Annotated in this window: 47 protein-coding genes and 1 riboswitch (1 of these 48 cut by a window edge); of the genes, 33 read left to right on the plus strand and 14 right to left on the minus strand. The window is 45.4% G+C overall.

The window, feature by feature from the left end; all coding sequences use genetic code 11:
• The 10 genes from modB to HMPREF3190_RS04050 form a co-directional block, all read left to right on the plus strand.
• A partial coding sequence (modB, locus tag HMPREF3190_RS04005; RefSeq protein ID WP_066780623.1) for a molybdate ABC transporter permease subunit occupies positions 1 to 1,436 on the plus strand: 1,436 nt, incomplete at its 5' end.
• 1 nt (position 1,437) lies between these two features.
• Entirely contained in the window at positions 1,438 to 2,583 is a 1,146-nt protein-coding gene (locus tag HMPREF3190_RS04010; RefSeq protein ID WP_066780624.1) for an ATP-binding cassette domain-containing protein, read from the plus strand.
• A gap of 127 nt (positions 2,584 to 2,710) precedes the next feature.
• Positions 2,711 to 3,715, plus strand: coding sequence for a GTP 3',8-cyclase MoaA (gene moaA, locus HMPREF3190_RS04015; protein ID WP_066780625.1), 1,005 nt, complete (start codon positions 2,711 to 2,713; stop codon positions 3,713 to 3,715).
• Positions 3,716 to 3,789: 74 nt separating this feature from the next.
• Entirely contained in the window at positions 3,790 to 4,311 is a 522-nt protein-coding gene (gene moaC / locus HMPREF3190_RS04020; protein WP_066780767.1) for a cyclic pyranopterin monophosphate synthase MoaC, read from the plus strand.
• An 81-nt stretch (positions 4,312 to 4,392) separates the two neighbouring features.
• On the plus strand, positions 4,393 to 4,857 hold the full coding sequence (locus tag HMPREF3190_RS04025; RefSeq protein ID WP_082715153.1) for a YbaN family protein: 465 nt from the start codon (positions 4,393 to 4,395) through the stop codon (positions 4,855 to 4,857).
• 66 nt (positions 4,858 to 4,923) lie between these two features.
• Positions 4,924 to 5,685, plus strand: a complete 762-nt coding sequence (locus HMPREF3190_RS04030) for a YebC/PmpR family DNA-binding transcriptional regulator (RefSeq protein WP_066780627.1) — start codon at positions 4,924 to 4,926, stop codon at positions 5,683 to 5,685.
• Between the two features lie 212 nt (positions 5,686 to 5,897).
• A complete protein-coding gene (ruvC, locus tag HMPREF3190_RS04035; RefSeq protein ID WP_066780629.1) occupies positions 5,898 to 6,404 on the plus strand; it encodes a crossover junction endodeoxyribonuclease RuvC in 507 nt (168 codons plus the stop codon).
• A 190-nt stretch (positions 6,405 to 6,594) separates the two neighbouring features.
• Complete coding sequence (gene ruvA / locus HMPREF3190_RS04040; protein ID WP_066780631.1) at positions 6,595 to 7,179, plus strand: Holliday junction branch migration protein RuvA; 585 nt, start codon at positions 6,595 to 6,597, stop codon at positions 7,177 to 7,179.
• A 359-nt stretch (positions 7,180 to 7,538) separates the two neighbouring features.
• Positions 7,539 to 8,636 (plus strand): Holliday junction branch migration DNA helicase RuvB, encoded by a 1,098-nt coding sequence (gene ruvB / locus HMPREF3190_RS04045; protein WP_066780633.1) that lies wholly within the window; start codon positions 7,539 to 7,541, stop codon positions 8,634 to 8,636.
• A gap of 282 nt (positions 8,637 to 8,918) precedes the next feature.
• Positions 8,919 to 9,317 carry a hypothetical protein gene (locus HMPREF3190_RS04050; protein WP_066780635.1) on the plus strand — a complete coding sequence of 133 codons (399 nt, stop codon included), beginning with the start codon at positions 8,919 to 8,921 and terminating at the stop codon, positions 9,315 to 9,317.
• 570 nt (positions 9,318 to 9,887) lie between these two features.
• Here the strand turns inward: HMPREF3190_RS04050 and HMPREF3190_RS04060 are convergent.
• The 4 genes from HMPREF3190_RS04060 to HMPREF3190_RS04075 are packed head-to-tail and all read right to left on the minus strand — an operon-like array spanning position 9,888 to position 16,465.
• On the minus strand, positions 9,888 to 10,271 hold the full coding sequence (locus HMPREF3190_RS04060) for an ASCH domain-containing protein (protein WP_066780643.1): 384 nt from the start codon (positions 10,269 to 10,271) through the stop codon (positions 9,888 to 9,890).
• 12 nt (positions 10,272 to 10,283) lie between these two features.
• The gene (locus HMPREF3190_RS04065) at positions 10,284 to 11,810 is read right to left on the minus strand and encodes a PIN domain-containing protein (protein ID WP_066780644.1); all 1,527 of its coding nucleotides are present in this window, start codon (positions 11,808 to 11,810) and stop codon (positions 10,284 to 10,286) included.
• Positions 11,811 to 11,821: 11 nt separating this feature from the next.
• Positions 11,822 to 14,458: a DEAD/DEAH box helicase family protein gene (locus tag HMPREF3190_RS04070; protein ID WP_066780645.1), complete on the minus strand. Its 2,637-nt coding sequence runs from the start codon at positions 14,456 to 14,458 to the stop codon at positions 11,822 to 11,824.
• A 3-nt stretch (positions 14,459 to 14,461) separates the two neighbouring features.
• The gene (locus tag HMPREF3190_RS04075; RefSeq protein ID WP_449676174.1) at positions 14,462 to 16,465 is read right to left on the minus strand and encodes a DNA methyltransferase; all 2,004 of its coding nucleotides are present in this window, start codon (positions 16,463 to 16,465) and stop codon (positions 14,462 to 14,464) included.
• Between the two features lie 479 nt (positions 16,466 to 16,944).
• Here HMPREF3190_RS04075 and HMPREF3190_RS04080 point away from each other — a divergent pair, with 479 nt between their 5' ends.
• The 3 genes from HMPREF3190_RS04080 to HMPREF3190_RS04085 all read left to right on the plus strand — a co-directional run bounded on the left by HMPREF3190_RS04080 (position 16,945) and on the right by HMPREF3190_RS04085 (position 19,203).
• Positions 16,945 to 18,633: an InlB B-repeat-containing protein gene (locus HMPREF3190_RS04080; protein WP_066780648.1), complete on the plus strand. Its 1,689-nt coding sequence runs from the start codon at positions 16,945 to 16,947 to the stop codon at positions 18,631 to 18,633.
• An 83-nt stretch (positions 18,634 to 18,716) separates the two neighbouring features.
• The gene (locus HMPREF3190_RS07615) at positions 18,717 to 18,845 is read left to right on the plus strand and encodes a DUF1643 domain-containing protein (protein ID WP_449675051.1); all 129 of its coding nucleotides are present in this window, start codon (positions 18,717 to 18,719) and stop codon (positions 18,843 to 18,845) included.
• Positions 18,846 to 18,867: 22 nt separating this feature from the next.
• Positions 18,868 to 19,203: a DUF1643 domain-containing protein gene (locus HMPREF3190_RS04085; RefSeq protein WP_449676196.1), complete on the plus strand. Its 336-nt coding sequence runs from the start codon at positions 18,868 to 18,870 to the stop codon at positions 19,201 to 19,203.
• 98 nt (positions 19,204 to 19,301) lie between these two features.
• On the opposite strand, the gene HMPREF3190_RS04090 is transcribed toward HMPREF3190_RS04085, so the two are convergent.
• Together HMPREF3190_RS04090 and HMPREF3190_RS04095 are read right to left on the minus strand one after the other, a co-directional pair.
• Positions 19,302 to 20,144, minus strand: coding sequence for a nucleotidyl transferase AbiEii/AbiGii toxin family protein (locus tag HMPREF3190_RS04090; protein ID WP_066780651.1), 843 nt, complete (start codon positions 20,142 to 20,144; stop codon positions 19,302 to 19,304).
• On the minus strand, positions 20,141 to 20,728 hold the full coding sequence (locus HMPREF3190_RS04095; RefSeq protein ID WP_066780652.1) for a type IV toxin-antitoxin system AbiEi family antitoxin domain-containing protein: 588 nt from the start codon (positions 20,726 to 20,728) through the stop codon (positions 20,141 to 20,143). The genes HMPREF3190_RS04090 and HMPREF3190_RS04095 overlap by 4 nt, the downstream gene beginning before the upstream one ends.
• A 467-nt stretch (positions 20,729 to 21,195) precedes the next feature.
• Here HMPREF3190_RS04095 and HMPREF3190_RS04100 point away from each other — a divergent pair, with 467 nt between their 5' ends.
• Both HMPREF3190_RS04100 and HMPREF3190_RS04105 read left to right on the plus strand, forming a co-directional pair.
• Positions 21,196 to 21,399: a cold-shock protein gene (locus HMPREF3190_RS04100; RefSeq protein ID WP_066780653.1), complete on the plus strand. Its 204-nt coding sequence runs from the start codon at positions 21,196 to 21,198 to the stop codon at positions 21,397 to 21,399.
• A 608-nt stretch (positions 21,400 to 22,007) separates the two neighbouring features.
• Positions 22,008 to 22,793 (plus strand): enoyl-CoA hydratase-related protein, encoded by a 786-nt coding sequence (locus tag HMPREF3190_RS04105; RefSeq protein WP_066780655.1) that lies wholly within the window; start codon positions 22,008 to 22,010, stop codon positions 22,791 to 22,793.
• A 254-nt stretch (positions 22,794 to 23,047) separates the two neighbouring features.
• Here HMPREF3190_RS04105 and HMPREF3190_RS04110 read toward each other — a convergent pair whose 3' ends face one another.
• Entirely contained in the window at positions 23,048 to 24,574 is a 1,527-nt protein-coding gene (locus tag HMPREF3190_RS04110; RefSeq protein ID WP_066780657.1) for a response regulator transcription factor, read from the minus strand.
• Between the two features lie 313 nt (positions 24,575 to 24,887).
• Between HMPREF3190_RS04110 and HMPREF3190_RS04115 the strand changes: the two genes are divergently transcribed.
• The 10 genes from HMPREF3190_RS04115 to HMPREF3190_RS04160 all read left to right on the plus strand — a co-directional run bounded on the left by HMPREF3190_RS04115 (position 24,888) and on the right by HMPREF3190_RS04160 (position 36,563).
• Positions 24,888 to 26,219: an MFS transporter gene (locus HMPREF3190_RS04115; RefSeq protein WP_066780659.1), complete on the plus strand. Its 1,332-nt coding sequence runs from the start codon at positions 24,888 to 24,890 to the stop codon at positions 26,217 to 26,219.
• Between the two features lie 96 nt (positions 26,220 to 26,315).
• Positions 26,316 to 27,314, plus strand: coding sequence for an acetyl esterase (aes, locus tag HMPREF3190_RS04120; RefSeq protein ID WP_066780661.1), 999 nt, complete (start codon positions 26,316 to 26,318; stop codon positions 27,312 to 27,314).
• Between the two features lie 60 nt (positions 27,315 to 27,374).
• Complete coding sequence (gene caiA / locus HMPREF3190_RS04125; RefSeq protein WP_066780664.1) at positions 27,375 to 28,523, plus strand: crotonobetainyl-CoA dehydrogenase; 1,149 nt, start codon at positions 27,375 to 27,377, stop codon at positions 28,521 to 28,523.
• Between the two features lie 246 nt (positions 28,524 to 28,769).
• The gene (caiB, locus tag HMPREF3190_RS04130; protein ID WP_066780666.1) at positions 28,770 to 29,984 is read left to right on the plus strand and encodes an L-carnitine CoA-transferase; all 1,215 of its coding nucleotides are present in this window, start codon (positions 28,770 to 28,772) and stop codon (positions 29,982 to 29,984) included.
• 94 nt (positions 29,985 to 30,078) lie between these two features.
• Positions 30,079 to 31,677 (plus strand): crotonobetaine/carnitine-CoA ligase, encoded by a 1,599-nt coding sequence (gene caiC / locus HMPREF3190_RS04135; protein WP_066780668.1) that lies wholly within the window; start codon positions 30,079 to 30,081, stop codon positions 31,675 to 31,677.
• A 62-nt stretch (positions 31,678 to 31,739) separates the two neighbouring features.
• On the plus strand, positions 31,740 to 33,038 hold the full coding sequence (locus HMPREF3190_RS04140; protein WP_449676179.1) for an MFS transporter: 1,299 nt from the start codon (positions 31,740 to 31,742) through the stop codon (positions 33,036 to 33,038).
• Between the two features lie 110 nt (positions 33,039 to 33,148).
• A complete protein-coding gene (locus HMPREF3190_RS04145; protein WP_066780672.1) occupies positions 33,149 to 33,889 on the plus strand; it encodes an adenine nucleotide alpha hydrolase family protein in 741 nt (246 codons plus the stop codon).
• A gap of 15 nt (positions 33,890 to 33,904) precedes the next feature.
• Positions 33,905 to 34,795: an electron transfer flavoprotein subunit alpha/FixB family protein gene (locus HMPREF3190_RS04150; RefSeq protein WP_066780674.1), complete on the plus strand. Its 891-nt coding sequence runs from the start codon at positions 33,905 to 33,907 to the stop codon at positions 34,793 to 34,795.
• Between the two features lie 146 nt (positions 34,796 to 34,941).
• Positions 34,942 to 36,255: an FAD-dependent oxidoreductase gene (locus HMPREF3190_RS04155; RefSeq protein ID WP_066780675.1), complete on the plus strand. Its 1,314-nt coding sequence runs from the start codon at positions 34,942 to 34,944 to the stop codon at positions 36,253 to 36,255.
• Positions 36,252 to 36,563, plus strand: a complete 312-nt coding sequence (locus HMPREF3190_RS04160; protein WP_066780680.1) for a ferredoxin family protein — start codon at positions 36,252 to 36,254, stop codon at positions 36,561 to 36,563. Before HMPREF3190_RS04155 ends, HMPREF3190_RS04160 begins: the two co-directional genes overlap by 4 nt.
• Positions 36,564 to 36,793: 230 nt before the next feature.
• Here the strand turns inward: HMPREF3190_RS04160 and queA are convergent, their stop codons facing one another.
• Together queA and HMPREF3190_RS04170 are read right to left on the minus strand one after the other, a co-directional pair.
• Positions 36,794 to 37,879 carry a tRNA preQ1(34) S-adenosylmethionine ribosyltransferase-isomerase QueA gene (queA, locus tag HMPREF3190_RS04165; RefSeq protein WP_066780682.1) on the minus strand — a complete coding sequence of 362 codons (1,086 nt, stop codon included), beginning with the start codon at positions 37,877 to 37,879 and terminating at the stop codon, positions 36,794 to 36,796.
• Entirely contained in the window at positions 37,869 to 38,753 is an 885-nt protein-coding gene (locus HMPREF3190_RS04170) for an epoxyqueuosine reductase QueH (RefSeq protein ID WP_082715155.1), read from the minus strand. The genes queA and HMPREF3190_RS04170 overlap by 11 nt, the downstream gene beginning before the upstream one ends.
• A gap of 278 nt (positions 38,754 to 39,031) precedes the next feature.
• Here HMPREF3190_RS04170 and tgt point away from each other — a divergent pair, with 278 nt between their 5' ends.
• The 3 genes from tgt (at position 39,032) to HMPREF3190_RS04185 (ending at position 43,392) form a co-directional block, all read left to right on the plus strand.
• Positions 39,032 to 40,180 carry a tRNA guanosine(34) transglycosylase Tgt gene (gene tgt / locus HMPREF3190_RS04175; RefSeq protein ID WP_066780685.1) on the plus strand — a complete coding sequence of 383 codons (1,149 nt, stop codon included), beginning with the start codon at positions 39,032 to 39,034 and terminating at the stop codon, positions 40,178 to 40,180.
• Between the two features lie 319 nt (positions 40,181 to 40,499).
• Positions 40,500 to 43,025, plus strand: coding sequence for a protein translocase subunit SecD (secD, locus tag HMPREF3190_RS04180; protein ID WP_082715161.1), 2,526 nt, complete (start codon positions 40,500 to 40,502; stop codon positions 43,023 to 43,025).
• A 46-nt stretch (positions 43,026 to 43,071) separates the two neighbouring features.
• Positions 43,072 to 43,392: a DUF1292 domain-containing protein gene (locus HMPREF3190_RS04185; protein ID WP_066780688.1), complete on the plus strand. Its 321-nt coding sequence runs from the start codon at positions 43,072 to 43,074 to the stop codon at positions 43,390 to 43,392.
• Between the two features lie 35 nt (positions 43,393 to 43,427).
• Here HMPREF3190_RS04185 and HMPREF3190_RS04190 read toward each other — a convergent pair whose 3' ends face one another.
• The 5 genes from HMPREF3190_RS04190 to HMPREF3190_RS04210 form a co-directional block, all read right to left on the minus strand.
• Positions 43,428 to 44,222, minus strand: a complete 795-nt coding sequence (locus HMPREF3190_RS04190) for an energy-coupling factor transporter transmembrane component T family protein (protein WP_066780690.1) — start codon at positions 44,220 to 44,222, stop codon at positions 43,428 to 43,430.
• Positions 44,215 to 45,399 carry an ATP-binding cassette domain-containing protein gene (locus HMPREF3190_RS04195; protein ID WP_066780692.1) on the minus strand — a complete coding sequence of 395 codons (1,185 nt, stop codon included), beginning with the start codon at positions 45,397 to 45,399 and terminating at the stop codon, positions 44,215 to 44,217. Before HMPREF3190_RS04195 ends, HMPREF3190_RS04190 begins: the two co-directional genes overlap by 8 nt.
• The gene (locus HMPREF3190_RS04200) at positions 45,375 to 46,214 is read right to left on the minus strand and encodes an energy-coupling factor transporter ATPase (RefSeq protein ID WP_449676182.1); all 840 of its coding nucleotides are present in this window, start codon (positions 46,212 to 46,214) and stop codon (positions 45,375 to 45,377) included. Before HMPREF3190_RS04200 ends, HMPREF3190_RS04195 begins: the two co-directional genes overlap by 25 nt.
• Before the next feature lie 111 nt (positions 46,215 to 46,325).
• The gene (locus HMPREF3190_RS04205; RefSeq protein ID WP_066780694.1) at positions 46,326 to 46,913 is read right to left on the minus strand and encodes an ECF transporter S component; all 588 of its coding nucleotides are present in this window, start codon (positions 46,911 to 46,913) and stop codon (positions 46,326 to 46,328) included.
• A gap of 115 nt (positions 46,914 to 47,028) precedes the next feature.
• Positions 47,029 to 47,219, minus strand: a riboswitch (FMN riboswitch).
• Between the two features lie 99 nt (positions 47,220 to 47,318).
• Entirely contained in the window at positions 47,319 to 49,337 is a 2,019-nt protein-coding gene (locus HMPREF3190_RS04210; protein WP_449676184.1) for a hypothetical protein, read from the minus strand.
• A 171-nt stretch (positions 49,338 to 49,508) separates the two neighbouring features.
• Here HMPREF3190_RS04210 and HMPREF3190_RS04220 point away from each other — a divergent pair, with 171 nt between their 5' ends.
• From HMPREF3190_RS04220 to glpK, 5 genes are all read left to right on the plus strand, one after another.
• Positions 49,509 to 50,027, plus strand: a complete 519-nt coding sequence (locus tag HMPREF3190_RS04220; protein WP_082715156.1) for a MarR family transcriptional regulator — start codon at positions 49,509 to 49,511, stop codon at positions 50,025 to 50,027.
• Positions 50,028 to 50,258: 231 nt separating this feature from the next.
• Positions 50,259 to 51,887 carry an NAD(P)/FAD-dependent oxidoreductase gene (locus tag HMPREF3190_RS04225; RefSeq protein WP_066780697.1) on the plus strand — a complete coding sequence of 543 codons (1,629 nt, stop codon included), beginning with the start codon at positions 50,259 to 50,261 and terminating at the stop codon, positions 51,885 to 51,887.
• An 11-nt stretch (positions 51,888 to 51,898) separates the two neighbouring features.
• The gene (locus HMPREF3190_RS04230; RefSeq protein WP_066780698.1) at positions 51,899 to 54,727 is read left to right on the plus strand and encodes an FAD-dependent protein; all 2,829 of its coding nucleotides are present in this window, start codon (positions 51,899 to 51,901) and stop codon (positions 54,725 to 54,727) included.
• A gap of 267 nt (positions 54,728 to 54,994) precedes the next feature.
• A complete protein-coding gene (locus HMPREF3190_RS04235) occupies positions 54,995 to 56,371 on the plus strand; it encodes an alpha/beta fold hydrolase (RefSeq protein WP_066780699.1) in 1,377 nt (458 codons plus the stop codon).
• 1 nt (position 56,372) lies between these two features.
• A protein-coding gene (gene glpK / locus HMPREF3190_RS04240) for a glycerol kinase GlpK (protein WP_066780701.1) crosses the window boundary here: on the plus strand, positions 56,373 to 57,671 show its 5' portion. 198 nt of this gene lie beyond the right edge of the window; 1,299 of the gene's 1,497 nt are visible here — the first part of the coding sequence; it begins with the start codon at positions 56,373 to 56,375; the stop codon falls past the right edge of the window.

The raw sequence follows: 57,671 nt of genomic DNA on the forward strand, positions 1-57,671 counted from the left end.
CAGCCGCAACCCCCGCGCAACCAGCCGCAACCGCTTCCGCCGCTGCGACTTCAACACAAGCTGAGATTGCCACACAAGCTGCAGCCACCACCGAGGCAACTCCAGCGCCAGCTGCGACTTCACCAAGCAGTGCTCCAGCCGTTCCCCGTGTGCTGAACGGAAACGGAACGCTTGTGGCATCCGCGCTTACGTTTGGCGACAGCAGCTCGCACGTCAACGTCTCGCGCGATCTTGACACCGCAGTTCACGATACATTTGCGGTAGGCGTAAGCGAATTTGCACGTCAAAATAAGGGCACCGAGAAAAACGTTGACGGCAGCTCCATTGGCTACCACTGGCCCTCTGCCGGCGCGAACGGCTTCTCGCTTATCGCTACGAAAAGCGCCATTTTTGTGTACGTTCCGCAGTCGGTGCTGGACACCTTGCACCTCTCGCTCAATGATACCAGCGTTCAACAGGCACTTCTCGATTTGCTGAGCACGCTTGATGCCGAAACCGCACATGGTGGGCAGCTGCTTTCGTCGCTACACGTTCCCGTGTTCTTCACCACGGCGTCTGAACTGGCGTACGAAAACTACACGTATTCATTTGCTAAAAAGCAGGGCGATACCATATATCTGGCGTGTAAGCATGCGTCAAAGGCAGAAAGTGCTGATGGAGCGCTGTTTAGCGAAGTAGGAGTCTTAACGCCGAAAAGCGACATTGCGTTCGCGGAGAAACCAAGCGGCATTGCGGCGCTCGGCGCCTTCTTGCAAACGGTTGATTTTGACCCGCTATGGGTGTCGCTGCGCACAACAGGCGTTGCCATCATCTTCATTTTCCTGATTGGCCTGATAACAGCGTGGGCGACCATTCGCGTATCAAGCAAGTGGAAAGGCCTGCTCGATACCATCTTTACCATTCCGATGGTGTTGCCGCCTACGGTGTGCGGTTTCTTGCTGTTGCTGCTGTTCGGCGACACAACGTCGGTTGGGCGCTGGCTGGCCGCGCAGGGCATCGAGATTGTGTTCACGTGGCAAGCGGCGGTTATTTCATGCGTTGTAGTGGGGTTTCCGATGATGTATCGAACGGTGCGCGGCGCGTTTGAGAACCTTGACGCGTCGATGCTTGATGCAGCGCGCACGCTGGGCTGGTCGGAGCGACGTGTGTTCTTGCGTTTGATGCTGCCTTTAGCGTGGCCCTCCATTGCTGCTGGAACGGTGCTTGCGTTCGCGCGCGCCATGGGCGAATTTGGATGTACGCTGTTTTTCGCAGGTAATTATGCAGGCATTACGCAAACAATCCCCATTGCAATCTACTTCGACTGGATGAGCGGCAAAACCGACGAAGCAATGTTTTGGGTAATTGTCGTTATTCTTATTTCGTTCCTGGTGATTTTTATCATCAACGCGTATTCTGCGCGCACGCAGCGCTATCGTAAAACCGCAGGTGATTAACATGGCTTTGGATATGCACATTACAAAACAGCTGAACACGTTCACGCTTGAATCGACGCTGAACATCGGCAACGAGGTTGTTGGTTTGCTGGGCGCGTCGGGGTGTGGAAAATCGATGACCATGCGCAGCGTTGCCGGCATTGAAAAGCCTGATAGCGGCCATATTACGGTGAACGGAATTGAGTATTTCAACAAAGAGAAACACATCAACTTAAGCCCGCAGAAGCGTCAAACGGCCTTGCTGTTTCAAAACTACCAGCTGTTTCCACACATGACAGTTGCGCAAAATATCGCGGCGGGCATTCACAATGCCACAGCCACTGAAAAGCAGCAACGCATCGATGAACAGGTGAAACGCTTCGGCTTGAAAGGTTTGGAGCAGCGTCATCCGCTGCAACTTTCAGGAGGCCAGCAGCAACGTGTGGCGCTTGCACGCATGTTGGCGGCGCAGCCTGCAATTTTGCTGCTTGACGAGCCACTTTCGGCGTTAGACGCGCACTTGAAGCGCGAACTTGAAGCCGACTTGAACACCCTGTTCAACATGTTCGGAAAAACGGTGCTGTATGTCAGCCACGACATCGACGAAGCAACGCGTTTGTGCGACAAAATTGCCGTAGTGCACGATGGTCACATTCAAGAAATTTCAACGCCGAAACAGCTGATGGAGAACCCGCGCTCCCTGCCAGGCTTGCGCTTGTCGGGGTGTCGCAATTTGTTCCCCGTGCAGGCCATTGACGAGCATCACGTGCGAAGCGTTCGTGCAAATACTACTATTGAAGTGCGGAATTACACCTCGGGTGAAAATTTGTTTGCGGGCATTCGCGAAACCGATATTGTGCAGCTTGATAATCCGATCGAACAAAATTGCCTGTGCATGCGCGTGGCGTCGTTTATTGACTCTCGTTACGCGCGCGATATACGTCTTGAAGCAGCAAAAGATGCCTCGGTGCGCGATGCAACCGAAAATCCGCTGTTTTTGACGTCGGACGAGAAGGAAACATTTTCGCTGTTCTGGCGCATCAACCGTGCCGATTATCAGGTGCGAGCGTTGCCTGTGGTGGGGGATGTGGTGTACGTGCACGTGAAACCGGAGAACGTTCACGTTTTACCTGCTCCGCCGGTGTATACCACCAAGCGCACAACGTAGAACGCATCGAAACATGACGAATCATAACGAAACAGTACTCGCTGCTTTACAGAATAGTCACTATTCGCGCTTGAGAATGAATTGAGAGCATCGTGCGTTATACTTACCTCACGAGAAGCGAGGTTTCATGAAAGATGGTTATGGCCGACAGATAAATTATTTGCGCATTTCACTTACTGATAAGTGCAATTTGCGTTGTATTTACTGCATGCCTGAAGAGGGCGTGTGTCTCATGCCGCATGACGCTTTGCTTTCCATTGAAGAAATTACGCGCTGCGTGAAAGTTGCTACGCGCATCGGCATCAAAAACGTGCGCCTTACAGGCGGTGAGCCTCTTGTTCGTAAAGGCATTATTGCGCTTGTTCAGCAATTATCAGCTATCCCTGAAATTGAAAATATCTCGCTTACCACTAATGGCACCATGTTGAAGACAATGGCACTTCCTTTGAAAGAAGCGGGCTTGAACAGGGTAAACATTTCACTCGATACGCTGTCGCGCGAGACTTATGCGCTGGTTACTCGTCGCGATAAGCTGCATGAAGCGCTTGAAGGCATACAAGAAGCGCTGCGTGTTGGCTTAAGCCCCGTTAAGATTAACACGGTAACGGTACGCAGCTTAAAAGAAAATTATTTGGAATTCGCAAAAATGACGCTTGATATGCCACTTCATGTGCGTTTTATCGAGTATATGCCCATCGGAACGCATGTGAACGATCCGAATACTGGCTGGGGAAAACAAGATGTGTATCCTGCAGATGAACTGATAGAGGATATTAATCATGCAGCGTTGCGTGAGGGCTTATCACCTTTATTGCCTGTCTCTGACATGCATAAACCTCAAGGTTCAGGGCCAGCGCGGTATTTGGCATTCCCGGGTGCACGCGGAACCGTGGGAGTTATTTCGCCACTTTCAAGGCATTTTTGCTCGGAGTGCAACCGTTTGCGCTTAACAGCCGACGGTAAATTGCGTCCGTGCTTGTTCTCGGACAAGGAGTGGGATGTGCGCACGGCACTTCGCGAGGGAAGCGATGAAGACGTATACAAGGTATTTTTGCAGGTTTTGAACAAAAATCCTGATGAACACCACGACAAAGTGGGCACTGAACGCGAGATGAGTCAAATTGGAGGCTAGAAGTGGGAACAGGGGACACAGGCAACGCAATGGGCGCGATGGGCGCAGGTGACACGATGGACGCAGGCAACACAATGGGCGCTCACAAGCTTACGCACATTAACGAAAAGGGCGAAGTTCGCATGGTGGACGTGTCCGCAAAGCCAGATACGGTGCGCGTTGCAATTGCCGAGGGTTTTATTGCGATGCATGAAGAAACACTGGCGCTGATTGTTGAGGGACGTGCAGCCAAAGGCGACGTGCTAGCATGTGCGCGTGTAGCTGGGGTTATGGCTGCGAAACAAACCTCGACGCTTATTCCGATGTGTCATCCGCTGCCCATTACGAAGGCGCATATCGAGTGCACGCCCGTGGGCAAAGGCCAGCGCAGCGACGGGCGCGTGGGCATTCACGTGGTGGCTACAACAGGCGTAACAGGCAAAACGGGCATCGAGATGGAAGCGCTTACCGCGGCAAGTGTCGCGTGCTTGACCATTTACGACATGTGCAAAGCGGTCGATAGGGGCATGGAGATAAGCGACGTGCGGCTTCTTAAAAAAGAAGGCGGAAAAACGGGTTTATGGCTGCGCGAAGAGCACGCATGTGATACCCTATAAACTTGTAAAAGTTTGCCATGGGAAACGCCCAGCTGCTGCGGAATGCAAAAGCGTTGCCCAACCGCCAAGGAGAACAATGCGATGAATCAGGAGAATTCTGTTTCCGCTGTAAACGACGCCAATCAGGCGTCTTCTTGCGTCAACCAGGCGTCTTCTTGCGCCGATGCGCGCCACAAAAAAGTAACGCGCACGCTGTGGGCCATTGCCGGATTTCTACTGTTCGGGTTGGCGGTTCTTGGTGCCATCTTGCCGCTTTTGCCCACCACTCCCTTCCTGCTTGCCGCCGCATTTTGCTTCGCGCGTTCTTCCGAAAAACTGAACGCATGGTTTAAGCAAACGCGCTTGTATCGCAGTGTGCTGGCAAGTTACGTTTCAAAACGCGAAATGACGCTTAAAGCAAAACTGACGGTGCTTATTCCGGTTACTATCCTGCTTGGATTGGGATTTTTCATGATGCATAACGTGCTTGTGGGGCGCATTATCGTTGCCATTGTGTGGATTGGGCACATCATCTATTTTGGGTTTGTCGTAAAAACTCAGCGCTAATTCAAAAACCTGCCAAAAGCTGTGATAAAATTTCCATATCTATGTACTATATGAAGGGAATACGGTATGTCGGGACATTCAAAGTGGGCAACCACCAAACACCGCAAAGCTGCTCAAGACGCGAAGCGCTCTGCGTTGTTCTCAAAGCTGACCAGGGTAATTACAGTTGCAGCTAAAGAAGGCGGCGATCCAAACCCCGATAACAATGCGGCATTAGCTGCTGCTATCGAGAAAGCAAAGGGATATTCGCTTCCCAACGATAAGATCAAAACCGCTATTGATAAAGCATTTGGTGCTGGTAAAGATGCTGCTAATTATGAATCGGTCGTGTATGAGGGCTATGGTCCGTGTGGCGTGGCGATATATTGCGAAGCTCTTACCGATAACCGTAACAGAACGGCTGCTGATGTGCGTGCTGCGTTTTCGCACAGTGGCGGCAATTTAGGTACGTCAGGTTCGGTAGCGTTTCAGTTCGAGCGCCGCGGTCAGATTACCATTCTTAAAGAAGCATGTGCCGATGAAGACGAATTGATGCTTGCAGTTGCTGATGCTGGTGGTGACGATTACGAAGACGCAGGTGATGAGTGGATTGTGTATACTGCTCCGAGCGCTCTTATGTCTACCAAAAAGGCACTTGAAGAGGCAGGTATTCAAACGCATGGTGCAGAATTGACGATGATTGCGCATACGCCATGTGCTGTTGATCCTAAAGATGCGCCGAAGGTAATGCGCCTTATTGATAAGCTTGAAGAGTTGGAAGACTTGCAAAACGTGTATCACACGATGGAGATGACCGACGAAGTTGTCGCTGCGCTTGAAGCTGAATAGGCGTTGGCGGAGCTGGTGCGGGGCGCTGATGAAGCTGGTTGACGGTAGCGAGGCGATAGCGCTGACCAGCGGGAACGTGTGCTCGGTCGCGAGCGGTTGCAAGCGGGAGTGTGGCGTAGGCGCTGACGTGAGGTGCGAAACGTCGCTCCAAGCAGCCAGATAAGGTTCTTCGTTTCTTCATGATGAATGTGCGCGTAAAGTGAGCTGATGATATGCATCGAACGATTCTTGGTATCGACCCTGGGCTTGCACATACGGGTTGGGGAGTTGTCGAACAATGCAATAACCAGCTTATTTGTCGTGCGTATGGATGTGTTGCAACGCCTGCTTCTCAGGAATTAAGCCGCCGCTTACAAAAAATTTACGAGCAGATTGGCGCTGTCATAGAGCGATTTTCCCCTGAAGCAGTAGGAATTGAAACGGTGTGGTTCGGGCAGAACATCACAGCTGCTTTTGCTACCGGGCAGGCGCGTGGTGCCGCTCTTGTTGCCTGTTCACAGGGCAATTTGCAAGTTGGAGAATACACGCCGCGCCAAATTAAGCTGGCGGTATGCGGCGTGGGAAGCGCCGACAAACATCAAGTACAATATATGACGAAGCAGTTGCTTTCGCTGGAGGATATTCCGCAGCCTGATCATGCGGCTGATGCGTTGGCTGCTGCTTTGTGTTTCTCCACGCACGCCAACTCGTATACAAACGCGTATACCAAAGGACGTTAGGCACGCGAAAGAGAATCGCGCACGCTGCGGAACGCGAGACATGCGGCAGAGAACCGTACACGCTGCGAAACGCGAGACATGGTAGCGGTTGTTACGTTCACCTGCAGTTAGCGTGTATGCTCGTGATACGGCGCCCGTACCGCACCCGCCGTGCGCACTGAGGCACCACGCATACCGAAAGGGAAGATAGATGATAGATTTTCTTGAAGGAACGCTGGTCGATAAGCACGCAACGGGCATTGTTGTGGCGCTGAACGGCATGGGTTTTGCCGTAAGCATGGCCGCGGGTGACATTGCGCAACTGCCGTCGCTGGGGCAGAGCGTAAAAGTATACACCTACCTGCACGTTCGTGCCGATGCTCTGACGCTTTCGGGTTTCCTGAGCCGCGCGCAGCGTGCGTGTTTCGAGCGTCTGCTGGCTGTGTCGGGTATTGGCGCCAAAGTGGCGCTGACGGTGCTTTCCGCCTATTCACCTGCTGAATTGTCGGATATTGTGGCGCAGGAAAACTTGGCTGCTTTGCAGAAAATTCCGGGTATTGGCAAGAAAAGCGCGTCGCGTTTGATGCTTGAGCTTAAAGGTTCGCTTTCTAGTTTTGCGGATGATGAAAGTGTTGGCGACATTGGCACGTCATCTGGGATAACGTATGCACAAAGCGCGCTGATGTCGATGGGATTCACCGAACGCGAAGCTGCGCTTGCGCTGAAGGATGCTCCTCGCGACGTGGACGAGGCACATGTATTACAATATGCACTAAAACGTTTGGGTTCCTCGTAAGCGCGGGGCGGCGTTTCGTGTGGCGTTTCGTTCGTCTAGCTTGAACGTGCGGCGTTGGAACGTGCAGCGCGGGAACATGAGGCTGCGCGGATGTGTGACGATGCTTGCGTTGGTGCGGTTCAAGAACATGTCATTTACCTGCGAAAATAGGTAGCGGTTCTTTGTTTTTGTGCATCGCGCGAAACGCAACAAGAATGTATCGAGCGTGCAGTATGTGCGACTGCGCCCCGTTCCCGCGTGCGTTCGTGAACCTGTGAACTCGAGAACCAGCGACTTCGCTTCGAACCTGCGACTTCGCCTTGTTCCCGCGTGTGAACCCGCGATACGTAAAGCGTGCCACCAACAAAAAGGAGTGCATCATGGCTGCGTCAGTTGAGCTTGACGGCATGATTTTCAACAACGAAAATGCAATGGGAGACGAACGCCACGAGTCCTCTCAGAAACAGCCTGTTCATGAGCGCAATCTTGACGCGACTTTGCAAGAGGACGACCTCGCGCTTGACAAAAATTTGCGCCCTCAGCATTTGTCGGAGTATTTGGGGCAAGAGAAAATCAAAGAGTCGCTGGCAATTTTGGTTGAGGCGGCTAAAAAGCGTGGAGAAACACCTGATCATATCTTGTTTTCGGGGCCTCCCGGCTTAGGCAAAACAACGCTTGCGGGCGTTGTTGCAAACGAGCTTTCGTCACGCATAAAAACCACCAGCGGCCCTGCCATCGAACGCACGGGCGATCTAGCTGCTCTTTTGACGAATCTTGAAGAGGGCGATGTCCTTTTTATTGACGAAATTCACCGTCTTAACAAAATGGTTGAAGAAGTGCTGTATCCGGCGCTGGAAGATTTTGTGCTGGATATTATTGTGGGTAAAGGCCCTGCTGCGCGCTCCATTCGCCTTGAGTTGCCGCATTTCACGCTTATTGGTGCCACCACGCGCGCGGGCTTGCTTACCGGGCCGCTGCGCGATCGGTTTGGGGTGGCGTTCCGCTTACAGTATTACACGCCGCGTGAACTGGCAGAAATTGTGCAGCGTTCGGCGTCTATCCTGGGTATTCGCATTCAGGATGAGGGCGCGCTTGAAATTGCGCGGCGCTCGCGCGGGACGCCTCGCCTGGCGAATAGGGTGCTCAAGCGCGTGCGCGATTGGGCGCAAGTGCAGGGGATTGATTGCATTGACGAAGATGTGGCAGCGCAGGCGCTGAGTTTCTTCGAGATTGACCATTTAGGGCTTGATACGATGGACAATCGCATTTTGGAGCTGCTGGTGAAAAGCTTTTTCGGCAAGCCGGTTGGGCTGTCGACAATTGCGTCGGCGCTTTCGGAAGACCCCAGCACGATTGAGGACGTGTACGAGCCGTTTTTGATACAGCAAGGCCTGATAGCGCGCACGCCGAAGGGACGCCAGGCAACGCGGCGCGCCTACGAGCACCTGGGCGTGCCGTTTGAGGACGGCACCGCTTAGCGCGCGTTGGATCGCGCGTTGTTGCGTGTGCGTGAGTGGTTGCGCGTGTGTGAGTGGTTGCGCGGTGATGCACGCGAAAGGTGTGCCTTGTTTGTAGGTTGTTGCGTGTGCGTTGGATAGCGCGTTGTTGCCTGGTTTACACGCTGTTGCGCGTTGTTTGTGAGCGCGACGCAGGAGTGTGCTTGCGTTCCCGGTGGAAACGGCTGGCAGATGCGTGAAAAGTACGGGCAGACGCGGGGATGGTGCGTTTTCCCTGTTCATGATAGTTGAAAGGATGGCAGTATGTTCGAGCGAGATTACGTGATGCGCTTGATTATGCAGTTTGTGGAGGCGTTGCGTCGCAGTTGGCAGCAGAAACAGAAGGACTTGGATCCGCTGTTGGCGGCGGAGACGCTGGAGGCTGCCATTACGCAGACGACGGATATTGACGGCGCGGCGCTGCTTTCGCTTGCTCCGCAGTCGATGGCGTCGATTTTGCGCGTGTCGGGGGTGGACGACAAGCTCATTTCATATTTGGGACATGGGCTTTTGCTGGCGTCGACGTATTATGAGGAAGCGGGGAACGTACAGCTGGCGCATTTGCGTGCGGCGCAGGCGCGTGCGTTGGCGCAGGCGTACCACTTCGATTTGCCTGACGACCCGTCCGATTTCTCCGACCTCGACCGCTACAAAGACCAGTAGCGTTTCCGCTGGTAGCAGTTGCATCGCTGTTGCCGCTCCGCATCCGCTGGCATCCACAAACCCGTACTAGCGTTTGTCCTGCTGCTGGTATCCGACGCACCCACTCGCATCCACGTTCCCGTACCAGCGTCCGTACCGCCGCTTGCAGCGACAGCGTTGCTTGTGCCACTGCCGTTGGAGCTTCCGTTCATATTTTTGCAAGCGCACACCAATGTCAACGCAAGCGCGTTATCGCTGATGCGCATCCGCTGATAGTAGCACCGTAGTTGCTCACCGACGCTAATTGCTCGTTCAGTCACGCTCATAATTATTCATCTGATAAAAAACAATATATTTAATCTGGGATGGCTTAATTTTCAATTGCGCGAGTGGCTCAAAATTAAAGTACTATAGACAGGGTGCTCATGGTTCCAAGGGTGTCTATCAAGACTTGACTTATTCCCGAAGCTGAGTGATGTACAATGCAATAAGTAGTGCTTGATTAATATTAGGACCCTATAAAACCAAGCACTGATTGTAGGCACTAAGCTAGAAAAGCAGACAATTACAGAAATTCTTTTGCACACCCGTTTATTCATGGCTAATGCTAATGTAAATAAAGGATTGTGGTGCTGAATTTAATCCTAAGTCAGACAATTCCTTTTCTTGTTCAAATACTTCTACATCACCTAAGATATAGGCGTGAGCAATTTTATATCCGCAAAAATATTCTCGATATTTAGATCGGCTTATTCCTGCTGCAGTTTTTGTTTTTTCCCACAGCTTGCTGGGTGATGCGGAAAGTCGTCCTTTAATTTGGACTGACGCAACAATTTTTTTAAACGGAGATGTGCTATAGATGTACATTGTAGATACATCTTCTTTAGCCAATTGCTTTCTATATTCGAATTTTTTAGTACCCTGTAATATCTTTTCTACATATTCTGGTTTTATTGATAAAAGAAGTGCTTTCAAAATATATTGCCCCTATTCTTCTATAGCATAATTCATATCAGTTTTGCCAAATGCTATAATTTTATGAAATTCAGTATCAGTTATTCTTGTGAATGGTCTTGGTCCACTTGAAGCGTCAATAATGCCCATGTCTCGTAGATCGCTGAGTGTGGGTCTCTTGTTGAGACTTTTTACAAAGATAAATTTTATTATCTTTAAGCAACGGTTGTGATGTCTCCAAAAATTCTTTAACTCATCCACAGTAAAAACGCTACGGTTTTGGCATAATGATAAAAGATTCTCTTCGCTTTGAATAGAATCTATAATTTCATCGACAAGTGCAATAGTTGTAATGACCGATTTGTATTTTTTGACCTCACCGTCTTTTGCCATCCTATAGAAGAGAAAAAGATCTCCAGGTTTTGCACTGTTTGTAGGAGCCCACGAAATATATACTTTTTGAAGAGCATAACGATAGGCTGTTTTTTCAAGAAAGTTAATTCTGTCCTCAGTATTTAATTGTGAATCGGGCAAAAGAGATGTATGATATTTTGCCATAATTGGTAATATAAATTTGTTGCATGAGCTTGAAATGTTAGGATAATTTTGCTTTGGGGATTGCCCATTCGTTATTGTCCCTAAGTGTTTTACTAAAACTTTTTCACTTAAGTCATTATTGCGTTTAGTTCCCCAGTAAACAAAACCCCACCTATATAGCAATCCTTCCAATGCTTTCAGTTCGTCACGATCGTTATATAAGGTCACATATATTTCATCTACTTTTCGCTTTTGAGCATTATCAAAAATAATTTTTACAAAACGTTCCCCGAGGCGAAATCCAGTTGATTCGACCTTAAAAGTGCCAACTTTTAAGCGTTTCTTAGGAGTAAATAAAGGTTGAATATCTGAATAGTTTTCCTGACTATCTTCCGTTTTAAGATACAAGAAACCTAGTATTTGTCCCTCATCTGCACGACAGATATAGGCATCTTCATCGCACTTACGAGCAAACCAGCTATTAAAGTCATCATAAGAATCCCTAAAGCTGTCGAAGAAACTATCACCTACATCAATTTGACCGAAGCAGGTTTTCTCGACAGAGAGCGCCTTATATTCTATCAAATCAGGGTTATCTGAAGATACTTTGCTAATAAAGCTATTGATTGAAAACACCCTATCTGCAAGCCCTAATCTGATAGCCTTATTTCTTAATTTGCGATCTTCTGTGATGAATGCGTCAACTCTGCCGCTGTACAATTCATACAATAGGCAATTATCAATAGCATCGTTAATATTCTTATCGTAAAGTGATACTTTGTCTAAAAACTCGGAGCTGGGTTTTTGTACAGTCTTAATGATGTTGTAGGCATCTAGTTTGACAGAAAGAGCTTCTTGCGTTTCTGGATCGCGATATTTTTTGAGTTCATCTATTGTATATGGATGAATTACTTTGTCATGTTTTAACTTATCTATCCAACGAAAAAGATGACCTATACTATAATTAGATATGCGTCGATTCTCGCGGTGGATTACAATGTTTGTATCTAGAAGAATTCTCATACACTACTTCCTTACAGCTTTTTTACTAACTCATCGATAGCTTTACTGAATTCAGCCATACGTTCCTCTTGGTTGAAGAAGGGTAAACCGAGAATTGTATAATCACTTCCGAAGATGCCATTTGTTTGATATTTGCTGCTTATTTCACTTAAGAATTGTTCTTTCCAAGCATCTTGCAGTAATAGCTGCGTACCTTTTGGTTCAATATATGCCTGCATGTGCTTAACTTCTGAGAGTTCTTTCTTTTTAATAAACAGTAAAAAGTCGGGTTCAAAGCGCTCACCAGTTTCAAACGAGTAAATTACAAGCTCAGGAACTCTTTCGTTCCTAATTAAATAATATTCTAAGTTGTTTTGTTTAAGGGTTGGTTCAATAGTCGTTTTGAAATATTTTACGAGTAATTTTTCTTCACTTGTTCCATAGTTATCGTTAAATACATACCAAGGCTCGTCTGTCAGGTCTAGGCGATAGTTTTCATTTATGCATTCATTTTGTGAATCACCATGCCCACCATTTGCTTGAACTGAGGTAAGAGATATTTTTTTATCGTGTAGAACGTTTTTTAGCATTCTTGGTATAAAGACTGTACTGCCAACGAATTGTTGCTTAATGTTTGCAATGTAAGAGGCAATTTGCCCCATTGCTTTTTTGCAAGCTTCAAAAATATCTCTGCCTTTTAAGTCTTTACCCGTTTGCGTAATTTCCAGTGTTGAATTTCCTAAATAGGCCTCAGATGTTAAAAATTCTTTTAATGATGACACATGCGGGTATTTGCTTTTAATGATGTCAAAATGCAGCTCAGGATAACAAGCTGCGGCACCCGATAAAATATTGTAATTCACATTCTTGAAGAAAAATGTTTTTAGTATCGTTTTGCAGCGACTGCCTTCTTGTATTTGTTCTGGGCTTTCCGACTTGTACTCATCAAAAAAATTAACGACCGTTCCGGATATTGATTTTTGCGTATATCGATAAATTTTTGTTTTTAAGCTCGGCTCAATAGTTTTAATGTCGGATCTTCCACAAGGAATCCGTTCATTGGAATATACGTATGTTTTTTTGTAAAAATCAGAATTTTTAAAGTCGTCTTTTAGGCGATATTCACGAACGATTGGGTTTTCGGCTTGTAAACCTGTGGCAATAAGGGCTTGTTTCAACTCAGCAATGTAGCGTGAATCGTTCAGACTATGGAAAAGCATTGTTTCTAGAATACGATAATCGTTCGTAAGATCACCATCAAACTTACGCTTATATTTAAGGTCTTTGTCGTCTTCATATACAAACGGACAATAGCGTGCTCCACGACCAATCAGTTGAGCCTCTTTAATCGTATATGAGCCAATCTGACCTGCTTTACCACTTGCCTGTCGAGTATCATACAAGCGTACTATGTCGAAAAGATTTAATACGTCCCAGCCTTCATTGAGCATATCAACGGCAAAGATAAGGCGGATGTGATTATCTTTATCTTCGAGTGAGTTCACTTTAATTTGGTTAGCGTCATTATCGTCTGAAGATCCATTCATGATGATGGTGTTACCTTCAGAAAAAGAGTTCTTAAGACTATGCTCCAAGTTTTCGAGAGTGTCATCTTTTTGCTCAAAATAAGCTATAGCCTTAGAAAGAAGCGGAATGTTAGCGCTGCGTAAAGCCATAATCTCATAGCTTGTGAGTTCCTCTAATTTTTTGAAAAACACGTCATGGAAAGCTTCAGACTCTTTAATCTTTTGCGATTTAAGCATAATAACTGGTTTAATATTCAGTTTTAAGTCCGCAAAAAGGTAGCGACGATATTCGCTAAGAATAAGAGCAATAAGCGTACGATCCCAGAGGTTCGTATCGGTTGCAAAGTTTTGAAAATCTTTCGTGTACCCACTCGCACGGAAACGCTCAAGTGGATAGTTGTAAATGATTTTATCTGTATACTTTGCGAGTACATTTTTATCTTTGAGATCAGCTGTTGCGGTAAATTCCAGTAGAACGCTATCTTTATTGGAATTAAAAGCACGATTTACCGTGTATTCCCAGCTTTTCTCAGCATCTTCTTCGGTACTCGTTTTTTTCTTCGTATAAGAATTAATATGATGGCTTTCGTCCGAAATAAAAACGATTTTATCATTCTCAAAATCAGCGTAAGTTGGCGCATTCTCTTTAGCAAACCACATATCTGTATGTAACTTTTGAGTGGTAGTAAATAGCAGCTCAATATCATCATCTAGAACCGTGTCGCTAAATCGGTCTACTTTTTTCACTTTAATCTTCATACCAAGATAGGAAAGATTATCAGCAAAAAGATACTTCGATGAAAGCGCGTTCAAAAAGTTTTCTTCCGTCTTTTTCAAAATGTTAGTTTGATTCACAAAGAAAAGAAACTTACGATAACCTTTTGTGTAAAGATAGAGGATAAGCCCTGCCATCATCACCGTTTTACCAGAGCCTGTTGCCATGTGAAAAAGAGTATGAATCTGCTTATTCTTACGCAAACCATCTTTTTCAAAATAGGTAACGAAATATTGGAAAGCCTCTTTTTGATACTCTCGCAAAACAATATTTTGAGATAAACTATGCTCAATAATATCTGGCATAGGCGCAAGCTCATTAATCTCTTTAAGCGTATCAAGTTTTTCATATAAGAATGATTCATCCATGGATCAAGCCTCCTCATAGAAAGACTTCGTAAAGGCTTTATCAGCATCACTAATTTGATATGCTTCATCATCCATATCTGAAGCATTAACGTACAGCTTGTTCTTATCAACAAGCTTCATGAGTGCCTGTTTCTTTTCTTCTAATGTTAGGTTCTCAAAGTCTTTATCAGCATCAGCGAGTTCCTGCTTAGTAAGATAAGGCACAATACGCTCATCTGCATAAATGGCAGCTTTTACACTTTCAATAGTATCTTCAGTAGCATTCTGAATAGTGTTAATAAGCGTGTTCGCGTCTTCTTTAAGCTCGCAATAAACGAAAGAGCCGCCACCATGCCAGTTTTGAGCTTTAGAAATACCGCCTTGTTCGCCTTCAAGAACTTTCTTCAAACGTTCAACAGTTATGTCTTGAATGTAATCCATTTGTTCAACACCAATGTATCGGCGTCCCATTTTATGAGCAACGGCAGCAGTAGTGCCAGAGCCAAGATGGAAGTCAAGGACAAGGTCAGAAGGGTTACTACTTATTTCTAAAATAGCTTTTATTAACTCTTCAGGTTTCGCATAATCAAATTCATCTCTAGAGAAAAGATCTGTAATTTCATTATTTCCATCTTTATTTTTTGACTTAGTTAGCAGAGTAGCTATAAATTCTTTAATCAAAAAATCACTGTTTACGGATGTTGGCTTTTCATTACGATCATCATCTTCTTTAAAAACTCTTCGGAATGGACGATTGCCGGACATAAACTTATAGTCGTCTGGGAAACCAATTCCGCCAGAAGCATACCACTCATCAAACGTATCTTTTGTGACTGCCCATGAACGCTTAGGATTAACAGGATATTCCTTACCTGTTTTTGGATTTATCATCGTAAAATCAGAATTTGGACGTTCTTGAACTGTCCTTTGGCTTGTCAAATCTGCTGTTCTCCAAGGTTTACCAGGAAAATCATCTGTTTCATAATATTTGCGTTCAACTTGTCTACCAACAACCGCATCTGATTCGTTGGCTTTAGTATAAACCAATATCCAATCAAAGTCTTGCGATAAATTAAAAGGCACATCTGATTTTCCATCTCTAGTTTTTCTAGGAATAGTTCCTACAAAATGTTCTTTGCCAAATACATCATCTGCTAAAACTTTAAGATAATGCATACCATCTTCACCCATATGAATCCAAATGCTTCCATGTGATGAAAGTAGCTTATTAGCAAGTTCCAACCTGTTTTTCATAAATGTAAGCCACGTGGACATCCTAAAATTAGAGTTATATTTAAAGCTATCTTCACCTATCGTTTTGTTGAAGTAATAAGGCGGATCAATATATATGCACTTTACTTTGCCTTCGTAGCGTTTAAGAAGGCTTGCTAAGGCAATAAGATTGTTTCCTTTTATAATTAAATTATCGTTATCGTTAAAAGTTGTTCCTGTTTCTTCTTCAACGTGAATAGTGTCAGGATCTAGTTCTCCAGTTAAATCTTTTTCACCAACCGCTGTATAACGTTTAGCGTTTGTGAATACTTTAGGAGCAAGCATGCGAGAAATCTCATCACTCGCGATAGTTTCGTTATAGAAAATCTCACTGCGTTTTTGATCATCTTTATCTTGACCGCCTTCCAATACACAATCCTTGTAAGGGAAGTCGAGCACAACATCGTTTGTTTGCGAGATGAAACTGCCGTTATGAGTAAGCCCAATTTTGTTCGTATAGGACGTGTAAGAGTCAGGTAAGAATTCCTTTGATTCCATGAACCAAGCGAACTTTTGCTTATCAAAAACGAGCGTACCTTGAACGTCTTTGAAGAAGGTTTCTTTCACATCTTCGTTTGAGAGGAGAAGGGACAGCAAATCCTCACTCATTGCCATAACATCACTATACACAACAGCTTTAAGAAGCCTACCATCCTCGGCTTTGTATTTATCGTTTGTAAGTAGTAAGTCTGCTACAGTGTCAAAAATGTTCTTCATTAGTTCACCCGTTTTCCCTTCTAGAATAGTCTTTAACAATTCTCAATGTTGCAGGTAAGCTTTGCATTGCTGGCACGGGTACATTTGCGCTTATTGTTATGTTTTGCCAAGTTGAACGTTAAAATCATTCTTCGTGATGGATTACTCTTTAATGTGTGCCTCATTCAGATTTGTGTCATTTTTAGTTTGTATAGCTTATTGTATCGAATTTTTATACCTATAGATATGTAGACATGCTTGTTTATGGTAAAGGGTATTTCAACGCGTTTAATGGTAGTGTCAGGGCGGCTTGACAATTGAAAAATTAATCTCATGCGCGAGAGCACTGCTTCGGTTGTGTGTGAATACGAGCGAGAGCGCCTGGCCTGCATCATAATTGATACGTGCATGCATTCACTAATCCCCACGCACGTGGACGCCATTCGCCGGAGGATATTACTCCGTGTAGCTATATACTCTTGTGCTTTATAATTTGTTAAAATACAATGATAAAAATAGTTATTAAGGGGTGTGAAGTTATGGGCAAGGTAATACAATCGTTTATTGCTGTGTTTGTGTTTTGTGTTCTCGTTATTTCGCCACTGTGCACCCCATTAGCTAATGCAAGAATAAACGCGCTTCCAGACGCTATTCAAAATCATTCGTATAATTGGAACAAGACTGTGAAATACGACAGAAGCGGATTGCGTCCACCTACCGTGTCTGATGCCGATAAAGCTGCACTTGCCAGCCATAATTTAAAATTTGAAGCCACTTCATTTGGTGAGGATTTATACAATAAATATCCAAACCATATTACTCCAACAGGTCAAGAACTTCGACCAGGTACCTACGAAGGCTATACCGTTACCATAGGCACAATAGATGATTCAGGGGCATCAAATCCTGGCACGTTCACTTTTACTATTACTCTTAAAGATGGTGTGGGCAATAAAAATAGTTTTAAATTTCAACTTACTACTCTCCCAAGTCATAAAGTAAGTTTTGATGTCAATGGTGGATCGCCTGCACCAAAAGTTCAATATGTTGCAGACGGTAAAAAGGCAGATGTGCCTACCAATCCTACTTTGGCGAACAATACCTTTGAGGGTTGGTATAATGGCGACGCAAAGTACGATTTCGAAACGCCTGTTAAAGCTCCTGTTTCACTTAAAGCCAGATGGAAGCAAGCTGGCATACTTATCAATGCAATGCCTAAGCTTGAAGTGACGAATAAAACTATAACGCAAGGTGATGCGTTTGATGTTAAAAGTATGATTACAACAGCCTCCGATAAAATTGATGGTGCCAATCTGAAAGACCAGGTAGCTATTACCTATCCGAACGGTTATGATCTAAATAAAGCTGGCACGTACCAACTTGGATTTGCGCTTACTAATTCGAAAGGCGCCAAAGTATCAAAATCGGCAACGCTTACGGTTATTGCTAAGAAGCAAACCTACAAGATTAGCTTTTGCCCCAATGGAGGCACCATTGATGGTTCAACCACTACCAAGGAAATCGACACTAACGAAAGCGGCAAGCTAACTGCCCCCGTAGCTGTGCGTGATGGTTATACCTTTGAAGGCTGGTCAACCAATCAAAACGCGCAAACGGGAGAACTAAGCGCCGCTGATATTGCCGCAAAAACATTTACTGAAAACACAACCTATTATGCAATATGGAAAGCAACTGATGACCATCAAACACCAGGTGGAGGTGGTATTCCCACTCCTAACCCTGACGGAGGCACTACGCCGGGCACGGGCGGCGATGGTGGAGATGGCGGTGCTGGCGATGGCGGTGCTGGTAGTGGCGACACTTCTACGTCACACAATAAGGTTTGTATTACGTTTGACTTTAACGGTGGAGTTATTGGTGCAGATTGCGGACCTAAAACAATAACGGTTGAAAAGGGCGCTCTGATTACGCTTTTAGAAGCTCCGTATAAGCAGGGTCATACGTTTTTGTATTGGGACGAATCACGTTATCAGCCTGGTGATACGTATAAGGTAGAATCGGATCACACGTTTACTGCGGTGTACGCGCCAGATAATGCGGGGCATATCTCAAAGCCCGAAAGCCCAGTTCATGGAGGAAACGCACTTCCTTCTACGGGCGACGCCTTTGATTCGACAATTGTGGCGCTGGTGGCATTGATAAGTGGAACGCTTACTTGTGCGTATGTAGGTGGATGCGCCTTGTATCAAAAGAGAAACAGATACTAGTAAACGTGCAATGGGGGTTGGTTTTCAATCGAGAGCAGCTGCGAGCGTACATTGTTTAAAATAGAAGACAATGGAGGAAAATTATGTTAAAAGAGGCTCTTCTATCTGAAGATAGAAAATACCATTACATACTTTCCCGCACGTGGGATGAGGCAAAGCCTGCTGTGTTGTTTATCGGTTTGAACCCGTCTACGGCTGACGAAAAAATCTGATGATCCTACGATTCGCACGTGTATCAATTATGCTAAATCTTGGGGTTATGGAAAAATCCTAATGGCAAATCTTTTTGCTTTTAGGAGCACTGATCCAAACGAGCTTAACCATGAAGAGGATCCGGTTGGACCAGAAAATGATACTTATATACGTACATGTGCATCCGAAGTAGATTTAATTATCGCATGCTGGGGAAATCCAGGAAGACTTTTTGGTCGTGATGAAAAAGTTATTTCATTGCTGGCCAACTTATCATTGCTAGCAAACTTATATTGCTTAAAGCAGAATAAAAATGGAACCCCTCATCATCCACTTTACTTATCCAAAGACCTCACTTCCATCTTATACAAAGGGTAGGATCAGGTACTAACTTTGACACAAATTCGGGTGTATAAAAATATCTTTTTACAGAAATTGTTCTGCACACTCACTTTTTCTTACAGGCTCCTGGAATATTACATCTCATTAATTCTATCTGCAATAATTCTCACTACACCAACAACCTTATCAAACTCCAGATCTCCAATGTACTTATTTTCACTGAGATATACTTCCCACAATGATTTTAGGTATGAATCCTCTTTTATATCCTCAATTATTTCTTCATAATCTTTCATTATTTCTTGACTTCCTCTTTTGTAGGAAGTCCTTTCTATTGCTTCTTTTAAAATTTTATAATCAATCTCATCCTTTTTTAGTTTATAGATGGTGTATAGATCGTAAAAATCTCTCATCCGTGTAGTTGCTATATTTCTTCTGATTATGGTTTCGTATTTTTCAGCTAAAATTGTTTCTAATGGATATGCCATTATCTTTATATCTTCTTGGGTAAATATACATGGATAGGTGTATTCTATTTCTCCTGGAGTTATGGCATCTCCTGTTGTTAAGTCTAGTTTCATAGGATTTTTAGTTTTACCAACATTAGCTATTATTGAAATTCTAAAGTTTTCGTACTCGTCCTCTTCTCTTATATAACTGATGTCTTTTATTTCAAATTTTATTCCATCATCTATATTGATATTTATAATTTCTTCTACGATTTCTTTTATTTTTTCTTCTTTTAGGGGTATGCCTTTTATGGTTGTGTCCATGTCCATAGTTGTTCTATTTTCAATTCCGATTAATGATGATATTAGGAATCCCCCCTTTATTACAAAATTATTTTTGTATTTTGATTTGGATAGTCTTTCCAGAAATCTTTCGAAGAAATATATTTGTAGAACTTCTTGTGACTTTAGATTTTTCTTCTTTGCCAGGCTTCTTATCTTGCCCTTTATACTCTCGATATTAATCACGATAATACCTCCATATATTTCCTAATTTCATCTTCAATTTTAAACAGTCTACTGTATGTTATGAGTCGTCTTAGATTTTTATTTGGTGATTTAAAGTATCTTTTTATTGCTTCTGTAAAAATCTGTTTATCTATTTTTTTCCTGTCGATTATGATGTCGCAAATTGTTCGATCCATATCGTAAACTGGTATAAAATTGCCTTGCGGCGATTTTATTTCTGTTCTTCCAATTTCATATAAGTCTTTTTTTACATAGTGAACTTGTAGATCCTCGTATCTCTTTTTGATATGGCTTGCATTGTAGCCTTGGGGTACAGATATATGAAACACATTTGGGGTCCTGTCGGATAGGTCGTGGAGGTATAGGGCTGTTTGATGAGAAAATATAATTCGATTACTATTTGATGATATTAAAACAAAATCGTCTATAATTTTTCCTTTTAATTGATACAGTCCCGGTCTTAATCTTTCTAATTGTCCAATTTTTGTTAATTCTGATAGATTATGCCTGCTATATCCAAGTTCCTCCGCTTCATTGTTGGTGATTACTAAATTTTTTTGTATATATTCTTTAAGTGTGTTCATAGTCTGCCTACTCTCGTTTTCGCTTTTATTCTATGTTATAAAAGCGAATATGTAAAGTTTAGTAGGAGAGCTTTTTAAGGATATAGAGAATCTTTGTACCCTTAAATAGTTTGTAAGAAAAAGTCTGTAAATCATTGCGTTTAATGTACGCAACCGTTTGCTTGCTTTGTTCTCGTAACCACGCACCGCGTTCCCGCACGCACGTTCTCCACAAGGCGAACTCGTATCCGCTCGCTTGCGTTCCCCAAAACCGCCATCCGAGGGCGCAAATCCCGTGTCAATCGCTTAAAAAATTCACATCTTCGTGTATTTTTCTTCATTAAGGGCACTGATACGCAAATCTGGAGACTTTTTGTGAAATGTTGTCGTATAGTTACCTACGTTACTCTCTAAGAGAGTGAGCGTGGGAGCCAACCGCGCTAGCAGTACTTCTTGGCGCTCGTCAGGAAGAGGAAAGAGGAATTACTATGGCACAAGGCACAGTTAAATGGTTTAACCCTGAAAAAGGCTACGGCTTCATCTCGCAGGAAGACGGCGAAGATTTGTTCGTGCATTATTCAGAAATCAAAATGGACGGCTTTAAGACGCTCGATGAGGGCGCAGCAGTTACTTTTGATGTAACGACCGGCAAAGACGGCAAGCTGCAGGCGAGCAACGTTCAGAAGGCGTAAGTTCGCGAATAATGAGCACGTACGCAGCAGATTTTACCGCCGCTTAAGTATATGGTGAATATCTGTGCATGCTCGATTGTATATTTTATAGCTAGCTGTTCAGTTTAGTTGTATAAGACACATCGGTTGAGGGTTCGCTCTCAACCGATTTTTTTTATAATTGTGAGAGATTAATTCGATGCATTACGTAATTCCGTTACGTATACTTCAATGCATTGCGAATAATTCAACACACTAGGTATCTTTTTTGCATGAGGCACTTTTTATGTACTAAGTTCTTTTTCATGCTTGATGTAACATAAACGCACTAAGGTTAAACGTACTAAGTTTAACCACACTAAGTAATAACTATTATCTCTACACCATAAACTTTACTGTAGATAGGTTTTCTTCGTCGTTTGGCCGCCTATTCATTACTGCATGTAAAAGTATTGCTCTTAATTGTGTATCGTTTATGACATTATTGCAGTTAAACCCCTTCATTAAAAATTAAGTATTTTTTCTTCTTTCAATAATAGTGCGTTTTAAGTGAGAGTTATGCGGTTGCAATGCTTTTACTATTAAAAACAGCTTTTCTAACAAGATGAATGCTGAAAGGAGACAGTACTATGGCAGATTATTTTGGATGTGAAACGGTTGTTTCTGAGTTGCGCGAAGATGGCTTATTGATTATTCGCATCAATCGTCCTGAAGTTGCTAATGCACTTAATGGAGCTACTTCGCGTGCTATGGAAAACATCATGAATCATGCCGAGGAAGACAAAGCTGTACGCGCCATTATCGTAACAGGTACTGGCAAGGTGTTTTGTGCAGGTGAAGATCTTTCAGAATTATCTGAGGGTGGAGAATGCCAAACGGTTACCGAGCACGGCTTTGGTGGTTTAACGGCTCGTTTGTGTTCTAAACCCATCATTTGTGCATGTAATGGTTCTGCTGCTGGTGGTGGCATGGAGATTGCTATGTCATGCGATATGGTCGTTGCCTCTGAGCGTGCAAAATTTGGTTTTACTGAAGTAGGGTTGGGCATTATAGCATCAACAGGTGGTTTAGTGCGTATGGCACGCGATATTAATCGTAAAGACGCTATGGAGTTGCTGCTTACCGGACGTAAGATTAAGGCACCTGAAGCCAAAGCGCTTGGTATGATCAATTATGCTGTTCCTGTAGAAGAAGTAATGGATAAAGCAATTGAGTTAGCTGAAGAGTGTCTCAAGAATGCACCGCTTGCACTTAAGTGGACCAAATATGTTGTGCACGCCGCCGATCAGATGTCTGAGGAAGATGCTATGCGCTATAGTGACGCTGCGTATCGTTTTCTTGAGAAAACTGAAGACGGTATTGAGGGTCCAAAAGCATTCGTTGAAAAACGTACTCCAGTGTGGCAGGGTAAATAAGCAACACTGTGTAAGGAGCTGTAATGGTGCTTAACTGTGTATTAATAGCACTATAATTACACCTAATAACCTTCTTAGCCTATAAACTCAGCCCATAAACGTTCCAGCTGCACGTTGTTAGTTTGTTGTTTAGCTTAATGACAAAGGTTGCAAGTATAGTATGCTTGCAACCTTTTTTATATTAATCCATAGTTATGACTTTATGGTATTAACACGTATGTCTTTGTCTCGAGGAATGTCTCTGGCTCGAGTATTTAGGAAGGTAAGGGCCAATACTTTGGCAGAGTGTCACTGTGTTTTGAGGGGTGTTCTGATACATCTTCAGGTTGAACGGTGCGTTTAATTACATATTCTATAAGCTCAGAGCGTTTGTGAATTTGTGTTTTTGCATAAATATGTTGTATATGCGTCTGTACCGTAAAATTAGAAATATAAAGTTGCTTGCCAATGGTTTCAGCGGTGAGCCCCTGAACTAAATACATAAGTACTTCATGCTCCCGCATTGAAAGATTAAATTCTTCAGCCACACATGCAACTTGCATTTCAATATCAGACATTTTTGATACTGGTGCCGTAATAGATGTAATGGAGTATTCACTACGTACAACAGGGATTATCATAACAATCGTTACAATAATAAAGAAAAGAGCTGCAGGCGTACAAAACCAGTGTTCCAAAAAAGCATTGTGTTCAAAGATAACTGCAATACCATTACCAACAAAGGTGCCGCAACGAATAAAGCCGCCTGCAAAGCCAAATGCAATGCAAGGGCGCAAATAACCTTTCGTTGCTAGGATGCCAATGTACATAAGCAATAGTACTTCAAAAATACCATATACAGCTGAAGCTAATAGAAATGAGGCTCCATAAAAGATATTGTGATCGCTAAAGTAAAGCAAAATAGATACAGCTACTACCACCAATAACCAGGGGAAAATATGGAAAATACTTGTATTATGAGGCAAAATTCGCGCCATCATACCAATGCCGATAAGCACAACTGCAGCCAAAATTGCGCCAATCATAAAGGTGTTGTTCATACCAAATGGTAAGTCCCACAATGGAATGATAGCAATAGTGAAATAGCAGGTAGTAGCCGCTCCACCTGATGCAATACATACAAGCAGAGCCGAAGCTAATCCAAGTTTGCGCTGTTTACGTGGTAGAAGCTTCGGATAGCTTACTTGCGGTGCGCGATTATGCACGGTGATAAGCAAAGCGCCAGATGCAAGTGGCAATAATGCTACAAACACTGCGTTTCCTGGGTGTGGAATGAAAAAAGTAATTCCAATTGAAATAAGGGTTATTATTCCCACTGTTGGAGCTACTTGCCCAATAGGATAGTTTGCCTTTATCGAGGTATAGTACTCACCCCAACAGAGCCACAAAATTGCGCTTGCAAATCCCATAAGAGCGCTACATAAATACCAGATAGCTTGATATTGCATTGGTATTAAACCAGATGTAAACAAAAATCCTGTTACCGCCATAAGCACAGGCACGCCTATCAGCACAAGCTGTGAATTACTAATATGTTTATTATTCCTCAAAAATACTGGAATAAGCAGCATTGAAAATGTAGTTACGCCAAGATGAAGAAGCCAAGCCCATGTCACTTCCTCAGCCAGTAACTCAGTAAACGAGTAAAGTGGAGGCACAAACCACATCGCATTCACCCATGCAAGCGAAAGCGCTATTCCCGAATACAAGGTTACGCCTGGGCTAAATATAAAAAAAATTTTTGCCGTACGTTGAGTATTTGGTACGCCATCTTGAGTCATTCCACCTCTCCTTTCAATCGTTTATCGAGGAGACCTAAAAGGTCACACAATATCTTTAATAAATATTAGTTAAATTATCTCTTTTAGTATCTTAAGCAGAAGAACTAACTACGTCGTTAATTATGCGATGTGCCTGCATAACTTGCTATCACTAATTATTCAGTAATTGCTTAATCATGAAGTTTAAGTGACGAAATCAGGTTGGTTTTAGCGAATGATAGGTTGCAAGGGTCGTAGGGGTAAGACCGATGAAAGTAGAAGTTTAAAAACGTACAAACGATGAACTTCTACACAACCGAAAGAAAGGATAATTATGGCAACACTAGTGAAGGGTGGCGAGAAGAAAGTTCAAGACCTCTCTAAAGCACGAAAGATCTTTCTTTTAATTCTCGTAAGTATGGGCTCTTCAACCATTTATGCACCCGCATATTTGAAGAGCGTATTCTATGATCCTCTGCAGCAAGCGCTTAATTGTACGAATACTGAGCTGGGTTTGCTTATGTCTGCCTATGCTATCACGGCAACCATTTGCTATTTACCATCGGGCATTATCGCCGATAAAGTGCGTATGAGAACGCTTTCCTGGGTGGGATTTGTGGCAACTGCTATTTTGGTATTTATTTATGCAACTTTGCCATCCTTTGGAACATGTATGGCTCTTTTTGTAGGCATGGGTGTTACTACCATTCTTATTTGGTGGGGAACACGTTTTAAGCTTGTTCGTCTTATTAGTACCGAAGAAGAGTATTCGGCAAAAATCGGACTTTCTTACGGTATTTATGGTGCAGCTGGCCTTGTTGTTGGCATGATTAACCTCGCTATTGTAAGTGCGTTTGCACAAAATGCAGGCGCGGGTATGACTGCGTTGTTGTTATGGCTGGGAGGCTTTATTTTACTGCTTGGCATTTTGTCATTTTTATTTATTCCTAAATTTGAAGGTGAAATCAAGCAAGAGTCGGGTTTTAGCCTTATGGAATTTGTGCACGCTCTTAAAAATCCTGTTGTGTGGTTGGCTGCACTGTCAATGTTCTTCGTGTACTTCTACTATACGGGTGTAACGTATACAACGCCTTATTTATCTGGTGTGTTAGGAGCGTCGCTTGTTGTAGTTTCGGTAGTTTCGGTTGTGCGTACGTACGGAATTACACTTCTTTCAGGTCCTATTTTTGGTGCATTTGCGAAGAAAATTAATTCTGCTGCTAAAGCTATCGTCGTCGGTTCGATTTTGGTGCTGGTAGCGTTTATGGCGCTTGTTGTATTGCCTGATACCGCGGCAGTAGCGGTAGTTGCCGCAGCGATTATTATTGTCTTAGGCTTTATTGCCAATGGTGTATTTGGCATCGTATCGGCGCAGCTTACAGAAGGAAAAGTACCATTGACTATCTTTGGTGCTGCAACTGGTATTGTCTCTGTGGTAGGTTTCTTGCCAGATACATTTTCAAGCACGTGGTTTGGCGCCATTATTGACGCTGGTCAAAAAGCTGGAGATGTTCCAGGCGCTTATCATGAAATCTTTATTATTCTCGCTGCATCAGCTGTTATTGCAGTTATTCTTTCCCTGATTTTAAAGGCTTATGTTTCTAAGAATAAAGAAAAGCTAGAAAAACGCGCTCAAGAGGCTTCACAAGGGGCTCATCAGGCGTAAATCGGGTTGCGCGCTTTTGCGTGTACTCCACACTTAAAGTTTGAGTTACGTATCAAGAAGTGCGCGACTCTCGAGGCTCTGTGAAGGTGATAGGTAATGTTTAGTAATAAAGCTGACGTATTGAATCTTATAAATACTCAGATGAAAGCCGTACTTAAGAAGCAGTCTGAGCTTGCAGGTGATGCATTTGCAACTAATGTTGGTTTCGATGTAATGAGACAGCGCTACATTGAAGAGCGCCGCTTTTGGAATGAAGGCGGTCCTGTTATGGCGAAAACACATGACGATGTAGTAGAAAGCTTTGATGGCTCTTCTATACCAGTTCGTTATTATTATCCATCTACAGCATCTTGTGATTCTCCTCTTCCTGCCATTGAGTATATTCACGGTGGTGGTTTTGTAGTTGGATCGATTGATACTCACGATCGGATAACGCGTATGCTTGCCCATGAAACGGGAGCAGTAGTTGTGAGCGTTGATTATCCTCTTTCCCCTGAGGCAAAATTTCCTAAGGCGTTGGAAGCTTGCGTTGCGGTAGCGGCATATTTGCATGAACATGGTGACAAACACGGTATTTTGCCTAATGATATTTCATTTGCAGGTGATTCAGGCGGAGCTAATTTAAGCCTTGCCAGTTTCTTATATTTGCGTGATGAGATGGAAGATGCATCCTTTATAAAAACAATGCTTTTATATTACGGCATGTATGGGCTTAAAGACTCTTGCGGATATCGCTTATATGGTGGGTCGTGGGATGGCCTTGATGCAAGTGATATGGAATATTATCTCGATTGCTATTGTGCAGACAAAGAGAAAGACTTACAAAGCCCCTACTTAAACTGTCTTTCTGCCGATTTAACAAAACATGTTGCTCCTTGTTATATAGCCAGCGCTGAATACGATCCCCTTATTGACGATAGTAGAACACTACATCGCATGCTTCAGATTCATGGCATGACATCTGAATATGAAGAATTCAAGGGTGTTATACACGCATTTTTACATCACACACGCATGCTTGATGAAGCACAACGCGCCCTTGATCATGGAGCCTCATTTTTTAGGCGTCAACACACGCACTATCTTGCGAAATAGAGTGTTTGTGAGGGCAGTTCATTTTAAAGGTACGTATATCGTACGAGAAAGGATTTGAGAATGGATTTTACATTATCTGAGGATCAGGAGCTTATTGTTGAAAGTTTTCGCGATCTTATGGAAAAGGAAAACTGGGAACCATATTTCCTGGAATGCGATGAAAAACACGAATATCCGCTTCGCTGGGTAAAAGAACTATGTGATTTAGGTTTTGATCGTATTATGCTTCCAGAAGAGCATGGCGGATTAGGACTTGAACAGCCATTAGTTACATTGATGGCAATTTATGAAGTGCTGGGTCGTTATGGTGCACCTACGTATTTGTTATATCAATTGCCCGGTTTCGGAACTATCTTACGTGAAGGCACACAAGAACAAATTGATGCTGTCATGAAATACGTAGGAACTGGCGAACAAATTTGGAATTCAGCATGTACTGAGCCTGGTGCTGGTTCTGATGTTGGTGGATTAACTACTACCTACCAGCGTCGCAACGGTAAAATTTATTTGAATGGCACAAAAACATTTATTACTTCTTCTAAAGGTGTTAAATATCTCGTAATTATGTGCCGTGATGCTGATAATCCTGACACTATTAGTGAATTTTTTGTTGATATGTCAAAACCTGGCATTAGCTTGTCTCCGCTGCCTAAACTGGGGCTGCGCATGGATAGCTGCTGCGAAGTTTACTTAGATGATGTTGAGCTTGAAGAGAAAGATCTGTTCGGCAAAGAGGGTAATGGCTTTATGCGCGGCGTCAGCGACTTTAATTTTGAACGTTGGCTGGTAGGTGCAAGCGATTACGGTATGGCGTTAAGTGCGTTTGAAGATTCTGCACGTCATGCTTGGCAGCGCGTTGCATTTGGTAAGCCTATCGCCCGTTTTCAGCTTAATACACTGAAATTTGCAGATATGTCTATCAAACTTGATTGTATGAAGAACATGTTATACGAGGCTGCTTATCATGCTGATAACAATAACGGTGAAGTTGATCCAGGTGCTGCAGCTGCATGTAAGTATTTCTGTGCTAATGCCGCATTTTCGGTAGTTGATAACGCAATGCAAATTATGGGTGGTATTGCAGTAGCAAGCGAACATCGCATTAATCGAATTTGGCGCGACTTGCGTGTTGATCGTATTTCAGGTGGCACTGATGAGATGATGATTCTTACTGCAGGTAAATTTGCTATTAAACCATATCGTCCGTAGATTTTATAGTAAGAAGGTGTGTCGTATGTGGTGTGCTGGGCGCCACATACGTACAGCACACAACTGCTGCTTAAGTGTTTCGCTTATAGCGGGTAAGAGCTTCTATACGCACAGTCCAAATATTATTTAGGTTGATATATGCGTAATGAGTTGTTCTCAGTAGCTGTAATATTCGCGCCTTCAATTTAAAATTCATCAATCTACCTGCGTTTATATTGTGAAACGCAGGAAAACAAAGGAGTAGTTATGTCTTTACCAACTGAAAAGCCATCGTTTGGCTGTCTTAATGACGTAAAGGTTGTCTATGCTGCTGTCGAGCTTGCAGTACCTCGAGCTGCCGATTTAATGGCTGACTGGGGCGCAGATGTTACGTGGCTCGAGAACACAGGAGCAGGCGATACTATTCGTGATACTGCCTGGATTAAACAACAAGAACGACGGAATCAGCGTTCCGTTTCACTTAATTACTTTAGCGAAGAAGGCCGTGAAGTATTTTTAAAGCTTATTTCTGATGCCAATATTTTTATTGAGGCCTCAAAGGGTGGTACATGGGCACGTAAAGGGCTTACTGATGAAGTTTTGTGGAGTGTAAATCCTAAGCTCGTTATTGTGCATTTATCTGGCTTTGGTCAATCAGGCGATCCTGCAATGGTAAAGCGTGCGGCCTACGATTTAACGGTGATGGCGTATTCAGGGTATATGAGCCAAAACGGAACGCCAGAGCAGCCTATGAATCCAGGACCATATGCAGGCGATTATATTAATACACTCATGGTATTATCTTCCTCTCTTGCCGCGCTTCACAAAGTTGAGCGTACAGGCAAGGGCGAAAGTATTGATATTGCCATGTATGAAACATTGCTGACGATGGGTCAATATTACCTGGTAGATTATTTAAATGCTGATATTTTATGGCCTCGTCCTGGCGCTCGTAATCAGAATTTATGCGGCATTGGTGAATACCGTTGTAAAGATGGTTTCTTGGGCTTGTGCTTGTATGGTGTTGATCAGAATAAATACCTGCTTGAAACTATTGGTCTTGGACATTTATGGGGTACAGAAGATATTCCTGAAGATACAAGCGGTTTATGGTTATCGAATCCCCACGCTAAAGAAATTGAAGAACACTTGGAAGCATATCTTGCAACGCGATCAAAATATGACGTTGAAAAAGATTTTGCTGCTCATCGCATTGCTGCCCAGGTTGTTATGGAGTTTCCCGATCTTGTTAAAGAAGAACACTTAAAACTTCGCAATGATTGGCTGAATTGGAAGATGGAAGATGGTAAAGAATTTAAGGGCTTGGGTGTATTTCCTAAATTCCAACAAACTCCAGGTCAAGTATGGCGTCCAATGCCTAAACAGGGTGGCGATACACGCGATATTCTTTCTAAAATGGGTTATTCAGACGAAGAAATCAACAAACTTGCTGCTGACGGCATAGTGAAACTATCTGAATAAGGTGCGTAGGAGAGCTGGGAACAATATCCAGCTCTCCGTTCGGAATGGTATAGATACCAGCAATATCAACAAAAAAACGAGAGAGGAGGGTGTGATGATAGACGGACTTACAGCGCGTAATATTTTACAAATAGTAGAAAGCTCTGCACAGCAATTTGGCGATAAGCCATATCTTCTATTTTCATACTCTACTTCTCGTGTAGAACAGGCATGTGAAGAGCTTAGTTTTTCAGAGTTAGCAAAAACTGTACGACAAGCAGCACGCTTTTTTGTAAATGAAGGAGTGCGGCCTGGCGATAGGGTAGCTCTTCACATGCGTAGTTGTATAGATTTTATTGTTTGTTTATTTGGAATAGCTGCATGTGGTGCAATTGCGGTACCTGTTAACGATCAAAGTGCACCCGACGAAGTGCGGTATGTGCTTAAAAAAACAACACCATGTTTGGTGATATGTGAACATCAATTTTTGTCTATGTATGAGACATTTAAAAAGCAGGAATCGCCGTTTATTTCTCGTATTATACCCGGTAGATGTCTTAATAATGCACATACAGCCTCTTCCTTTCGATCTGAGATCGCATCATTTAGCAGCGCTGAATTTAAAGCACCATCAATACGTGAGTGTGATACAGCAGAAATATTATTTACGTCAGGCACAACAGCTCATCCCAAAGGTGTAGAGCTAAGCCATGCAAATTTGATATATGCAGCTTATTATACGCAGTGGCAAACATCTATGCGCGCAGATGATTGTGTTCTTACTCCAATGCCTGCATGTCATTCTAATTTTCAACTTGCTGCTCTTATGCCAAGTTTAGTTAGTGGGGCACAGCTTGTTTTACTGAGCAAATATAGTGCCACTAAGTTTTGGAAACAGGTGTGTACGTATAAAGCGACCATTATTCAATGCGTATCAATGATGGTTCGTACGCTGCTTATGCAGCCAGTTCATTCATTTGATTCACAGAGCGCTGTACGAGAAGTGTTATATTTTCTGCCGCTTGATACACAAACAAAAGAGGCGTTTGAAAAGCGCTTTAATGTGCGTCTTATGAATTCATATGGATCTACCGAAACTGTTACGTGGGCTATCACCGATTATCCAAGTGGAGAGCGTCGTTGGCCCTCTATTGGGCGAGTTGGGCTTGGGTATGAGGCAAAGATTGTAAATTCGCAAGGACAAGAAGTGCCCATAGGTACAATTGGTGAAATCCTTATCAAAGGTACGCCTGGTAGAAGCATTATGAAAGGGTATTACAACGATCCTGAACACACGCATGAAGCTTTATCGCCTGACGGTTGGTTGCGTACAGGAGATAAAGGCTGGGTCGATCAAGATGGGTTCTTTTTCTTTGCAGATAGAAAAGCCAATATGATTAAGCGTTGTGGTGAGAATATTTCTACCGTTGAAATTGAAGACGTCCTACTTAACAGTGGATTTATTGAAGAGGCAGCTGTTATAGGGGAGGACGATCAAATTCGCGATCAGGTAGTTTGTGCGTTTGTTGTACCACGGAATGGTTGTACCGTAACGCCTGCTATGGTAATCGATTATTGTGCCCAGCACTTAAGTAGTTTTAAAGTGCCTGGAATTGTTGAAATTCGAGACAGTCTTCCCCATACCTGTTCAATGAAAGTTGAAAAGCGTCTTCTTAAAACACGCCATTGTGATACGTGTGGTGATGAACGATGAGAACACATCATTTCAAAACCGCTGATCGATCTGATGTATTTTCATGCATAGAGCGTTCACCTATGACAAAGTATCTCAAGCGTCTTGTATTGTTCTCAAGTGGTGGAGCATTTTTAGATGGTTATGTTATATCGCTGGTAGGTGTTGCACTTACGCAAATAACTCCACAGTTAGGGCTTAGTCAGGCACAATCTGCGGAAATAGGCGCAGCTTCACTCGTGGGAATTTTATTTGGATCGTTATTTGGCGGCATGCTTACGGATGCCTTAGGGCGTCGTACGATGTTTATTGTCGACTTAATTGCGATTGCAGTGTGTTCGCTGGTAAGCATGTGTGCAGGCGATGCTTTTCAAATTATGATGTGCCGTTTTTTGATAGGTGTTTTTATTGGCGCTGATTATCCTATTGCGACATCGCTTATTACTGAATTCACACCACAATCAAAGCGCGCTATTGCGATGGGGATTGTTGCTGCATCTTGGTATTTTGGAGCAACAGTTGCAGCCTTTGTTGGCTATGCATTATATGCGGTTGACGATGGCTGGAAGTGGATGCTTGGCAGCGCCATTATCCCTTGCATTGTGTTGTTAATAGGGCGCCACGATATTCCTGAGTCACCACGGTGGCTCATGAATAAGGGCCGCAGCGCTGAAGCGCTTGCAATTTTAGAAAAAGTGTATGGCTCACATTACGATGCTGTTCCTGCGGAACATGTTTCCTCTGATAAGCCCATTCATGTATTTACGAAGGGATATCGCTCACGGACAGTTTTTTTGGGAATTCTTATTCTATGTCAGGTTGTACCGATGTATGCAGTGTATACCTTTGGTCCTGAAATTATGACTGCGTTCGGATTAAATAATGGTCATGAATCTATTTTAGGCGAAGCGGTGGTAAGCGTTATGTTTCTCATTGGGGGCATTCCTGCCATGTTTTGGCTTAACTCGCTTGGCCGTCGTAAATTATTGCTGCTTGGCTTAGCGCTTATGATTGTTGGATTACTCGCGTTAGGTTTATGGCCAACTGCACCTTTGTGGTATGTGTTTGCTGGATTTGGTGTATATGCATTTTTTTCAGGCGGTCCAGGAATTCTCCAGTGGCTATATCCTAATGAACTTTTTCCAACCGATGTACGCGCAACTGCTGTTGGTGTTGCAATTGCATTTAGTCGTATTGGAGTTGCAGTTTCTATTTATGGACTTCCTTTATTTATGGAATCGTATGGCGTTGGAGCAACCATGCTTGTTGCTGCAGCCTTGGTTGGCATTGGATTTGTATGGTCGCTCGTGTGTGCTCCAGAAACAAAACGCCTTACGTTGCATGAAGCTAGCTCGTTGCAGCATAAGCATGCGAATAAGTAAGTAGCACTGTTGCATGCGTAACACCACGTAGTTGTGAGTGCTTCAAAGTATGGCAATACCCCTGCATAGTAAGGGTATTAGATAGATGAACAGAAGAAAGGATATTTATTATGAATATTGCTGTTGCATGTAAGATTGTTCCTGATGATCAGGATGTTCGTGTAGAAGCAGATCATACGCTTGATTTCTCGAAGGCGCACGATATTGTGTCAACCTACGATCTCAATGCACTTGAGGCTGCTGCACAGTTTTCACAAACCTGTGGTGAAAGCAAACTTTATGTTTTAAGCGTTGGTGGTAAAAACATTGATAATCCAAAAATTAAGAAGAACATTTTAGCACGCGGCGCTGATGAATTATTGATGATTGCTGATGACGCTACAAGCAAACTTGATTCGCGTGCAACCGCGGCACAATTGGCTGCTCTTGTTAAAAAAGCGGAAGCTGATCTTATTCTTACGGGAGATGGTTCAGCTGATTTATTCGCTCGTCAAACAGGCGTTCAACTTGCCTCTTTACTGGAAGTCCCTTACGTTTCAAGTGCAATTTCAATGGTTCAGCGTGATGGTAAGTTGGAGGTAAAGCGTTTACTCGAAAAAGAAATTGAAACTGTGTTAGTAACGCTTCCGGCTGTTATTTCTATTGCTCCTGGTTATGCTGAACCACGTATTGCAGGCATGAAGGATATTCTTGCGGCAGGTAAAAAACCAAGTTCGGTTGAGTCTGTACAAGCGGATACAACAGCAAGTGTTGAGGAAGTGGCGCTTAAAGCTCCGCAACAGGTCGATCGTAAACAAAATATATTTGAAGACATTGACGAATTTAGCGCTGCCGTTAAAGCGGCTTTATAAAGGAAGGAAAATATCATGTCGAAAGCATTAATTATTGCTCAAAGTGAAAATGGTGCACGTGAACTTAGTGTTGCAGCCCGCTCATTAGCACAGGAAGTCGTTCTATTTGTAGCTGGAGCTAACGCATTTACCAACGTAGCTGATAAAGTCTGCCACGTTGATGTGCCAGGGAATCGTATTGCAGATGATGCGTATGTAAGTCTTAAAAATGTATTTGACAGTGAAGCTCCGCAGTATATTTTAGCTGAGGATTGCCTTGCGTCACTGTCACTTATTGGTCGATTAGCTGCACAAACAGGTGCAGCGGTTATTACAGGCGTACGTTCCTTTGACGGTGACACTACTGAAAGCTTGTATTTTGGTGGTGTTGGTGTGCGCTATGCAAAGTCGTTATCGGATGTAAAGATGTATGTAATTGCGCAAGATGCTTTTGATGCATCGTTAGCAACAGGAAGCGATCTTGTGGAAGAAGTAGCGTTTATCGAGCCTGATTGCGCTGTTGAAAAACTATCGAGCGAAGCGCTTCCCCCTGCTTCAGTTGATTTGGGTAGCGCTACTATCGTTGTTGGATGCGGTCGTGGTTTTGCTTCGAAAGATCAGCTGCAATTAGCTCGTGACTTAGCGGCTAAATTGGGTGGTGAAGTGGGATGCACACGTCCGTTAGCAGAAGGCGCCGATTGGTTCCCGCGTGAAGCATATATCGGTGTTTCGGGTCAAGTAGTTGCACCACATGCTTACATTGCAGTTGGTGTTTCAGGCCAGATGCAGCATATGGTTGGTTGTTCAGGAGCTGATCTTGTTATTGCCATCAATAAAGATAAAAACGCACCTATTTTCAGCCAGTGCGATTATGGGTTTGTAGGCGACATTGCAACAGCGCTACCAGCACTTACGGCAGCTCTTTAGCACGCTTACGGTAAGGCGAAAGAATGCGCTCATCTGTACTGTTGTGTATGTTTCTTTACTGAGATTTTTTATGCATGCAGATGAGCCTTCTGTCTTACTAACGATATACGATTTTTACACAAGCCTGGTTAATAGAGGGAGGAACTGTGCGAGAAAGCGATTTTGATGTCATTGTTATCGGCAGTGGATGTGCTGGTGCAATAGCAGCGTATGTCTGTGCAAAACAGGGGAAATCAGTCCTTGTAGTTGAACGTGGCGAGACAAATGGCTGTAAAAATATGAGTGGTGGCCGTATCTATGCACACTCGCTAAAGAAAGTATTTGATACCTATTCGGATGGAGAAATTACTACATCCGATATACCATACGAGCGTAAAATTACACATGAACGTATTAATATGTTGTCAGAAAAAAGCGCTCTAACGATTGATTTTACCAGTGATGAACTGGGGATTGACGGGCAAGATAGCTATGCTGTTTTGCGTGGTGAGTTTGATCAATGGCTTTCTGAACAAGCAGAAAATGCAGGTGCGGAATATATTAACGGTATTTCAGTTGATGAGCTTCTTAAGGATGAAAATGGTGCTGTTATTGGCATCAAAGCAGGCGATGACGAAATTACTGGCCATGTAACCATTGTTGCAGAAGGTGTAAACAGCCTGTTAACTGAGCGATTTTTAGGCGCTCCACGTCCAAAGCGCAATCAGATGGCAGTTGGTATCAAGGAAGTATTTGAGCTTCCTGCCAAAGAAATTGAGTCTCGCTTTCTGTGTGCGGAAGGTGAAGGAGCTGCCATGCTCTATGTGGGTGATGCAACCCATGGATGCGTTGGTGGTGGATTTATGTACACCAATAAAGAGTCTATTTCTCTTGGCTTAGTAGCTACCATTGAGAACTTATCGCAAAGCGATACTCCTATTTATCAAATGCTTGACGATTTCAAGAAACATCCAGCTGTTGCACCTTTGTTGCGCGATGCAAAACTTGTTGAACATTCTGGTCACATGGTTTCTGAAGGTGGCTTCAACATGATTCCGCAAGTCGTTCATGACGGAGCTTTAGTAGCAGGTGATAGCGCTATGTTGTGTATGAACCTTGGTTATATGGTACGTGGTATGGATTTAGCTGTTGCATCAGGTCAATTTGCTGCTGAGGCTGCGTGCCGCGCTATTGATGCACAGGATGTTTCTGCGAACGGTTTAGCATCGTATAAACAGGCACTTTCTGATAGTTTTGTTTTTAAAGACTTAGAGACATTTAAAAAATGGCCACACACTATGGAGACATGGGAGCGTATGTTCACAGAATATCCTGCCATGGTGGGCGAAATGTTTAATGCAATGTTTGTCGTAGATGGCAAACCTGCAAAACCCCTCATTAAACGTATGATGCCTATTATTAAAAAGCGTGGCTTATTGTCACTTGGTAAAGAAGTTATAAAGGCGGTGAAGTCGCTGTGAGTACGATTAAACCTATTACAGTAAATGTTGATGAGCTTATTTCATTGAATCGTTATAACGTTGATGAAGAGAATGCACATATTGAACTTGGCGATGGTAATTTAGAGGCTCTTGATGCTGCTGAATTTGAAAAATTAGTACGTGTATGCCCTGCTGCATTATATAAAATTGATGAAAATGGCGTACGTTCATTTGACTATGCAGGCTGCCTAGAATGCGGAACGTGTCGAATTTGTTGTGAGGATAGTATTATTTCAAAATGGGAAAACCCAAATCCTACCATGGGCGTTCAATATCGTTTTGGTTAAGACATATGTTTAAGGTAGATGCTTAATAAAGTGGCGTTTACATTTTGATGTTACTATTGCTTGTCGAGCAGCGCAAAGGCGCTGCTCTTTTCGTTTATGGGAACGTGAAGTGTGAGAAGATAGCTGCGTAGCGTTTGGTGTGTGAACCTAAAACATTTTCAAATACGCACCTGCACCGCTTATGCGTACAAACGCCTACGTGTTCGTTCCTGCTCCCACACGAGCAGGAACTATTGAATGAACATCGCGTCGCCGAACGACAAAAAACGGTAACGCTCGTGAATGGCATGCTGATACGCCGCCATGATGTGCTCGCGACCAGCCAGTGCGCTTACCAGCATCATCAGTGTCGAGCGTGGTACGTGAAAGTTCGTGATCATCGCATCAACCACATTAAATGTATAACCAGGTAAAATGTACAGCGACGTGTGCTCGCGCGTCCGCGCTTTCACGCACTTCGCCTGCTCATCGTAGCAGCTTTCAAGCGAGCGCATGCTGGTTGTTCCCACAGCAATAACGCGCCCACCTGCGTCTTTAGTGCGATTTATGGCGTCAATGGTTTTCTGTGGCACCGAATACGTTTCCGTATGAATCACATGATTGCGCGGATCGTCCTCATCTACCAGGCGAAACGTATCCAAACCTACTTCCAAATCGACTGTTTCCCAGCCAACGCCCTGTTCCTGTAGCGCAGCAATCAGCTCGGGCGTGAAATGCAAACCCGCCGTCGGCGCTGCCGCCGAGTGCTCCGATTTCGAGTACACCGTTTGGTACAGCTCCTCGTCACCTGCATAATGTTTGATATACGGCGGAAGCGGCGTGTGCCCACAGGCATGAAGCGCCTCGTCAAGCGAGGGAAGTGTAGTCGTAAGCCGCGCAATACGCTCGCCCGGACTGGGTTTTTCCGCCCAATCGACAACCTCAATCGACAAGCACACGCGCCCCTGCGCATCGGGGATATCAACCACTGCACCCGTTTGTGGTTTTAGGCGTTTACCTGGGCGAACAAGCACTTCCCACAATGCCGTATGGGCCGTTTTTGGCTCACGATTAAATATTTCGCGAAGAAGGAAAATTTCCGCGCTACCGCCTGAACCGCGTTTAGTGCCAAGCATACGTGCAGGTAGAACACGTGTTTCGTTGGCAACCAGCAAATCGCCCGGATGCAGAAACGTGCCAATGTCATGGAAAACGCAATCCTGGAGCGCACCACTGCGTTTGTTAAGCACCAGCAGACGACATGCATCGCGCACTTCAGCTGGCGTTTGCGCAATTAGCTCGGGAGGAAGCGTGTAATCGAAATCATCAGTTTTCATGAACGAGCCTTTCTGCGTCGCGCGCGCTGGCATCGGGTAGGGGTGTTTGGGGAAGACTCTGATTGTGCAGCTGTTGTTCCTGCTCCAACACCTGCGCCCGCTGTTGCTCCTTGAACTGTCGCAATAAATCGCGCTTGCGAGCCTGTTTCGCGTTGTACGACGCCTGCTCAGCTTTGCGCGCCCGCCGCTTTTCCGCCTCGGCTTTCCGCTCGGCCTCGTGCGCTATCAGGTACAATGCTCGCTGTTCCTCACGCTGCTCCTTAATAAAGGCACGTGTTGCTTTGCCCTCGTCAATCGAAAATGAGCAGCCACAATAATCCTGGCGATACATGCCCGCCTCGCGTGAGCGCCGCGTTGCTTCGTCATAGTAGGGTCGAAAATCGCGAAAATCGGGTGCGATGCTGTTTTGCTTGCACGCGCGCGCGAGTTCCTCGCGAATGATGTCTGTGAACTGGTACGGGCTTACTGAAAGCGTCGTACTAACCGCATCGAAATCGTGCTCGTGCGCATAGCGCGCTGCCTCGCATAACCGCAGCTTATAGCAGGCTCTACACCGATTGCGGCGGTTTGCATCGTCCAGTAATTCCGCAACTGACGTGGGCTTTTCCGTGCGTTCCTGCGCCTTTTGCGCCATGGCACGCCCGATGGGCGCCACGTAACGTTCCCACTGCGCCGGGTCGTAATTGCCCTCAATCACGCGCACACCCTCGTGCGCTGCAAATTTCAGCAGCTCAGAAAGCCGATGCCGATACTCCGGCTCGGGCGCAATATTGCTATTCGCGTAAAAAATGCTAATGTCGTGGCCCTCCGCCAGCAAAATGCGAAGCGGCTCCATTGAACACGGACCACAGCATGCATGAAGAAGCAATTTCATAGCTTTACTCCTTGATGGATGAAAACTATTCTATACTACTCCATATTGAATGAAATGTTCAGGCGCGGGCGCGTGTTTCGACTGAATTACACATGTCGCGTGCGTGGGGTGTTTGTGGGGAACGTGAGGTACTTCACTGGCGTTGGCGCGCCACCAGCAACCGCAAGCCACCACCAGCCGCCACTGGCAACCGCGCGCTACCAGCAACCGCGCGCTACCAGCCCCAACACCGCCCCTGACACTAACTGCATTGCCCCACATAACAGAAAAAGGAACCTATGTCGCTATTCACTTTCGATATCCACGCTCAATCGGGCAGCGCTCGCGCCGCGTCGTACATCACTGCTCACGGCAGTTTCCAAACGCCGATGTTCATGCCGGTTGGAACACATGCCACCGTCAAAGGTTTAACGGTTGAGCACCTGCATCAGTTAAAAGCGCAGGTAGTTCTTGCAAATACGTATCACTTGTATATGCGCCCTGGTGTCGAGGTCATTGAAGCGGCAGGTGGCGTGCACAAATTTATGAATTACGACGGCCCTATGCTTACCGATTCGGGCGGGTTTCAGCTGTTCAGTCTTGATAAAATGATGAAAATTTCATCGGAAGGCGTACGCTTTCACGCCTACGATTATGACGGCTCGAAGCATTTTTGGACGCCCGAGACGAACATGGACATTCAGCAGCGTATTGGCGCCGATATTTGCATGCAGCTTGATCAGTGCATCGGCTATCCTGCCGAAAAATCGCAGGTGGCGGCCTCTACGAAGCTTTCATGGGAATGGGCGCGACGCTGCGCGTATGCCCACACCCGCCCCGACCAGGCACTTTTTGGCATCGTGCAGGGCGGCATGCATCGCGATTTGCGGCTGGAAAGCATAAAGCAGCTGGTCGATGTGCATAACGATGCAAGGCGCGACGGTTTTGCTGGCTTCGGGGGTTTTGGCATCGGAGGCTATTCGGTTGGCGAGCCTCATGACGTGATGTTCCAAACGCTTGGAGACGTGTGCGCTGCTATGCCTGCTGATAAACCGCGCTATTTGATGGGTGTTGGTAATCCCACAACGCTTGTGCGTGCGGTGCGTGTGGGTGTCGACATGTTCGATTGCGTGTTACCCACTCGAACAGGCCGTATGGGAACAGCATTCTCAAGCACGGGACGCATGAACATGAGAAATGCCTGTTACACACGCGATTTTTCGCCTCTCGATGCCACGTGCAGCTGTTGGGTGTGCCAAAATCACACGCGTGCATACATTCGTCATCTGGTAAAACAAGGAGAAATGCTGGGCGGCATTTTACTCTCGATGCACAATATTCACTTCCTCATCAACCTGATGGCGCGCGCTCGCGAAGCCATTTGCGCCGATGCGTATGAGGATTTTTACGAGGAATGGATGCATTCACCTGCAGCAAACGACTATTAGGAATGTGTCGCCGCCTGCGCACTACCCGGCGACCACCGCGTGCACACGCAACACGCAGCGCACCCACACCGCCGCCTGCGCACCCACACTGCCTCCCGTGCCGTACACGCATGCCTGCGCACCCACACTGCGTCCCGCGCCGTACACGCATGCCAGATATTCACTATTTCTATAATTTCCGAACTTTGCTTCTACTTATCACATTGCATTTGTGGCAAAATAGTGAGGTTGACAAAATTATGTATAGCTTATGGGGAGGCTGTATAGGCTTCTCATGCGTGCATGTTTCTTTAAGCACAAGGAAAGGAATCCATCGATGATGGCAACCCAAACTAAAAAGCGCAAGAAGAAGTCTGGTGGCTCGTCAGAGCGCCGTAATATATGGCTTCTTATTCTTACTACCATCCTTATTCTTGCTTCAGTATACGTATTTACGCCGCCATCGCAACGCATTAACCAGGGATTGGACATTCAAGGTGGATTATCTGTTGTGCTTACCGCTACGTCTAACGACGGCAATCCGGTAACAAAAGAAGAAATGGAAGCGTCACGCGCTATTATCGAAAGTCGTGTAAATTCTTTGGGTGCAAGCGAAGCGGCCGTTCAGCTGCAGGGCGACAACCAAATTTTGGTGCAAATACCAGGAGCAACCGATACGAAAGCAGCGCTCGAAACTATCGGCAAAACTGGTAAGCTTGAGTTTGCGCGTCTTGATTCGTTTACCGATGAAGCCGTACGCAAGCGCATTGACACAGGCGATTACGGCAAAACTGCCATGGTAACCGACGAGTTTGGCAATCAGTTTCCTTCCAAGAAAAAGTCGAGCTTAAAGGTGCAGCCGGGCACGTATAAAGCACTTATTACCGGCGAAAATATCACGAACGTGTCGGTGGATCGCGCTTCTGAAACGGGTACCGATTATGCCGTTAACGTGCGCTTAAACGGCGAAGGCACCGCTGCTTTCGCGAAAGCAACACGCGAACTTGCGCCCACGAAGGGCAAAATCGTTATCGTGCTTGATGGTGAAGTGCAGTCGGCTCCTGCTGTTCAGTCGGTTATTGACGGCGGCCGCGTGTCGATTACCGGCGGATATACGCTTGCCGGTGCGAACGGCTTGCGTACCGTTCTTGAAAGTGGTTCGCTTCCTGTAAGTTTCCAGTATTCGCAAAGTCAAATTGTTGGCCCAACGCTTGGACAAGGTGCTTTGGCAGCGGGTGTTTTGGTCGCTGGCTTAGGTTTGCTGCTTGTTATGCTGTACCTACTGTTTTTCTATCGCGGGCTTGGTCTTATTACAGCTGGCGCGATGGTGGTATTTGCGGTATTCTACTTGGGTATTTTGGCAACGTTGTCGCACTTTGGCCTGTTTAGCTTGTCGCTTTCAGGTGTTGCAGGTATCGTGCTTACCATCGGTATGGCAGCCGACTCGTCCATTTTGGTTATCGAGCGTTTCCGCGAAGAAATTCGCATGGGACGCAGCGTGCGTGCCGCGTCAATAACAGGCGTGCGACATGCGATTATGACCTCAATCGACGCCGACTTGGTTACACTTGTTAGCGCCCTTTCGTTGTTCTTCTTGGCGTCGTCGTCTGTTAAAGGTTTCGGCCTTACGCTTGCGCTGGGAATTGCGTGCGACATCATCATGATGCTGCTGTTCAAAGCGCCGTTGGTGCGTATAATTGCGCCACGTACGATTGCACATCATCCTCGTTTCTGGGATATTCAAGACTCGAAAAATGCGTATCAAACGTTCTCTCAATTGGGTGAAGCAACGGGTGTTACCGCTGGTGAAGCTGAAATTGGCGAAGCGATGAACTATAAAGAAACCGCGCGCATCATAAAAGAGCGCGCCGGTGAAGAAGATCCTGCCGCTTTGAAGCTTGTGCGCCAGCTGAAAGGTCGTTTCATCAAACACGACATCGGCTTTTTGAGTGCGCGCAAAATTTTCCTAACCGTATCAGGCATTTTAGTACTTGCGTGCATTGCGGTTGTGTGCATTAAAGGTGTCACGTTTGGTATTGAGTTTGTAGGCGGAACGTCAGTTACGTACTCGAACACAGGTGATCTTACGTCGCAAGACATTACGCAGGCGTTTAACAAAGCAGGCGTGAAAGATGCTACCGTTCAAACTACCGAAAACGAAGGTCAAAAGGGCTTTTTGATTCGCATGACGGAAACAAACGCGCAAACATCAGAGCACATTGCGCGCACCGTTGCTGATGAGCTGCATCTTTCTGCAGAAAACACGCAAGTATCAACTATTGGCCCCGACTGGGGAACAAGTGTTGTTCGTGCATCGCTTATTGCATTCTTCGTTTCGTTAGCGCTGATTATTGCTTATATTGCCATCCGTTTTGAATATAAGATGGGATTCACTGCTGTGGTGGCGCTCTTGCACGACTTGATTATCGTTATGGGCGTGTATGCCCTTATCGGACGCGAAGTTACGCCGAACACTATCGCCGCGCTGCTTACCATTTTGGGATATTCGCTTTACGACACGGTTGTTGTGTTCCACCGCATTAACGACAACATGAAGGAACTGAACATCCGTTGCAGCTTTATGACAATGGCAAATCATTCAGTTAACCAGGTATTTTTGCGCACCATTAACACAACACTCACGTCAATTATTCCTGTTATTGCGATGTTGTTCTTCGGCGGAGAAACGCTGCAAGATTTTGCATTTGCCATGGTTATCGGCTTAATTTCTGGTTCATATTCCTCAATTGCTGTTGCAACGCCGCTCTTTAGTATGTGGAAAACACGCGAGTCTGCAAACGCGAAATTGCAAAAACGCTTTGGTAAGGAGATTGGAACATTTGCGTTCATTCATGATGCAAAATAATTTTATTGTGTCATAATGAGCAAAAATGCGTTGTAAGGAGTAGCTTATGCCATCTGCAAGTGCCCCTAACTTTTGCCCACCAACTGAAGAGGGTGTAACAATCTCTCTTGAGGATGAAAATGGTGTTGCAACTACCTTTGAGTTTCTCGGAAGTATTATTCACGACGATCGAGAATTCGGATTCTTCTTTCCTGTGCTTGATGAAGATGAATTTACGGGAGAGGTTGTTATCCTTGAGATTTTAGCGTATGACGATGACGATCAGCCAAGTGAGTTTGAGTTGCTTGAAGACGAAGACCTAGCTGATGATGTCTACGAAGAATTTCGAGAAGCTGCAGGCGATTTGTACGACTTTCAAGACGAATAGGGAGCCGTCCGTTCTTGTGTTGATGCGTTACCTACCTATGCGTACAGATTTGCAAGTAGAATGCATGCGCTCATAAGCACCACGATTCCCGCTGCAATTAGCTCATGTTTTCCCATGTGAAAGGGATACAGCCTGCTGCGCTCATACGTGGGCGCAAAGCAGCGTGCTTCCATTGCTCCTGAAAGTGCGTCTGCATGGCGCAGTGCGCTCGTGAACAGGGGAACTAACAGTGACAGCAAAAGCGGTATGCGCGATCGCTTACGCAGGTAAACGCCGCGGCTTATTTGTGCAGCGTATAAATGGTGAAGTTCTTGCGCTAGTTCAGGCAAAAAGCGCAATACAATTCCAAGCATGATGCCAATTTCGTGAGCAGGCACTTTGAAGCGCGTGAGCGGCATCATCAGACGTTCCGTTGCATCGCTAATATCCAAGGTGCTGGTGCTCAGCGGAATAATGCTTGCTGATAGCAACAATACAATCATACGGCAGCCGAAAAATAAGCTTGCATGAATTCCATCGTCAGTAATTCGCATAAAGTTCCAGGTAAACACAACATTTCCTGTTTGATGTGCATACAAATTGAGCAGTGCGCTTATCACAACAAAAAACACCAGTGGCAACACCGCACGCATGATGCTTCCTATGCGTATGCGCGTTAGTGCAAGTAAAATGCCTAGTGAAACTACGCAAAGCGCAAGGGAAAGCGGCGTAGAGGCGTTCAAAATCACAATCATCAGCACCAGCGAAGCTAGAATTTTGAAGCGCGCATCCAGGCGATGAATGATACTATTGGTGTCGCAGTACAAATCTTGACCTGGTAATTTACCCATGCTGCGCTGCCTTGTGGTTAAGAATGTATGCTAGCTGTTCTGCAAGTTCATGTGTCGTATGCGCAGTAGGATACGTAAGTGGAATGCCTTGTTTTCGCAAGCGTGCAGCACATGCGTATAGATCTGGAATTTCAAGCCCAACAGAACGCAGCGTGTGTTCGTTTTCTGGTGAAAAGACCACTTCAGGCGTATCAAAACACAGTTGCTGTCCCTTGTTCAGCACCAGCACACGCGAGCAATATTGTGCAAGGTCGTTCATATTGTGTGACGCCATAATAATGCTCACACCTTCAGAATTCAGGTTTTTGAACAGCTCTAACAGCGTACGCTTTGCAGCAGGGTCAAGCCCAGCAGCAGGTTCATCAGCAATTACGTAGTGAGGTTGCATTGCTAACACACCTGCAATTGCAACACGCCGCTGAATACCCCCCGATAGCTCAAAAGGGCTTTTGTGCATATATTCTGACGGATTAAGATGAACGTGCTCCAGTGCCCATGCAACGCGTTTATTCACTTCATGAGGAGTAAGCCCTAAATTACGTGGGCCAAAAGCAATGTCTTCGGCAACGGTTGGTGCGAAAAGCTGTCGTTCAGGATATTGAAAAATCAGTCCTACGCGCTTAATAATTTCTTTCTTGTGTTTTTTGTTGTGTGTGGAAAATCCATCGACGCTTACTGTGCCACATGTGGGTGTGAACAGGCCATTCATGTGCTGCAACAGGGTGCTTTTTCCACTGCCGGTGTGCCCTGCTAAGCCTATGAACATTCCTTTTTCAATTGAGAAAGAAACGTTTTGCAACGCCCAAGGCGTATGAGGAGTTTCGCCCCATTGTTGAGCGCTGGTAGAGTGGGGTGGGGGAGTTTGTGCAGATGGTATGGCCGAAGTAGTTGGTTCAGATGGCACTGATGACACGGCAGGCATGGCGTTTCTCGCGGTTGCTTGTTGGTTGGTGGTGTTTTTCTCGTATGGGTTCATTTCTCCAGATGAGTTACCTGTTTGCTCCATGTGAGTATCATATGCTTGGTCGTGTTTGCTCCTGCTTTTGTTCCCAGTGCCGTTTCCATGAATCACGTACTTATTTTCGTTATGGAGTGCGCTTTCAGCCACAAGACGGGCGCGCTGCCTGCGTGTAAGCGTTTGATAGGTAAAACTTACCTCTGTGAATGTAATTGACATAAAGCGTCCTCAAGCTGCGATTGCGTTAGTGTTGTTTCAAAATGAAAGCCTTGTTTATTAAGCTCCGTTATCAGTTCTGCCGAAAACGGTAATTCTAAATGCGACGTTGCCAATGCGCGCCAATGGCTTAGCAAGTGCTGCGGTGTTGTATCAACAGAAAGATGTCCCTTATCAAGAATTAAAATACGTTCAGCATGCAGTGCTTCTTGTATATCGTGCGTAATCATGATCAGCGTGATTCCTTGTTTATGCAGTTCACGGCAAATTTTTAGAAGCCCTTTGCGCCCGCGCGGATCAATCATTGATGTTGCTTCGTCAAGAATAAGAACGCGAGGATGCATTGCCAGCGTGCCTGCGATGGCAAGGCGCTGTTTCTGTCCGCCCGATAATGTTGCGGTGTTTCGTTTCTCAAAGCCACTCATACCAACTGCTTCAAGCGACTCGCTCACGCGCTGTTTGATTGTTTCTGCAGGTAAACATAGATTCTCAGGACCAAACGCAACATCGTTTTCAACGCGTGTTGCTACAATTTGATCATCTGGATTTTGAAATACCATGCCTGCGCATGCTCGAATAGTGCGCACATTGTGTTCGTCACTTGTACATAACCCGTCTACCTCAACGCTTCCCGATGTAGGTTTAAGCAGACCATTTATTAGTTTTGCAAGCGTCGATTTACCCGAACCGTTTGCGCCCAGTACGCATATAAATTCGCCATGTGCAATATCCAGCGTTATATTATGTAGTGCAGCGTGGTTTTCGTTATAGGAAAAACCAAGATTGCGTATGCGTATGATAGGGTTATCGCTGGTCACAAAAGCACTCCTTCAGCTGCTTGTGAATGTGTCACGCGTTGTTGTCACGCTTTATACATAAAACATATAGAGCGTTAATGAGGCACAACGCACTGCTATCGGTATTGCACATTATTTAGAGTTGCGGGATGAATACTTGTGCAACAATACTGCAATACTTTTATATACAAGCGCACTTATTATAGAATTCAACAGCACCTTTGCAATATTAAATGGTAGAAGTATAGGAATAATCATAGCAATAATACTTTGTAGCGGTGCACCGGTGTAAATAGGTGTTACTACGAGATTGCCCAGTAAAGCAACTATAATCATTGCCAAACTTCCAATACTGAATCCAACAATAAGCCTTACGGTTGAAATGTGGCCATTTGAATTTCTTGTTTTTCCAGCTAAACCAAGGGGAACAAGGTATGCGCATGCGCACGCAATGGTCATAATGCCGCCCCAAATATTACTTGTTATAAATACATGCGCGATAACTGATACAAAACTAATAATGCAGCCTGCAAGTGGTCCAAAAGCAAACGCACCCATTACAGCAGGAACAAATGACGGGTCGTATTTCAGAAATGGTGCAGCTGGGAACAGTGGTATTTCAATAAACGAAAGAACAGTGCTAATGGCTGCCATAAACGCCATGGTAACAAGTTGTTGCGTATTCCAGCGTGCTGGAAGTGTACCTTGTGAAGTTTGCATAGTTTCTCCTTTTGCGTTACGTTTTCTTGTTGATTTAAGTTTCGTGATGCAAAAAAAAGCCCGCAGGAATATACCTACGGGCTTTGGAGATATCGCGCGAATGTGCTACGACTGACATCTGCCTCTTTCATCCGGACTATACCGTTGGTTTCGGCTTTTCACCGAATCTACTGTGTGTGGTTGTACAAGCCACACTACACACAGCTCGCAGACTTCAGATTTGATGCGCATGTATTGGATAAAACCATGTAAACGCAGCATTCTGTTACCGCCAGTGAGGAATTTCACCTCGCCCTGAAACATAAATCCATCGAGGATGAATTTTATTCGCACATGTTTGAAAACGCAAGTATTATTTTCTGAGTATTATTAAAAGCACTTAAAACGGTTCGCAATACAGTCCTGTTACAATGGCGGAGCTTTTATCCATGTGAGCATGCCGCAATATCTGTCTCCTTTCTTTGTTAGTGTCATAAATGCTGACAGTGCGGTATTCGTGTCTATGCGATAACTATGTGTTGTATCGTTGTCATATGTGCTGGTAACACCCTCATAATCGCCGATCATACAGGCACCAAACGCTGCAAGCGAGGAAAATGGTACTTTACATTCCAAATATACATATGCCTTTTCGCAGGGAAAACTATGTACTTCTTTGAGGTTTTCTGCGTCAATCACATGGCCATCAGATGCTCTGATTGTGAGTGCACAATTTTCTAAAGCATTACACCAACTTCCAAGGTGAGGCTGATATTTAAATCCTGCGCGTGTAAGAGCTGCGTATATAGTGGCTTGTTGCACACGTGCAAAACTTGCCAGACGAAGTATTTCCTGTTCGTTAAACTGTAACGTGTCATCATTGGCATTCGTACGAAGGGTGTTTGCCCTTTGGTGTCTCGTGGTTTGTGTAGGTGCTCCGTTGCTGTTATGGGCACTTCCTTGCGATAGTCCATAGCCGTTCCCGTTTATGCTGCTTATGCTGTTTGCGGAGTTGTTTTCGCTCGTGTTGTTTGCAGCGCTTGCGCTAGCAGAGCCTTTGTTTGCATCAAGAATAGCTTTCGCGTTGCTTTCCGCGGCTGTTCTATCTGGGGAGTGCGTTTTGTCGGAATTGGTACGGTTTAAGCTGGGAGTGTTTCCAGTTTTGCTTCGATCGTGCGCATTGTGGGCACTGCTTGTATGCTGCGGATCATGTAATCGGTCAAGCGCGTAGGCACGCACAAACGAAAACGGCTGCTGTTCAAGAATATAAGGGCTGCATACCGTAAGGATAGTAAGTGCAAGTGTGCTCTGAATCAGAAAGCATGCGCTGGTAAGCACTTTGATTTGTGGTGTCAATGGTATTTTGGTACGCCATAATTTGTACAAGCCAAGCGGCCAACACAGCGCAATCGCAACTACTATCGTTTGCAGTTCGCGTAAAGAGGAATGAATGGTTGAGTTAGGAGTGTGTGTACTTGTATGCCCTGGTGGTGTGTTTTTCAATAATACATGTATCCAACGAGTGAGTTTATTGCCAGTATTCGTTTCGAAGTCAGGCGGCGTACTGCTTACGTCATTATCATTGTTATACTGAAGAGATTTTGTACTTATATCAGCAGATAGACTACTGGTTGCAGCGGATGATGTGGGCTCGTATAGTGCATCGAGTGCCTGTTTTAAGGAGAGCGCATGAGTGTGATGATGAGCTTGTGTGATGTAGGTGTCGTTTTCTGGTGGCGCTGACACGTGTGTCGTTATCGTAGGGCTTGATGAAACAGGTACTGTTGACGATAGAGATGGGTTAAATCCTGCTGATGGTAGCGATGTTGACGTTTGCGCTGGTAATGATGTGGTTGACTGCACGAGAGATGGTGAAGCACACGCTGGTGGTGTTGGTGATGTTACGGGTTGTAGCGCAGTGACTGGTGATACATTATGCGCGTGTGATGGTGTGCTTTCAAAAGGAGACGTGTGGTGCATAATCGGTGTTTCGCAAAGAGAAGCGTTCGATTCAACTGGACGTTTGAGCGAAGTGGCATCATCAGGCGTATTCGATGTTATTCCCTGCTCAAAACTCCTGTATAGACAAGGTGTCATTGAAGCATAATCTCGAAGCGAGGTGTCATATATAATAGGCGGATTTAATTGTAATTCCTGTTCAGAAGTCTTATCGGCATATAAGTTGCCTGAAGGTGATGTCGGCTTAACAGCGCTTTGTGCGCTCGGTGTATCTGATACTAACGATTGATGCGTAGCTTTTTCGGGAATAGGCATACAGGAAGTGTTGCTCATTCGCTGTCCGCAGCTTGGGCAAAATAAGCGTTCATTGGAATATGTGGTGTTGCAGTTCGAGCAATACATAACAATCCCTTTCTTGGAGATGTATGTATCGTATGGAACAAAATACGCCAAAAACACGCCAATAACACGCGAATAATACGCCATAAGGAAAATTTATGTATGATGAGAAATGCAGACTTTGAATTTTATATTTAATTGTGTACAATATGCAAGTAATACAATAATATAGTTTGATTCATGCACTCCATCCCCATTTTACGCAATACAACTGGAGTAGCTGAGGTGAATGCATGGGCGGCAAAAGGGGACGGTATTATGTCTGAAGAACCTACATTTGAACACACGCAATTGTTCGATCATGAGCTTTCACCTGAAGAAACTGTGCAATTACGCAATCAGCTCTGTTTTCCGTTATATGCAGCTGCTAAAGAAGTAGTACGACGTTATGGGCCTATTTTGGACGACTTGCAGCTTACGTATACGCAATACATTACCATGATGGTATTGTGGGAAAAAAAGACCGTTTCAGTAAGTGAACTGGGTAATGAGTTGTATCTTGATTCTGGTACGCTGACGCCGTTGTTAAAGAAAATGGAAGCAAAAAATCTTGTTAAGCGAACCCGCAGCGCAAAAGATGAGCGTCGCGTAGATGTAAGCATTACGCCTGATGGCATGGCACTGCGTGAACGTGCGTTTTGTGTTCCCGTGAAAATGGGGTCGTGTATGCATTTAAGCGATGCCGAAATGGCACAACTAGCGTACTTGCTGGATAAACTTATTCGTAACGTGCGTAAATCGCAGACTGATAGCAGCTGTTCAGGTGTTTCTGCTTAAGTATCTGTACACGTTGATTCACACGTGGGTTCATATGGATGCACGTTGCTTTGCGTGCTGATTCATGTGGGTGTTTATAACAACCTTACGCGAATAACGAGTCGACACCTTAAGCAAACATGATTATTATCACACCAGTTCATTACAGAAACTGATATATCCTACGCAGTAATCGTATTAGAATCGCATTAGTGTTGTGTGATTGCGACATAAAAACGCAAGGAGTGTTTCGTGAAACATATTGCGGTAATTGGAGGCGGAGCGGCTGGCTTATGTGCAGCTATCAGTGCTGCATTTCAGGCGCGTGCGTGTAACATACCTGTTCAAATACATGTTTTTGAAGCTCACGCCAAACTAGGGCATAGTATTTTAGCAACAGGGAACGGACGTTGCAATATTTCGCATGAGGCATTTTTGTCGTCTGATGAACAGCAAGCTTTGCATGCGTGTACAGGAGCTGCTCCGTGGGATCTTGGCTCGTGCATGTCATCGATGGGCGCAAATAATATCTGTGAACAGGAAAAATACACAGAACAAGCGACACAAGCACTACCGTACCTTCAAGAATCACAGCTTGCACAGCATCCACACAACGCATGTGCTACGCAAACCATACACGATGTGCAGGGCGCATCAATTACATGCGGTGTACGTGATCAACACACTGCGTACAACCCACAAGCTGCGCACAACCCACAAGCTGCACACAATTCGCAGGCTGCGTACACATCTGTTCTTTCAGGATTCCCTTGTGATAGCAACAATCCATTGCATCATTTTCATAATAGTGCTTTCGTAAAAACAGCACTTGAGCGCTTGCAACAAGCGGCATTGCATGGTGAAATTGCCTGTATTCCGCATGCGCATGCGAACTCATATGATGCTGCACTATCATTTTTCTCGCATCTTGGACTGGTGTTTCGCTGTGATGATCAAGGTTGGTTGTTTCCGTATAGCAATACTGCAAAAACAGTACGTGAACTGCTTATTGAGACAGCACAGCGCTTGGGCATCGTTATGCACGCGTCAACGGAAGTGAGTGAGCTTGTGGCGTCGAGCTCTGTACTATCAGACGCTACATCATTTACTATTACCACGTCAGAGGGAAAAAAGTATCCCGCTGATGCCGTTATTGCAGCGTGGGGAGGAAAGCACAGCCACACATCGCTTGCTCTGCTTGGTCACAGCGTTAAAACAGTGCCCTGCGTTCCTGTTCTTGGCTCGCTTATCTGCACGTATCCCAATCTTAAAAAGCTTGACACCATACGTTTACGCGCACAGGTGCACATTGTGCGCACACAGAACAATACCTCGCGCATTATAGCTTCTGAACAGGGAGAAGTACTGTTTCGTTCCTATGGCGTATCGGGTATCGCGGTGTTTAACGTGTCGAGGTTTGTGCATGCGGGCGACGTTGTAAGTATTAATGCGCTGAACATGCCAATCTCTGAGGCAACAGAATTTCTTAAACATAAGCTTGAACAGGTAAAAATCCTTAACACAAAAGCCTGTTGGAACGATGTGTTGTATGGCATGTTTCCTGCTGCTTTTGTGGATGTGCTCTGTGCTCAGGAAATTTCCAACAATGCGTCACCTGCGTGTGTGGCGCGTGCCTTGTGTGATATGCGGCTGCCTATCGAAAGTGTTAAAGCAGATCAGTGCCTTGTTATGCGCGGTGGAATTGCCATAAACGAGGTCGATGCGCAAACGTTGCGCGTGTCGAACAGCTCTGCTTTGTATGCGGTGGGCGAAGCACTTGATGTTGATGCAAGTTGTGGTGGTTTTAATTTACATTGGGCTTGGTCAAGTGGTATATTAGCAGGTGCTTGCGCAGTAAATACGTGGCGCGATGCTTCGTAAGGAACAAACATATGATAGAACTTGTTCAACTTCGTTTAACACCTGCTCAATGTGGGTATGTTCCACATCAGAATACATCGTGCTGCGATGCATCCACAACAGCTTGCAGCAGTGCATCCAAGGAACAGCGCTGCGATGCGTCTAAAACTTCTTACGACTGTTCGCGTGGATTATCGCAAAGCCATACTCACGAGAGATCAGGCTCTGTAGGATATTCTACAGCCTCAACGGGGAGTGTGTCTCCTTTTAAGCCTGTTGAGTTTCCTAAGCTTACAAGCGCTGTTGCGCGTGCATTAAACATTTCTGAATCGTTGCTGAATCATGTTCGTATAACACGATGCAGCATTGATGCGCGTAAGAAATCAACACCTCAATTTGTGTTTTCGTGCGTGCTTGCACTTCCTGCCGATATTGAAGAAAAATTGCTTTCTCAAAAGCGGTTTCATCACAATGTTACGGTGCGTGAGTATAATCCTGTTCTGCCGCTGTGCATTCATGAGCGTTATTCGATGCATGCAGGCTTGCTTTATGCCACATCTGAACAGTACAAACAGTCAGCACATCAACACACCTACCACGCTGACCAGAATGAACAGCTACTAACTCATCACGAACAGCCGCCAACCCAGCACGAACAACTTTCAAACCAGCTTGAACAGCCGCCAACCCAGCTTGAACAGCCTTCCAACCAGCATTCTGATAAACATATTCGGATCGCCGACCGCAAACGCATTGTGGTGGTAGGCCTTGGACCTGCTGGTTTGTTTGCTGCACTCTACCTTGCGCAGGCAGGCTTGCAGCCTTTGGTGCTTGAGCGCGGTGCTGGTATCGACGAGCGCGTGCGTATTGTACAAGCGTTTCGCAACGGCGCTGTTTTAAATGAGCTTACTAATATTCAGTTTGGTGCTGGTGGTGCTGGTACGTTCTCCGATGGAAAGCTATCTACAGGCACGAAAAGCCCGTTCATCAAGCATGTATTGCGATGGCTTGTGAACGCTGGTGCACCCGAGGAAATTTTGTGGCGCGCAAAGCCGCATATTGGCACCGATTTGTTGGTGCACGTAGTCAAAAACCTTACGCGCATGCTTGAAAATTGGGGAGCTGACGTGCGTTTTAATACGCAGCTTGTAGAGTGGAGTTTAAGCGATAACCGCATCGATACTGCTACGTTTATGGACGTTCACACCAAGCAGCTTACGACATGCAAAACTGAAGCATGTATTTTTGCGCCGGGCAATTCGGCACGTGATACCTTTGAAATGGCGTTTCGTTCGGGCATCTCGATGCAAGCAAAGCCGCTTGCAGTGGGTGTGCGCATCGAGCATCCTCAGCAGCTTATCAATAATGCCCAGTTTACGACCGCACATTCACATGATTTTGGTGCAGCTGATTATAAATTGGCGTGTGCGTGTTCGCAGGGTCGCAACGTGTATACCTTTTGTATGTGTCCTGGTGGAGAAGTGGTATGTGCGTCAAGCGAAGCGAATCATCTGGCGGTGAACGGCATGAGTGAATTTGCACGTGATACTCCATTTGCAAATAGCGCATTGCTGGTGAATGTTCGTCCACGTGATTTTGCTGATGGTCTAGCCAATTCTGATGAGTGTGTTCATCCACTTGCAGGTGTGGCGTTTCAGCGCGCCCTTGAGAAAAAAGCCTTTGATTGTGCACTTCAAGCGGGCGGCACGCCGTATCAAGCGCCTGCGCAAACCGTGGGCGATTTTCTTGATAATTGCGTCAAGCACACGCATTTAACCACGTCATACGCACGCGGTGTGGTGGCGTGCAATATGCGAGACGTGCTCCCCACTTTTGTGAGTGACGCGTTGGAGGAAGGTCTGACGCGCCTTGCACAGCGGTTTTCACCTTTTGCGGATCGTGATGCTGTGCTCATTGCGCCAGAAACGCGGTCATCGAGCCCTATTCATATTGACCGTAGTACTTTTTATCAGGCATATTATAAGCATTCGAGCGTTTCAACAGGTATTTATCCTTGTGGGGAAGGCGCGGGTTATGCAGGTGGCATTATGAGCGCTGCAGTGGACGGCTTGCGCGTAGCTCAGCAGCTTGCTGATACGTATTACCACATCGCGCCTGCAATCGATCCTCAGACATCATCTGTTACACCTGCAATCAATCCTCAAGCGTCATTCGCTGCGCCTGCAGTTAATACTCCAGCATCACCAGATGCGCCGCATTCCACGGCACATCACGAAAGCGATGCACTTCAACACTGTTCCACCTGGGTACAGGGCATAGATGTCCTGCGTGCAGGTAAGCCAGCTATTTTCCCTACCGATACCGTTTGTGGCCTGGGCGTTTCTGTATTGCACGCCTCTTCACCTTCTATTTTATATACGTTAAAACACCGTCCTGCTACTAAACCTATCGCGTGGCTGGTGGGTTCATATACCGATGTATATCGTTACGGAACATGTTTACCTCCGTGGATTGACGCCGTTATTAAGACGTTTTGGCCTGGGGCGCTTACGCTTATCGTGAAAGCATCTCCGCAGGTGCCGCGTGCGTACGTGTCGCCACAGGGAAGCATAGCGCTTCGTATGCCTGCTTCATTTGACGTGCTTGATCTTATCCATGAACTGGGAAGTCCGTTGTGCACAACCTCGGCAAATATGTCGAGTGAACATGATGTTGCCAGCTTGGCTGACATCGATGAGCATTTACGACATAATGTGTCTGCTATAATGGGGACATCTGCACTGCACGGATCAGGGCTTGCATCAAGTGTCATTGATTGTACACAGTCGCAGTTACGTTGTTTGCGTGAAGGCAGTATTTCGCTGGCAGATATTCAGCGGATTATCGATGCCGAGCAGTGATGTGCACCCGGTAACGTTACGTGAAGTGAACGGTGAGAATGCAATTTTATGTAGCGCGAACAGCGATGATGCAATTTCGCGTAGCGTGAACGGTGAGATTGTAATTACACGGAGAACTACCTGCGCCAATGCAACACTACGTTGCATCCAGCTGCGCCAGTGTAACGCCACGTTGCATTACCGGCGACAATGCAACATTACTTGGCACCAGATGACACAATGCAACACCACCTGCCACCAGGTATTACACTACAACAAGGAGTGCGCATGAAATCGTTATCGTTTACTATTCCATCTGCGCGGTTACCTTATCAGCTGCATTGTTTGTTGTGGGTGCCTGATGATCAGGATATTCCACTGACTCTTGCGCGTGTTCCACAGTCGTATGATGAAGAACACGAGGACGCTACCAGCGTAAACACGTCAGCGCCTGCAAGCGCCAATTATGTTCCCGCATCCAAATCCGCCATGCCCGCTCAATCCGCCGTGCCCGTACCACCTGCACTCCCTCGCGTTCGTGGCACGATACAGCTCATGCACGGCATGTGCGAGCACCTTGGACGATATTCCCATGTAGCGCGCCAATTAACCGCGCAGGGCTATGTTGTTTTTGGCATGGATATGCCTGGTCATGGTAAAAGCGTTCCCGATAATACGGAGCTTGGACATATTCCGCTTAAAGAAGATGTTGATGGTCTTCTGGCCGATGAACATACACTCTTTACGCTTGTGAACAGCTGTTATGCATCGTCTACGCCGCATTTTTTGCTGGGGCATTCGCTAGGTAGTTTTCTGGCACGAGCATTTCTCGCGCGCTTTAAGCCTGATGTGAGTGCCGTTGCCCTTACAGGAGCAGGCCAAGTAAGTCCTGTTCTGCGCATTGTAGGAAGTGCACTTACACGTTTGCTGATAGCGCTGCACAACGAACACTATTGTTCGCGTTTCATAGATGCACTCGGAGCAGGAGCTTATGCGAAAGCGTTTCAACCCGCGCGCACGCCTTTCGACTGGTTATCGCGAAATCCGCAGGTTGTCGATGCCTATCTGCACGATCCGTTATGTGGAGCGCCTTTTAGCGTTTCATCCTATTTGGTAACAAGTCATGTGTTGCGCGCGATTGCTACTGAAACGCCGCGTATTTTTTCTAAACAGCACGATTGTCAGGCATTACAGACGTCACAAGCCGCAGAATCACCACAGACCGCAGAATCACCACAGACCGCTGGATCGACACACGCTTTTAGCACGTCACAAACCCCACATCCACACATTCGGCGTGAAGAAACCTGTACTATTACGTCATTTACGTGCGCGTCCGCACCCTCATCTGATACCTTTGCTCACGTTGCAATTTTGTTTTGCTCAGGTATCGACGATGTGGTTGGTAATCGTGGAAAAGGGGTTATGCAAGCTGCGAAGTCGCTGGTCAAAGCAGGATTTTCACGCGTGACGGTTCGCTTATACGATAACGCGCGCCATGAAGTGCTCAACGAAGATTGCGCGCCCGACGTTGTTAGCGCCATCGTTGCATGGTTTGACGACGCTGCACTCCACGTTCCCGCAGGTCAACCGCCTGCGCAACCAAGCAGCACGCACGAAACAATTGCGGCCCCACCATCCGTTCCCCCACGTCAGAAGGCATAACATGGACAAGTACATCATCGCGTTAGACGAAGGCACCACATCGGCACGCGCGTGCCTGGTGAACGCGCAAGGGCACATATGCGGCTTCGAGCGTAAAGCTATTCGCCAAATTTATCCGCAACCAGGTTGGGTTGAACAGGACGCGTATGAAGTATGGAATGCGCAGATAACAGCACTGAATGCTTTGTGTGCACGATTTCAGTTATCCGTGAAACAAATTGCAGGTATTGCGCTTACTAATCAGCGAGAAACAACAGTCGTGTGGGATAAGCGCACGGGGAAGCCCTTATGCAACGCCATCGTATGGCAATGTAGACGTTCATCAGCTATTATTGACGCGGTGTGTGGCGATCCTCTTGTAGCGCACAACGTGCAAATGTGCACAGGGCTTATTCCCGATGCATATTTTTCAGCAGGAAAAATTCGCTGGATTCTCGATTCAATACCTCAGGCACGTACCCTTGCTGAACAGGGTCATTTGGCGTTTGGCACTATCGATTCGTGGATTTTATGGAACCTTACAAAAGGAGCGTGTCACGTTACCGACCCTACGAATGCGTGCCGCACCATGCTTTATAACATAACCGAACAGTGTTGGGATAGCGCCATGCTGCAACTGTTCGACATTCCTCATTCCTTGCTGCCTGATGTTGTACCGTCATCAGGAGAAATTTGTACTATTACCTGCGATTGCGCTGCTTTAGGTGCGCGCGTATGCGCCTGTGTAGGCGATCAACAAGCAGCTCTTTTTGGGCAGTGTTGCTTTGAAAAACAGCAGGCGAAAACTACTTACGGCACGGGATGTTTTCTTCTTATGCATACGGGAAACAAGCCGTATTTCTCCAGTTCAGGCTTGCTTACAACCCTTGCAGCGCTGCCTGCTGGCACACGTGAGGCGCAGTATGTACTGGAAGGCAGTGCGTTTATGGGTGGCGCGCTTATTACGTGGCTTCATGATGCGCTTGGCATTGTGAAGGATGCGCGAGATGCCAATGCTATTGCGCGTGCGTGCCCAAGCACCGAGGGTGTTGTCGTTGTACCTGCGTTTACTGGTTTGGGAGCGCCGTATTGGGATGCCCAAGCGCGTGGCGCGATTGTAGGTATCACGCGGGGAACGCGTGCGGCTCATATTGTACGCGCCACACTTGATTCTATTGCATATCAAGTGTACGACCTGATAGATGCTATGCAAATCGATTGCGGTATGAGCATTAAAGGTATGAACGTTGATGGCGGCGTGTGTGCAAGCGATGTGTTGATGCAGTTTCAAAGCGATGTACTAGGAAAACCGTTGCGCCGT

Source organism: Umbribacter vaginalis (assembly GCA_001552935.1).
GTDB classification, from domain to species: Bacteria; Actinomycetota; Coriobacteriia; order Coriobacteriales; family Eggerthellaceae; genus Berryella; species Berryella vaginalis.

What these genes read in the sequence shown, in the direction of transcription:
- moaA (WP_066780625.1), top strand. Translation starts at nt 2,711, where the DNA reads ATGAAAGATGGTTATGGCCGACAGATAAATTATTTGCGCATTTCACTT.
- HMPREF3190_RS04145 (WP_066780672.1), top strand. Translation starts at nt 33,149, where the DNA reads ATGAATATTGCTGTTGCATGTAAGATTGTTCCTGATGATCAGGATGTT.
- ruvB (WP_066780633.1), top strand. Translation starts at nt 7,539, where the DNA reads ATGGCTGCGTCAGTTGAGCTTGACGGCATGATTTTCAACAACGAAAAT.
- caiA (WP_066780664.1), top strand. Translation starts at nt 27,375, where the DNA reads ATGGATTTTACATTATCTGAGGATCAGGAGCTTATTGTTGAAAGTTTT.
- HMPREF3190_RS04185 (WP_066780688.1), top strand. Translation starts at nt 43,072, where the DNA reads ATGCCATCTGCAAGTGCCCCTAACTTTTGCCCACCAACTGAAGAGGGT.
- HMPREF3190_RS04080 (WP_066780648.1), top strand. Translation starts at nt 16,945, where the DNA reads ATGGGCAAGGTAATACAATCGTTTATTGCTGTGTTTGTGTTTTGTGTT.
- ruvC (WP_066780629.1), top strand. Translation starts at nt 5,898, where the DNA reads ATGCATCGAACGATTCTTGGTATCGACCCTGGGCTTGCACATACGGGT.
- HMPREF3190_RS04220 (WP_082715156.1), top strand. Translation starts at nt 49,509, where the DNA reads ATGTCTGAAGAACCTACATTTGAACACACGCAATTGTTCGATCATGAG.
- HMPREF3190_RS04150 (WP_066780674.1), top strand. Translation starts at nt 33,905, where the DNA reads ATGTCGAAAGCATTAATTATTGCTCAAAGTGAAAATGGTGCACGTGAA.
- HMPREF3190_RS04070 (WP_066780645.1), bottom strand. Translation starts at nt 14,458, where the DNA reads ATGGATGAATCATTCTTATATGAAAAACTTGATACGCTTAAAGAGATT.
- ruvA (WP_066780631.1), top strand. Translation starts at nt 6,595, where the DNA reads ATGATAGATTTTCTTGAAGGAACGCTGGTCGATAAGCACGCAACGGGC.
- HMPREF3190_RS04105 (WP_066780655.1), top strand. Translation starts at nt 22,008, where the DNA reads ATGGCAGATTATTTTGGATGTGAAACGGTTGTTTCTGAGTTGCGCGAA.
- HMPREF3190_RS04025 (WP_082715153.1), top strand. Translation starts at nt 4,393, where the DNA reads ATGAATCAGGAGAATTCTGTTTCCGCTGTAAACGACGCCAATCAGGCG.
- aes (WP_066780661.1), top strand. Translation starts at nt 26,316, where the DNA reads ATGTTTAGTAATAAAGCTGACGTATTGAATCTTATAAATACTCAGATG.
- HMPREF3190_RS04140 (WP_449676179.1), top strand. Translation starts at nt 31,740, where the DNA reads ATGACAAAGTATCTCAAGCGTCTTGTATTGTTCTCAAGTGGTGGAGCA.
- queA (WP_066780682.1), bottom strand. Translation starts at nt 37,879, where the DNA reads ATGAAAACTGATGATTTCGATTACACGCTTCCTCCCGAGCTAATTGCG.
- HMPREF3190_RS04235 (WP_066780699.1), top strand. Translation starts at nt 54,995, where the DNA reads ATGAAATCGTTATCGTTTACTATTCCATCTGCGCGGTTACCTTATCAG.
- HMPREF3190_RS04190 (WP_066780690.1), bottom strand. Translation starts at nt 44,222, where the DNA reads ATGGGTAAATTACCAGGTCAAGATTTGTACTGCGACACCAATAGTATC.
- secD (WP_082715161.1), top strand. Translation starts at nt 40,500, where the DNA reads ATGGCAACCCAAACTAAAAAGCGCAAGAAGAAGTCTGGTGGCTCGTCA.
- tgt (WP_066780685.1), top strand. Translation starts at nt 39,032, where the DNA reads ATGTCGCTATTCACTTTCGATATCCACGCTCAATCGGGCAGCGCTCGC.
- HMPREF3190_RS04210 (WP_449676184.1), bottom strand. Translation starts at nt 49,337, where the DNA reads ATGGCGTATTATTCGCGTGTTATTGGCGTGTTTTTGGCGTATTTTGTT.
- HMPREF3190_RS04100 (WP_066780653.1), top strand. Translation starts at nt 21,196, where the DNA reads ATGGCACAAGGCACAGTTAAATGGTTTAACCCTGAAAAAGGCTACGGC.
- HMPREF3190_RS07615 (WP_449675051.1), top strand. Translation starts at nt 18,717, where the DNA reads ATGTTAAAAGAGGCTCTTCTATCTGAAGATAGAAAATACCATTACATA.
- HMPREF3190_RS04030 (WP_066780627.1), top strand. Translation starts at nt 4,924, where the DNA reads ATGTCGGGACATTCAAAGTGGGCAACCACCAAACACCGCAAAGCTGCT.
- HMPREF3190_RS04230 (WP_066780698.1), top strand. Translation starts at nt 51,899, where the DNA reads ATGATAGAACTTGTTCAACTTCGTTTAACACCTGCTCAATGTGGGTAT.
- HMPREF3190_RS04010 (WP_066780624.1), top strand. Translation starts at nt 1,438, where the DNA reads ATGGCTTTGGATATGCACATTACAAAACAGCTGAACACGTTCACGCTT.
- caiC (WP_066780668.1), top strand. Translation starts at nt 30,079, where the DNA reads ATGATAGACGGACTTACAGCGCGTAATATTTTACAAATAGTAGAAAGC.
- HMPREF3190_RS04195 (WP_066780692.1), bottom strand. Translation starts at nt 45,399, where the DNA reads ATGTCAATTACATTCACAGAGGTAAGTTTTACCTATCAAACGCTTACA.
- caiB (WP_066780666.1), top strand. Translation starts at nt 28,770, where the DNA reads ATGTCTTTACCAACTGAAAAGCCATCGTTTGGCTGTCTTAATGACGTA.
- HMPREF3190_RS04050 (WP_066780635.1), top strand. Translation starts at nt 8,919, where the DNA reads ATGTTCGAGCGAGATTACGTGATGCGCTTGATTATGCAGTTTGTGGAG.
- HMPREF3190_RS04115 (WP_066780659.1), top strand. Translation starts at nt 24,888, where the DNA reads ATGGCAACACTAGTGAAGGGTGGCGAGAAGAAAGTTCAAGACCTCTCT.
- HMPREF3190_RS04065 (WP_066780644.1), bottom strand. Translation starts at nt 11,810, where the DNA reads ATGAGAATTCTTCTAGATACAAACATTGTAATCCACCGCGAGAATCGA.
- moaC (WP_066780767.1), top strand. Translation starts at nt 3,790, where the DNA reads ATGGGCGCTCACAAGCTTACGCACATTAACGAAAAGGGCGAAGTTCGC.
- HMPREF3190_RS04095 (WP_066780652.1), bottom strand. Translation starts at nt 20,728, where the DNA reads ATGAACACACTTAAAGAATATATACAAAAAAATTTAGTAATCACCAAC.
- HMPREF3190_RS04170 (WP_082715155.1), bottom strand. Translation starts at nt 38,753, where the DNA reads ATGAAATTGCTTCTTCATGCATGCTGTGGTCCGTGTTCAATGGAGCCG.
- HMPREF3190_RS04205 (WP_066780694.1), bottom strand. Translation starts at nt 46,913, where the DNA reads ATGCAAACTTCACAAGGTACACTTCCAGCACGCTGGAATACGCAACAA.
- HMPREF3190_RS04110 (WP_066780657.1), bottom strand. Translation starts at nt 24,574, where the DNA reads ATGACTCAAGATGGCGTACCAAATACTCAACGTACGGCAAAAATTTTT.